This window comes from Nonomuraea sp. NPDC049141 (genome assembly GCF_040648415.1).
Lineage (GTDB): Bacteria > Actinomycetota > Actinomycetes > Streptosporangiales > Streptosporangiaceae > Nonomuraea.
Genome location: NZ_JBEZDR010000012.1, coordinates 56,981 through 110,580, shown reverse-complemented (window position 1 = coordinate 110,580; position 53,600 = coordinate 56,981). Strand labels below are relative to the sequence as shown.

Sequence of the window (53,600 nt, the reverse complement as noted above, 5' to 3'; positions counted from 1 at the left end):
CGAAAACAACGTTTGATGCTGGCTTTACTCCTGCTGGCGGGGGCGCGGCCGGTCACCATGGAGGAGCTGATCGACAAGATCTGGGGCGCGGAGCCGATAAGCAGCGCGCGCAAGGTCATCCAGCACTATGCGAGTGACCTGCGTGCTCATCTGGGCCATTCCAGCGGGCCGGGGTTGGGTGACATGCTGCCCAAGTACCAGGGCGGTTATCGGTTGCTGGCCGACCGGAACCAGGTCGACGTGTACCGCTTCCGCGATCTGGTGAACGACGCCCAGCCGCTGATCTGCCGGGACGACGAGCAGGCCGTACGGATCCTGCGTGACGCCCTTCGGCAGTGGGGCACCCGCGGCCTGCGGGCCGGCGAGCCGCTCAGCGGCCTGACCGGTCAGTCCGCGGCGAACGCCCGGACCAAGCTGCAGGCGGAACATCGCGCCGCGGTGATCGACTGCCTGGAGGCCGAGCTACGGCTCGGGCACCACGCGCGGCTCGTCCCGGAAATCCTGGATCTCGCCAGTGCCGGGGCGCCCGACGAGCAGCTCACCGGCCTGCTCATGCTGGCCTGTCATCGCGCCGGCCGGTCGGCCGAAGCTCTCGGCGCGTTCGCCGAACTGCGGAAACGGCTGGCCGACGAGCTCGGGGCCGACCCGGGCCCGGACATCGAGGACCTCCACCAGCGCATCCTCCAGCAGGACCCGGGCCTCAGCGATGCGCACCGATTCACCCCCTCCGGAGCGGAGGCGCGATCCGCTCGTGAGACCGCGAAGAGCGCCGTCCTCCGGGTGGCCGAGGCCGCCAGGAAGGGCGAGGTGAAGACGAGCGAGTAGCCGGCCCGCCGGTCAGGCAGCCGCTCACCCGATCCCCCGGCGGCACGTGGGGCGCGCCGGGTCCGGGTCCATGTAGATAATCCAGAACGAAACTAATTGGTACACTAGGGGCATGACTGCCATGGCCCCTACCCGCTCAGCGCCGGACCTGTCGTACCTGCTGGACCACACCAGCCACGTCCTGAGAACCCGGATGGCGGCGGCGCTGGCCGAGATCGGGCTGACGGCGCGGATGCACTGCGTGCTCGTGCACGCCCTGCAGGAGGAGCGCACGCAGATCCAGCTCGCGGAGCTCGGCGACATGGACAAGACCACGATGGTGGTCACCGTGGACGCCCTGGAGAAGGCTGGCCTCGCCGAGCGCCGCCCCTCCAGTACGGACCGGCGCGCCCGGATCATCGCGATCACCGAGAAGGGCGCCGAGGTCGCCAAGCAGAGCCAGGCGATCGTCGACAGCGTGCACCGGACGGCCCTGGACGCGCTGCCCAAGGATGAGGCCGAGGTGCTCCTGCGAGCCCTGAACCGCCTGGTGACGGAGCATCTGGCCGCCCCCGCCGAGGCCCCGCAGGGAGTCAGGCGGGCTCGACAGAAGTCCTGAAGCAGATCGTCTCTAACAAAACTATCTGCTATGGTCTCTCTTGTTGTCCCTTTGAGCAGGAGATGGCCATGTCAAATACCACCCCTTCCCGCTGGCTGGCACTGGCGGTGCTGTCCGCCGCGATGCTGATGACGATCCTGGACGGCAGCATCGTGACCGTCGCGATGCCGGCCATCCAACGGGATCTGGGCTTCTCGCCCGCCGGGCTGAGCTGGATCGTCAACGCGTACGGGATCGCCTTCGGCGGGCTGCTCCTCCTGGCCGGCCGGTTGGGCGACCTCATCGGCCGCAAAACCATGTTCCTGGCCGGAAACGCGGTCTTCACCGCCGCGTCGCTGCTGGCCGGCGCGGCGACCGGGCCGGGCATTCTGATCGGCGCCCGGTTCCTTCAGGGCATCGGCAGCGCCATGGCCTCCGCGGTCGTGCTGGGCATTCTGGTGACGTTGTTCACCGTGCCCAGGGAGCGGGCCAAGGCGATCGGCGTCTTCAGCTTCACCGGCGCCGCCGGCGCCGCGATCGGCCAGGTCCTGGGCGGGGTCATCACCGACGCGCTCAGCTGGCACTGGATCTTCTTCATCAACCTGCCGATCGGCCTGGCCACGATCGGGCTGGCGATCTGGGCGCTGCCGGGCGAGCGCGGGGCCGGACTGGCCGCCGGGGCCGACGTCATCGGCGCCGTGCTGGTCACCAGCGGCCTGATGCTGGGCATCTACACGGTGGTCAAGATCGAGCAGTACGGCTGGCTCGCGACACACACCCTCGGTCTCGGCGCGGTGTCACTCGCCCTGCTGGCCGCGTTCGTCGTCCGTCAGTCGACCGCCAGAACCCCGCTCATGCCGCTGCGGATCTTCCACTCGCGCAATGTGTCCGGCGCCAACCTGGTCCAGATGCTGGCGCTGTCGGCCATGTTCTCCTTCCAGATCATCGTCGCGCTCTTCATGCAGAAGGTCCTCGGCTACAGCGCGCTCCAGACCGGCCTGGCGATGCTCCCCGCGGCGGTGGCCATCGGCGGCATCTCCCTGTTCGTCTCCGCCCGGCTCAACACCCGCTTCGGCGAGCGACCCGTCCTGCTGGCGGGCCTGGCGCTCCTGCTCGGCGCGATGGGCTGGCTCACCCGCGTACCGGTGAGCGCGGACTACGTCACCGACCTGCTCCCGGTCATGCTGCTCATCGCGGGTGGCGGCCTGGTGCTCCCGGCGCTGACCACGCTCGGCATGTCCGGCGCCAAGGCCGACGACGCGGGCCTGGCCTCCGGGCTGTTCAACACCACCCAGCAGGTCGGCATGGCCATCGGCGTCGCGGTGCTGTCCACGCTGGCCGCCTCGCGCACCGAGGACCTGCTGTCGGCCGGCCAGAGCCAGGCGGTCGCGCTGACCGGCGGCTACACCGTGGCCTTCACCATCTCCGCCGCGCTGCTCGTGGCCGCCTTCATCGTCGCGCTCACCGTACTGCGGCAGCCCGCCGCCAAGGAGAACGAAGCGCTGCTCACCCCCGCTTAACTTCTGTGATCTGGGTAGCTGCTCCTGAGAACCACAAGGGGGCTGAATATGAGCAAGGCAAACAAGATCAAGGCCAAGGCGCAGGAAGTGAAGGGCACGGCCAAAGAGCGTGTCGGAGACGCCGCCGACGACGGATCGCTGCAGGCCAGGGGGAAGACCGAGAAGGCCAAGGGCAACCTCAAGCAGGCGGGCGAAAAGGTGAAGGACGCCTTCAAGAAGTGAGCTGAACAGCGGAAGCCAGCCGGCTTCCGCTGTCTCATTCTGGGGGAAGCAGCGTCCCCAGTGGTCCGAGGTCGAGATTGAGATCGGATGGGGAAAGGCCGAAACGGTCGCACAGCTCGGTCATCGCTTCTTCCAGGCGCATCAAGGTCAGGCCCAGTGCCTCGATCTGTTCGTCCGACAGGTCTCCTTGCTCCATCCGTCGTACGCATTGACGCTCGACGAGCTGGCGTACCAGCTCGACTAGGGTGAGCACGAGGCGCGACAGGTCGCGTTCCACCGCCTCGGCGTCGGTCTCGATGCGTAGCCGTCTCGACGGCACCTTCTGCTCCGATGAAGCGGGCCTATTCTTCATCGGAGCCCCGTACCGACATGATCAGCGCGCGTATCGAGATGCGCACCAGGTCGATGTCCGCGATGGACAGGACGAGGTCGCCGCTCACGACGACCCCGCCCGCCAGCAGCCGGTCCAGGAGGTCCACCAGCGCCACCCGCTCGGGCGGCAGCCGGCCCTCCTCGGCGAGCACGGCACCGCGGGGCTGGTCAAGCGTCATCGCCTGTCTCCCCTCTGGACGGCTCGGCGAAGGCGGCGAAGGAGTACGGCGCCCATGGGCCGGTGAGCTGCACATCGATTCCCGGGCCGCGCAGCCCGCTGACGAGCCGCGCGAATTCCGCACCGCGGTCGAGATCGACGAGGTAGGCGCCGTTGAGAACCATCCACTCCGCACGACCCGAAAGCTGAGGGTCCTGGGGGCGATGGCGCTGGCTCGCGACCGCCACGGACTTGAGGACGTCATGGATGTGTTCGCCGCGTACGGCGGCCTGGCGCCAGTTCTCCTCGCGGCTACGCAGACTCGCCTGACGTTTCTTGAGGTAGGCCAGTCCCGGACTGGTCGCCCCCTCGTCTTTCTCGCCGCCTTCGCCGGAAGGCGGAGCAGTCGGATCGACGTACGCCTTCACTCCCCATTCCTGCCGACCGGTGATCCGCGCGAGTGTCGCGGTGAAATCGTCATGGCGCCGGTCCAGGAGCTCCCGGATCTGGTCTTCGCCGCTGTAGACCGTGACCAGCCGTACCGGGGCCGTCGGGGTCGTCCGCGCGACCGCCTCGACCACGTGATGGTGCGCGCGGGCGGTCTCACTCAGCCAGTCCAGGTCTTCCATGGACCGCCGCAGCGGCTCTTCGCCGAACCGGTCCAGCGGAACCGTACTCACGTAGGCGACGAGACCGGCATGCGTGATCGCGCGGACCGCCCCGCCGGCCACACCCTTCAGGTCTTCAGTGGGTGCGGAGCCCTCGGCGCGCGTGACGGCATACAGATAGGTGCCCGCGTTATTCATCTTGCTCTTCCACTTCAGCTTCAACTGTTCGCCTGCGCGGGGGCTCGACCTCGGCGGTCCGCCCGCGGGGCAGGGCGGTGCCCTCCTCCACCGCGGCCAGGCGGGCTCGGAGCCTGCGGTTCTCCTCGACCAGCTCCTGGTCCTTGCCGGAGAGCCAGGGATCGTGCTCCCACCAGTCGATACCCATCTCCCTGGCGGTGTCGACCGAGGCGATGATCAATCGGAGTTTGATGGTCAGCAGCTCGATGTCCAGGAGGTTCACGCGGATGTCTCCCGCGATGATGATGCCTCGGTCCAGGACCCGTTCCAGGATGTCGCCGAGGTTCGCCGGCTCGTGGCCGGAGGACAGGGAAGAGGTGGGCTGGCGTACGACGCCACCCGGCTCGGTCATCGCGGACCGCCCTCCTCGGTGGGGCCGCTGCCCCGCCTGTAACGCTGGAGCCTCCGGTAGGACAGCAGTTTTCCCTCCGGATCCAACTCCGCCTCGTACAGCGCGAGGATGTCGCCAGAGGATGGAATGCGGTGATCTTCCAATACCTCGACATTCACCACCCAGCCACCCTCGACCGGCTCCACCAGCGTGATGCCTTCCGGATCCCCCGCGGCCAGCTCCGCGATGTGACGCAGCCCCGCTTCGCCGGCCGCCGGCACCGATAGCCCGCGTGAACGGCGTTTGGGACGCGGCTCCGTCCGCCTCTCGTCGTTGACGTCGTCGCTTTCTTCCCGCGAGCCTTTCTCCGCCCGGATGTCGGCCGCCCGCTCTTCGCGGGCAGTGCGCCTGACAGGCACACGATCACCCCCTTGTTCGTCATCCGGCGGCGTGGCGGCCTCGACCTAGTCGGGTCCGCCGGTCAACGGCTCAAGAGTCTCCTGCATCTCCTGAGCCTCTTCCTCTTCGGAGATCAGGCCAGCGGCTCTGGACCGCTCGACCTCCTCCAGCCGACGCCGGATCGCCGCCGGGTCGTGCAATTCCTGCTCCGCCTGCTCCTGGATCAGCTCGCCGAGCCTGATCACCGCCTTGACCGGTGCGAGCGGCCAGCCGAAAATGAGGCCGATCAGTCCCATCCCTCATCACTCCCCGGTCCGCGCGGTGATGAAGTCGTACGGTGCCAGCGGACCGAGCAGGCGCATCTCGACCCGGTCGGCCCATTGATCGGCGAACCCGTTCACGACCTCCTCCAGCTCGCCCTGCCGGTCCGTCTCCATGAGCACGGCCACATGAACGGCGTCCTGTTCATGAGATGGCTCCCGGATGACGGTGAAGACGGCGAGGGGAGCCACGGCCTCGACCAGGGTCTGCGTGTCGGCTTCGCGTTTGGCCGCGACCGCCTGGTTCACCAGCTCCCCGAGCCGGATCCGCGCATCCCGCGTCAGGTCCTCGGGTTTCCCCTGGATCTCCTCACGCAACTGGGCGACCTCTGGGAGCTCTCTCAGCACCTCGCGGAACAGCGTCTGCTCGACGTAGCGCCCTTTGACGACGTATTCGGCCCGCCCCTCCAGTTCGTCCAGCGCGCTGCGGAACTCATCGTGGTGGGGCGTCAACAGCTCGTCGACGACGGCTTCCGTGTTCGTCATCACCGCACCGAAGCGGATCGGAAGCACCGGAACCTCGGCGGCGGTGGCGTCGAGCAAGGCCTCGTGCCGGAACAGGTCGTCGGGGGTGCCCAGCGGGCGATCGAGCGCGACCTCGCTCACCAGAGCAGCGATCTCGCCATGCCGGACCAGCTTGATCTCTCCAGGTTCGTCCCCTACGCCCCGCGCGTCGCTGGACACCTCGACGTCCTCGGGTACGAGACCGTAGATGTAGACACCGGTGGTCTGGGCGCGCTGCTCGGGCCCAGCGGCATCCGCGGCTTTCGCAGATTGCGCCATTTCAGCGCTCCTCTCGGTCGTGCCGCCGACTGCGCTTCTCTTCGCTTTTCTCGCCACGGTCACCGCCGACGAAGTCACCCAGCTTCTCCCCCGCCGCTTCCAGCACCCCTTGGGCGACGTCCTTGCTCTTACCGCTGATCTGGCCCTGCGACATGTCCTTCATGAGCTCGGGCAGGCCTTCCCCGCCGGACTCCGAAAGATCCGTCCGATTCACGGCCTCAGCGAAGCGCAAGTAGGTGTCCACACTGGCCACGACGATCCGGGCATCGATCGTCAGGAGCTCGATGCCGACGAGTGAGACCCGGACGTACGCGTCGATGACAAGTCCCTTGTCGAGGATCGTGTCGATGACATCGGCCAAGCCTGACGGAGATGGACCGGCGGCTACTCCGCCTGACGCGGGTTGGACGGTCATTACTGTTCCCCTCGATCTTCGTGACGTGGCCCCGCGTCACGCACTCCGGCCACTGGTCCTGCGGCGAACCGGCCGCTCCTTGGCGGGAGCCTGCGGTGCTCTCCTCGGACGCCTTTGGGCGGCACGCGGCTTCTCTTCCGGCTCTTCCTCTTCCTCCGGCTCCTCTTCCTCTTCTTCTTCCTCCTCCTCTGGTTCCTCTTCTTCTAGCTCGTCCTCTTCTTCCTCCGGCGCTTCTTCTTCCTCTTCCGGCTCCTCCTCTTCCTCTTCCTCTTCCTCTTCAGCTTCCGCGCGCTCGCCCTCTTCCGGCTCCTCCTCTTCCGCTTCCGCGCGCTCGCCCTCTTCTGGTTCCTCTTCCTTTGCGGCCCGTTCCTCCTCGAGTGCCGTCTCGTGGTCCTTGACGACTTCGCCGTCGTGGATCACGCCACGCCAACCGGCCTCCTCGATCTCCTCGGGATGCAGCATGGTCTGCGTCATGACATGCCGCCTGAAGTGCTTGAACTCCAGCCGTACCCGCCTGCCCTGCGCGCGCCAGATATTGCCGACGTGCTCCACCAGCCCCTTCGGGTGATACTCGAGTACGAGCAGGACCCGGGTCAGGCTGGGTGTGAGGGCGTGGAAGCTGACAGTGCCGTCGACGTAGCCCTTGGGCCCCTTGGACCGCCAGATGATCCGTTCATCGGGCACCTGCTCGACGATCTGCGACTCCCAGTTCCGATGGGACCAGAAGATCTGCGCCTTCCAGTCGAGCGTCTCCTCGGACTCGTTCCCTACGTGCTCCACCTTCTTCATGAAGGTGGGAAACTCCTGGAACTGCGTCCATTGGTTGTAGACGACCCGCACAGGAGCGCCGATGTCGAGCGCTTCGCTGATATTGACGAACCGCAGCTTCTTGTTTCCCATGGTCAGGCCGCCCATCAGGCCCGAGAAGGCGCCTTTGACAGCACCCAGGCCGGCAGAGCCCAGGATCGAACCTTTGGAGGGCGAGCCATCCGACTTCTTCGATCCGGTGATCGCGCTTATCAGTCCGCCTCCGCCGTCGCCCGCCGCGTACTCGGTAAGCCGGCCGGTCATCCCTTCGACTCTGTCGGCCAGGGACTGCAGGCCTCGCTCAGCCAAGGCTTGGCCGAGGTTCTTGAGCTCTTGGGTGAGCTCGTTCGTCGGCAGCGCCTCCGTGACCTTCTTGAGGGGCTGAGTCTTCGGTGCTTGAGCCATCGAGCTCACCCCCGTGCTCTGCGGACGGGCCGCGTGGCCCGTGCGGGTTCGGCCTTGGGCCTTCTTCTTCGCGGCGCCGGCTTCGGGGGCGGCTCTTCCTCTTCAGGCTCTTCCTCCTCGTACTCGTCCTCCTCGTAGTCCTCTTCTTCGTCCGTGTCCTTGGGCGCGGTCGGCAGGCGCAACCCCTCGGCCCGCTCGTGCAGTCTCGTGGTCAGCGATTCGATCTGCCTGCTCGTCATGGCCACCGCCGCGGCCTTGCCGACCTCCATCAGCTCGCCGCGCAGGCGGCCGGTGATCTTCTCCAGCTCGGGCGACGTACCGAGCGCCTTGATCCCCTGCTGTAGCAGGCCCCCCTGGCCCCGCAGTCGACTGGCCAGTCCGGCGGCCGCCAGTGTGGTCGCCCAACGTAGCTTGTGGCGTCGGCCGAGGTAGTACCCCGCGGCGATAGCCAGCCCTATCTGGATTTTGTCTTTCATGACCAGCGCTCCTTGCGCTCGAACAACCGGTCTCCACCTGCCCGGAAAACGACAAACAAACACATGATCGGAAAAAACCGACAGATTTGACGTAAAGGGCGGCCCGAAATGGGCCGGTCAGGTATTCGCGTGGAGGGATGTGGCGTTTGACACCTCTTGTGGCTAACCGCTATCTATTGGCTAACCGTTAGGGGGGAGGGTGCATGGCCGAGTCGAGTGCTGTGGTGCGGGTCCGCAGCCTGGTAAAGGAGCATGGTCAGGGGCAGAGCCGGATCCGCGCGGTTGACGAGGTCGACCTGGACGTGCCCGAAGGGGAGATGCTGGCGGTGATGGGGCCCAGCGGCTGCGGGAAATCCACCCTGCTGCATCTGCTGGGCGGGCTGGAGCGGCCCAACGGTGGGGAGATCTGGCTGGCCGGCCGACGCATCGACACCCTGAGCGAGCGGGCTCTGGCTCAACTGCGGCGCCGGTCGGTGGGATTCATCTTCCAGGCCTTCCATCTGATGGAGGAGCTGTCGGCGGCGGAGAACGTGGAGCTGCCCGCGCTGCTGGCCGGGAGTTCACCACGCGAGGCCAGGCGGCGCGGGCGCCTCCTGCTGGACCGGGTCGGGCTCGCCGGCCGCGCCCGGCATCTGCCTTCGGAGCTGTCCGGCGGGCAGCGTCAGCGTGTCGCCATCGCCCGCGCCCTGATCAACGAGCCGCTGCTCATGCTGGCCGACGAGCCGACCGGCAACCTCGACACCGCGGCGACCCGCGACATGCTGAGCATCTTCGACGAACTGCGCTCCGCCGGGCAGACTCTCATGATCGTCACGCACGACGAGCGGGTCGCGGCCATCGCGGATCGGCTGATCTCCATGCGCGACGGGATGTTCGTCGATGACACCCGGATGGCCGGTGGCACCACGGGGTGGCTCGGCGGTCTGATCGGGCTGGAGGGCTGACTGCCGTGGGCCGCGCCGTACTCGTCGCCCGCCTCGTCATCGCCGACATCCGCCGGCACGGGGTCCAGTCCGCGATGCTCCTGCTCTCGATAACCGCCGCCACCGCGGCTCTGGCCCTGGGGCTGTCGCTGAGCGGGGTGACCGAGGCGATGTACCACCAGACTCGGCAGGCCACGGGCGGCCCGGACCTGGTGGCGGTGTCCGCAGGCTCCGACCTCTCGGCTCTGGCGTCGTTGAAGGACGATCCCGAGGTCTCCGCCCACAACGGGCCGTACCGCATCGTGTACGCATCGCTCACCGCGGGTGACGTCAAGGCGGGTGCGGTAGTGCACGTCGCCAGCGCGAAACCGGGGCCGGTGAACCGCCCGTTGGTGACCTCGGGCGGTTGGGTACACGGCGGAGCCGTGGTGGTCGAACGCGGCTTCGCCGCCGCTCTCGGCGTCCACGTCGGTGACCGCGTCACCATCTCCGGCCGGACGTTCACCATCGCCGGGATCGCCGTCACCGCGGCCGTCCCCGTCTATCCGTGGGCGCAGTTGAACGGCCCGGGCGGCGGGCCGACCGACTACAGCGGTCTGGTCTGGCTGGCCGAACGTGATGCCCGGGCAGTGGCATCACGAGACCTCCCGGTGACCACCGCCCTGGACCTGAAGCTACGCGACCCCGAGGCGACCTCGGCGTTCGTGGACTCCTACCGGGACCCGGCTTTCCCGGTGAACTTCTTCACCTGGCAGTTCATGATCGAGCAGGATTCGCACATGCTCAGGACCAGCCAGCCGATCCTGGTCGTCGGCAGTTGGCTGCTCGGCTTCCTGGCCATCACCGGTGTGGCCGCACTGGCGGCCGGACGTGCCGCCAAGCAGACGCGGCGGGTCGGACTGCTCAAAGCCGTCGGCGCGACGCCAGGACTGGTCGCCGTCGTCCTGCTCACCGAATATCTGACCCTGGCGCTCCTGGCCGACGCCCTGGGACTCGTGGTCGCCCGCCTGGCCGCGCCCGCCGTCTCCAACCCCACCGCCAGCCTGATCTCCGCCGCCTCCGGGCCGACCCGCGGCACGATCATCGCGACGACCGTCTTCGCCCTGCTGGTGGCGGCGCTGTCCACGCTCGGTCCCACCGTACGGGCCCTGCGCACCGCGACCGTCCCCGCGCTGGCCGACATCGCCCAGCGTCCGCGCCGCCGGGCCCTGTCGACCCCACTGTCCGCGTGGCTGCCCACTCCGGTCATGCTCGGGCTGCGCCTGATCGCCCGCCGACCGGGCCGCGCCGTGCTGCACGCGTGCGGCACCGCCACCACCGTCACCATGCTCACCGCGGGGCTGACCTTGAATGCCCAGCCCTCGAAGGGGTACGGCCCCACGCTGAGCAACCTGCGAGACGATCAAGCACGCGAGCTGCTGCTGGCGGTCACCGCCGTCCTGATCGCACTCGCCGCGGTGAACATCATCACGCTCACCTGGACCCTGGCGGTGGAGGCCAGGGTGAACATGGCGATCACCCGTGCGCTCGGCGCCACCCCCGGGCAGGTCTCAGCCGGGCTGGCCGTCGCCCAGCTGCTGCCCGCCCTGCCCGGCGCTGTCGTCGGAGCGCCCATGGGCATCGTCCTGTACTGGGCCTTCAGCGTCGGAGAGCTGGTCCTGCCGTCCATCGGGTGGGTCCTCGCGGCCGCACTCGCGACCCTCCTGGCGACGGTGGCCCTCGCCTCCGTACCCGCACGCTTCGCGGCCCGCCGTCCCGTGGCACAGACCCTCAGCGCCGACGCGGCCTGACCGACCGGCCGGCCCTGCTCAGCGAAAGTCGCCGGCGTGGTCGGTGGCCCATTCGCGGAACGTACGTGCCGGCGCTCCGGTGATCTCTTCCACCGTGGAGGTGATCAATCCGGAGTGAGGTCGCGTTTCGGCGCTGGCCAGCAGGGCCTCTACCAGGGCAGGAGGCCGACCGTCCGCGAGCAGCTGCTTTCGCGCGGCTTCCAGGGGCACCTCCTCGAAGCGCAACGGGCGGCCGATCGCCTCCCCGATCGCGTGTACCTGCTGGGCCCTGCTCACCACCTGCGGACCGGTCAGCACGTACGTCGCACGCTCATGTCCCTCGTCGATCAGCACCCGTGCCGCCACCGCCGCGATGTCCCTCGGGTCGATCACCGCGGTGGCGGCGATGTCGGGACCCCGGACGACTCCCACGCTCCGGATCTGTTCGGCCCAGCCGCGCGCGTTGGAGGCGATCGTGTTCGACCGCAGGGTGGTCCACCGCAGGCCGGACTGCTCGATCAGGCGCTCCATATCGGCGTGGAGCTGGTTGATCGGGTCGGTCTGCCGTTCGGCCTCGTCATTCACGCCCGACGACGACAGGTAGACGACGCGGCGGGCATGGGCGGCGATCACGTCGAGGACGGCCGGGGCGCCTTCGATGGTGAGGAAGGGCCAGATCAGGAACACCGTCTCGATCTCCGCCAGCGCGCGCTCCAGTGTGCCCGGCCTGGCCAGGTCTCCTTCGACTGCCTCGGCCCGTTCTGGGGGTCGCTGGGCGTCTCTCACCAGCGCGCGCACAGGGGTGCCGGTGGACACGAGCTGGGCAACAACCTGCCGACCGACATTGCCGGTCGCGCCGGTCACAAGGATCCTGTTCACGCCCAGGCCAGCCTGATCGTGTACGGAAATATTCCGATCTTTATCTGAGTCAGTCATCCAACTAACTATCGACAAGCGTCGCGCGGACCCGCTATGGTTCTTCTCAGTCAGCCAACTAACTGACTAACTTTCTGAGGAGCAATCATGATCGTTGTCACCGGCGCCACGGGTAACGTCGGGCGCGAGCTCGTCAACACGCTCGCCGCCGCAGGGGAACAGGTCACGGCAGTGTCCCGCCAGCCGGCCGAGTTCGCCGAGGGAGTACGGCACAGCCAGGGCGACCTGAACGACCCCGCGAGCCTCCGCCCCGCGCTGGACGGCGCCGACGCGCTCTTCCTGCTCGTCGCCGGAGACGACCCGCACGGGATCCTGAAGGAGGCCGCGAACGTCAAGCGGATCGTCCTGCTGTCCTCGCAGGGAGCGGGCACCCGTCCCGAGGTCTACCGGCACCCGGCCCTGTTCGAGCAGGTCGTACGCGAGTCGGGGCTGGACTTCACGATCCTGCGGCCGGGCGGCTTCGCCTCCAACGCCTATGCCTGGGCCGAATCCGTCCGTACTCGGCGTACCGCCGCCGCGCCCTTCGGGGACGTCGGGCTACCGACCATCGACCCGGCCGACATCGCCGAGGTCGCGGCCGCGGTTCTGCGTGAGTCCGGGCACTCCGGGCGTACCTATGAACTGACCGGACCCGTGCTCGTCACCCCGCGCGAGCGGGCGGCGGCGATCGGCCGGGCACTCGGCGAGCCCGTGCGGTTCGTGGAGCAGACCCGCGATGAGGCGCGCGCGCAGATGCTCCAGGTGATGCCCGAGCCCGTCGTCGAGGGCACGCTGGCCATCCTCGGCGCGCCGACCGCGGGTGAGCAGGCCGTCAGCCCCGACGTCGAGCGCATCCTCGGGCGTGCGCCGCGCACCTTCGACGAGTGGGCCGCGCGCAACCTCCCCGCCTTCCGGTGAACCCGATCCTTGAGCGCTTCCTCGCCGAGCCTCAGGTGGCCACCCTGACCACCTTGCGTCCCGACGGCTCGCCTCATGTGGTCGCGGTGCGCTTCACCTGGGACGGCGAGGCGGGGCTGGCCCGGGTCCTGACCATCGGCACCACCAGAAAGGCCAGAAACCTCATCGCCGGGCCGGGCGGGCGCGTGGCGCTCTGCCAGGCGGTGGGGTTCCGGTGGGTGACGCTCGAGGGCGTCGCCACCGTGCACGACGACACCAAGCGGGTGGCCGAGGGCGTACGTCATTACCTCGCGCGCTATGGGACGCCGCCCCCGAATCCGCCCGGTCGCGTGGTCATCGAGATCGCGGTCGACCGCATCACCCAGCTCAACCTTCGATAAGGAGTAGATCATGCCTGTTCAGCACGTTCTTGACTCGACCATGCACTACCGGGAGTCCGGCGCCGGGGCGCCGATCGTCTTCCTGCACGGCAACCCGACCTCGTCCTACCTGTGGCGTGATGTGATGCCGGCCGTGGGATCCGGACGGCTCCTGGCCCCCGACCTCATCGGCATGGGCGACTCGGGCAAACCGGATATCGCCTACACCTTCGCCGACCAGGCCCGTTACCTGGACGCCTGGTTCGACGCGCTGGACCTCCAGGACGTGGTGCTGGTGGGGCATGACTGGGGTGGCGCCCTGGCCTTCGACTGGGCCACGCGCCACCCGGATCGGGTGCGCGGCATCGCATTCACCGAGACCATCGTCAAGCCGATGGCCTGGGAGGAGTTCCCGGAGGGCGGCCGTGAGCTGTTCCGGGCGATCAAGACCGAGGGGGTCGGCGAGGGCATGATCCTCGATGACAACGCCTTCATCGAGCAGGGCCTGCCGGGCACCACGGCCACCCCGATCTCCCAGGGGGACCTCGACGTCTATCGCAAGCCGTATCCGACGCGCGAAAGCAGGCTGCCGCTCCTGCAGTGGCCGCGCGCCATGCCGCTGGGCGGCGAGCCCGCCGACGTCGTGGCCAGGATCGAGACGTACGACCGGTGGCTGGCGGCCAGTGCGGACGTGCCCAAGCTGCTGCTCACGTTCGCCCCCGGTCCGGGGGCGATGATGCACGAAGGCCTCGTCGCGTGGTGCGCGGCCAACATGGCCGGCCTGGAGATCGAACACTCCGAGGCCGTCGCCGGGCACCACACACCAGAGGACCACCCTGTCGCGATCGCCACGGCCATCTCGGCGTGGGCGGACAGACACCACCTTCGTTGACGTCAGTCAGGCAGGAGCGCGGCGGCCAGAAGGTAGAACGCGAGCAACGAGGCGACGGACAGGACGAGCGTTGGCCGGGCGATTCGGGTCCTGGCCAACCAGGCCGCAGCCGGATACGAGATCACGCCGCTGAAAAAGATGAGAAGGACGGAGTCGCCGAACGAGGTACGCAACCGCGCTTCGGCGAACTGCCAGATCGCCATCAGGAGGAGCGCGGCCAGAGCGGCGGCGGGCAAGGACGGTCGTACGCGCAGGAGGTACAGCAGCGGCCAGGCCAGGACGATCACGACCCAGCGCCCGACCTCCCACGCGTGCACGAGCAGGCCGAGACACCCGGTGTACTCCCCGCAATACGGGGAGTCAGGGAAGAGCGTGATCGTCAGCACGGTCCCCGCGATGAGACCGACAGTGAGGATGATCCCCACCGCCCAGGCCAAGACCATCTGCCTACCAGGTCTCTCACCTGGCAGGGATAAATCCGGTAGTGATTCGATCATCTGCGAATGGTGACACGCGGGGCGCCACCTGGCCACACCAGGGCTTCCGCAGCAGAACGAGTTGGGAACCCGTCTAGCCTGGATCGGGCGCGCGGTCACGCGGTGGGGCCGCGTTCGGCGAATGAGGGAGACGATGTCGGCGACGCGACTGCTGGTCCTGGGCGTGGTACGGCGGCTCAGCCAGGCACACGGCTATCTCGTCGGCGCCGAACTGGAGTCGTGGGAGGCCGGGCAGTGGGCAGGGCTCAGGTCGGGATCGATCTACCACGCCCTCCGCCAACTGGCCAAGGACGGACTGCTGGACGCCACCGAGGTGCACGAATGGCCGGGCCGTGTCGACTACGCCATCAACGACAAGGGTGAGTCGGAGTTCCTGCGGCTGCTTCGGACCGCTTTGAGCGTGCCCGACCGGCGTCCGGAGATGTTCGACGCGGCCATCGCGCTGCTGCCGGCACTGCCGAAAGAGGAAGCGATCGCGCTGCTCAAGGAGCGGTTGCGCGCCATGGAAGACGAGCGGGCGCGGATCGAGGCCGTGATGCGCGAGAGTCCGAGGCCGGGACACCTGACGGAGCTGTTCGACCTGCGCGCGAAGCAGGCCGCGGGCGACGCGACATGGACTCGGGGGCTGATCGTCCGGCTCGAACGGGGTGAGGTGCCGGCCTGACCGGTCGCCCGCCGGTTTGACGGTGAGAGGGCGGGTGGGCCATAGTTCGATACCCAAATTTGGTTAACCAAATTTGGTTATCCCTTGCGAAGGAGCCCGATGAGCCAGGAGCCGATCGACAGCCCGACCAAGTGGGTCGCCGGCCACGTCAAGAAATACGTCGAGTCCGGGGGCGCCCGTGGCCACCTCTTTCATGGCGCGCCGACCCTGCTGATCACCACGACCGGCCGCCGCTCGGGACTCCCCCGCCGTACCGCGCTCATCTACGGCCGCGACGGCGAGCACTACCTCGTGGTCGCCTCCAACGGAGGCGCCGCCGACCATCCGCTCTGGTTTCACAACCTGCTTGCGGAACCGCGGGTCCGGGTGCAGGTCGGCGCCGACGTGTTCGACGCGGTGGCCCGCCCGGCGACCGCCGACGAGCGACCCCGCCTGTGGGAGACCATGACCGGAGTATGGCCGCAGTACGCGGGCTATCAGCGGAAGGCGCCGAGGGAGATCCCGGTCGTGGTCATCGAGTCCAGCCCGTGACGATCTTCACCAAGCGGCGCGTGGCGGATCACCCTCACCCGGGTGCTCCTTCACCGCGATGGGCACCGAGGTGGTCGAGCCATCGTTGAGATCCACTCGAAAGGCTCGCCATTGGTGGACGTACATCAGGTGTCGGCCGGTTCCGTCGAGGCTGAAATGGAGGCTCAGCGACGCGTCGGAGGGCAGCGTCAATCGCGCGAGGACCCGCGGTTCCTGCCGGCCGTCGACCGGCACTCGCTCGATGGTGTGCGCGGCCGAGTAGATCAAGGCGCTGCCATCGGGTGTGTACGCCACGGAGTCCAGCAGTGGCAGGCCTTCCTTTTGCTTGACGAAACTGGTGGCGGCCATCAGGTCGGATTCCGGCCTGGCGAGGTCGAGGATGCCGATGGTCCTCATACCGCCCACCCAGGCGAGCCGTCGGCCATCCGGCGCCCAGGCCAGGCCGCCCACCATTGACTGCGCGCGAGCGCTCCAGTCGCGGCGCCGCCCGGTGGCGAGATCGAGGATGGAGATCTTGGCCCCACCGCCGATGAGCGCAGTGGCATAGGCCAGCCTGGTGGCGTCCGCGCTCAGGGCGGCAGCGTCGATCGCGACCGCGTCCTCGATCTCAAGCTTCGGAACGGGTATCGGATCGCCCGGTTGCCCATCATCGGCAAGGCGGACGCGGAAGAACCGGAAGGGCTCGTCGTCCTCCCCGGTCCAGCCGGCCAGCACGAACGTCCGGTTGTCCGGTGCGGCGGCCACGACGTGCCAGGAGGAACGCACTCCCTGCGGAAGCGGGATGGTCGCCACGAATGCTCCGGTGGTGGCGTCGTGCACGGCGGGCCGTACCGGAGTCATGATCGCTGTCTTGGACCTGTCCGGGAAGTACGCGAGCGGGGTTCTCGCGGTGACGAAGAAGCGCGGTGGACCGGTCGCGGGCAGGGGCGCAGCGGTCGCCATGGGGGCGGCCAGGGAGGTCGCCATCGGACGCGGCGACGGAAGGGCCGCGGTGAGCGATGGCGGCGCGATCGGACCTGAGGGCATGGAAGGGGAGGGCCCCGACAGTGAGGGTACGGCTGTCGTCTCGCCCTTGAGCGAGACCCGATCGGCGGCCGGATCTCCACAGGCGCCGACCAGTGCGAGCATGAGCAGGGCCGTCATGGTGACGCGCGGGCGTAAGTGCATGAAGTGATCTTCTGCCCATTTGCCGACGCAACGCCAGAGGTCAGGTCGGTCGCCGGCGCGCCTGGTTCTTCTCGTGGATGACCGCGTGGGCGTCCGCGACGGGGCCCAGGTGCCCGAGCTTGTCGGGGTTGATCACCGAGCGGATGGTCTGGACGCGTCCGTCGATGATGTCGAGCGTCCAGGCGTTGACCACCCTGCCATCGCGGTCGCGAACGATCGCGCCCGGCTGGCCGTTCACCTCGTGTGCCTCCAGCACGGCACCGATCTGGGTGAGCGGAGGGATGTTGGCGGCCAGTACGCGGGCCACCCTCTCGACGCCGTAGACGGGGATCGTACCCCCGACCTTGCCGCCGCCGTCACTGACCAGTTGAGCGTCGGCGGCGAGGAGCTCGCGCAGCCCGTCGACGTCCCCTTCCTTGAGCGCGTCGAGGAACCGCCCGGCGAGTTCCTCGCGTTTCCCGCGGTCGGTCTCGAACCGGGGCCGGTCATCCCGCATGTGGCGGCGTGCCCGTGACGCGAGCTGGCGGCAGGCCGCCTCCGAACGCCCCACCGCCGACGCGACCTCGGGAAAGCCGAAGTCGAACACCTCTCGGAGCACGAAGACGGCGCGTTCGAGCGGGCTGAGTCGCTCCAGCAGCAGGAGTGCCGCCATCGACAGCGACTCGGTCAGCTCCGCGGCGCGTTCCGGGTCCTGGTAGGGGTCGGCGAGCAGCGGTTCGGGGAACCACGGCCCGATGTACTCCTCCCGGCGAACCCGGGCGGAGCGCAGCACGTCGATCGAGATCCTGGTGACCGTCGTCGAGAGGAAGGGCCTGGTGGATCGCGGTTGCGTCGAGGCCGTCGCGTAACGCAGCCAGGTCTCCTGGACGGCGTCCTCGGCCTCGGTCACGCTGCCCAGGATCCGGTAGGAGATCGAGAACAGCAGCGGCCGCAATGCCTCGAATTCCTGCTCTCGCGTCATCCTCACCCGTCCTTGAAGCCCCGGCGGCACGAGGGTAGCGCAGCCGCACCGTGTCACAACCGAACGGGGCACCTCGTCATAGAGGGCATGACAAACGCGGAACAGACCTCGGTGCTGATCACCGGAGGCAACAAGGGACTCGGCTTCGAGGCGGCGCGGCGGCTCGGGGAACAGGGTTGGACGATCTTTCTCGGCTCGCGCGACGAAGGTCGAGGCCGGGCGGCTGCCGACAAATTGGCCGACGGCGGCGCGAACGTGGTCATGGTCCCGCTGGACGTGACCTCGGACGAGTCCGTGAGCGAGGCCGTACGGCTCGTCCGGAAGCACACCGACCGGCTGGATGTGTTGATCAACAACGCCGGCGCGCCAGGAAAGGCCGTCGCGCCGGCAGAGGCGACGGTCGATGACATTCATTCCGTCTACGACACCAACGTGTACGGACCGATCAGGGTCACGCACGCGTTCCTCCCCTTGCTGCAGGCGGCGGACAATCCGCGGGTGGTGATGGTGTCCAGCGCGGTCGGCACCTTCGCGGTCGTGACCGATCCGGAGCAGCCCGCCTCGAAAATGCACGAACTCGCCTACAGCTCATCGAAAGCGGCGCTGAACATGATCACCGTTCGGTACGCCCAGGCGCTCCCGAAGATCAAATTCAATCTCGTCACTCCCGGAGAAGTCGCCAACCGCACCTTCGCCGCCACCGACATGAACCATCACACCGGCCAGCTGACGGTCACCGAGGGCACCGACCCGATCGTCAAACTCGCGATGATCGACGCCGACGGGCCGAGCGGGATCTTCCTCGATCGCCTTGGCCCCATTGCGTGGTGATCGGCTGAGCAGGAGGCCGTCAGCCAAGAGCGTCGAGCAGTTCGCGCTCGCGCTCGGCGCTCAGCCCGGCGCGTCTTGGCCGGTCGAGACCCTGCTCTCGTTCCCAGAGCAGGGTGTCGGCCAGCAGCTCCGCCCGCGGCCGATGACGCAGCCCCGCCGCGCGCGCCGCAGCGCCGCTCCGGGCCGACCACCCTTCCCAACCCGGCTCGACCAACCACATCGGCAGTGACTCGGCCCCCATGTACTCGGCCACACCGTTCGCGAGCAGCCATGCCGAGTCGGCGGTGACCATCGAACCGGTGTGCCCACCGATGCCCCGGGACAGCTCGATCCACTCCCCGAACGACACGACCGGACCGACGGCGTCGTACGTGCCGATGGTCCCCGCCTCCGCGGCGTCGAGCAGCCAGGCGGCGAGGTCCCGGACGTCGACCGCCTGCGTCGGCCTGACCGGCACGTCGGGAACCAGCATCGGCCCGTGCGGATCGCGTGCGGCACGGGCCACCCAGTAACCGGAGCGTCCGCTGTGATCGCCCGGGCCGCCGATGAGACCCGCGCGTGCGATGAGGAGCCGGTCGCCCACGACGGCCGCCGACGCCTGCTCGCAGGCGACCTTCGCCTCGCCGTACGCCTCCCGGTCGACCTCGCTCCGGTCGGTCGGAGCCAGCAGGGCCGTGGACTCGTCCGCGTCCAGCACGGCATGAGAGGCGTAGGCGCTGACGGAGGAGACATAAGCCCAGTGCCTGGCCCTGCCGCCCAGTGCGTCAAGCGCCTCCCGGACGAATCCCGGCTGCCAGGACACCTCTATGACCGCATCCCATTCGCGGTCGAGCAGCGGTCCGTACGCCGAAGGATCGCGCCGGTCGGCGGCCACCAGCGTCGCCCCGTCCGCGACTTCCCCGCTTTCGCCGCGAGCCAGGCACGTCACCCGATGGCCACGCTCGATCGCCTGCCGCGACAGCTCCCTGCCCACCCAAGCCGTTCCGCCCAGAACCAATATCTCCATCCCGACACCCAAGCACCACGAACACCGATCGCCCAGACGGGTTCACCGACAGCGGACCCGGTTCACTGACAGCGGACCGGAGCACTCGTCAATAAGATCGTTGCTGTTTGTGATGATCTGGCGATCGGGAGCCTCGATGACCGACCCCGGCGGCTTCGGCCCCCTGACGATGGACGAGTGCGAGGCGATCGGCCCCTACCGGATCGTGGGCCGGATGGGCGCCGGGGGCATGGGGGTGGTCTACGCGGGGATCGCGGACGACGGCGCCCAGGTCGCGGTCAAGGTCATCCATCCGGGGTTAGCCGCCGATCCGCAGTTCCGCGACCGCTTCGTCCGGGAGGTCGATCTCCTGTCCCGGGTACGCGGGCGCTGCACGGTCTCGGTGCTGGCCTCCGACACCTCCGCGATGCCTCCCTGGCTGGCCACCGAGTTCGTCCCCGGCCCGACGCTCAGCACGTACGTACGGGACAACGCGCCGCTGGGGCCGGACGAGCTGCTCTCGTTCGGCGTGGACATCGCCGAGGCGCTCACCGACATCCACCGGGCCGGCATCGTGCACCGCGACCTCAAGCCCGGGAACGTGATCCTCTCCGCCTCCGGCGCGAAGGTCCTGGACTTCGGCATCGCCCGGGCCCTCGACGAGAGCGGGCTCACGGGCACCGGAGCGCTGATCGGGACACCCGGCTGGATCAGTCCCGAGCAGTACCGGGGCGACCAGGCGGACGCCGCCGCTGACGTCTTCGCCTGGGGCGCGCTGATGGCGTACGCCTCGACGGGCCGCCCGCCGTTCGGCACCGGAGCCCCCGACGTCCTCGCCTACCGCGTCATGAGCGTCGATCCCGACCTGTCCGGGGTTCCCGCGAGGATCCGCGACCTCGTACGGAGCGCGCTCGCCAAGGATCGGGCGGCCCGGCCCTCCACGAGCGAGTTGCTCGCCCGCGTCACCGCGCTCAGGGCGGGTGCCACGATCCCCCTGCCGCCGCCCGACAAGCGCCTGGTGGTGCCGCTGTGGTCGGCCGCGGCCGTCATAGCGGCGGTCGTCGCCGTCGGCGCGGTCTTCGTGGCGAACTCCGCCGGAACGCCAGAGGCACTCCAGAGCCCGAGCGACTCTCCCTCGTCCACGCACACGGAAACCCAGACGAGCGAGGACCCGGACGAGGCGACAACGGAGAGCGATACCCCCGAGGCAACACCCAGCACCCCCGACGAAACGCCGAGCACGAAGAAGACCCCAAAGGAGACGCCCACCACGAAGAAGGCGAGCGCGCGCCCGAGCCCTCGCCGCTCCGCCGCCGGCGTGCCGTGCGCGTCCGAGGCCTCGATCCTCCGGCAGGCCGCGGCACTGAACCAGGGCGGCCTGCCGGAGGACGCGGTGGTCGCGCGCAAACGGTGCGTGGGCTACTGGGTCGCGGCCAAGCTCGACTCCCCGAGTGTCGGCGGCGTCGACCTGATCGCGAAGCGGAACGCGGACCGATTCGTCAACGCCGAGATCGGCAGCAACTTCTGCTCACTGGAGAACGGCTCGGCACTCCTCGCGAACGCACCGGCCAGCATCAGAACCTTCCTCTGCCCCAACGGCTTCAGCTGAGTGGCTGAGGCTGCCCAAGCGACCCCTGTTCACCCTCGCTGCTGGATCAGGTGATCACACTCCTCGGTGGCGTCTTCGTAGCTGCTCAGCAGGAACGTGTGGATCGTCGCCAGCTGCTCGCCGGAGAAGGTGGCCATCAATCGGCGGCTGCGGGCATCGAGCCCCTCGTAGAACGAAGCGATTCGTTCGAGCCCCGGGGCCGAAGCCTCGACGAGTACGCGGCGGCGGTCCCGCGGGTCAGGTTGGCGCCGGACGTAGCCCGCCTTCTCCAGGCGGTCGATCATGTGCGTGACCGCGCCGGTAGTCCGCCCGAGCTGCGAACTGAGCGCGCCGGCCGTGGAGGCTCCCGCGCGGTTGAGTGCGTGCAGGCAGAGCAGGTCGGTCTGGGCGATGCCGAGGTGCTGGGCGATCAGGTCGTTCAGACGTCCGAGGGCACCGGCGAGGTCCGTCATGGAGGCGACGATCCGGTCCGCGAGGTCGTCGTGCGGTTTGACGGGCATGCGGGACTCCATTTACCTTCGCGGATCAGATACTTAGCGATGAAGCTAGATTACGACGAGCTCCCGAGTTTCCGCAGTGCCTGCTCAGATGCCGAGCCCGGCTCGGCGGCGAACAGGTCCAGCCCGCAGCACGCCGGCTCGTCGGGCAGCGCGACGAGCTCGCCGTGCAGGGTCAGCTCGCCCACGACCGGGTGGTGCAGCACGTACACCCGGGACCGGACCTGCGCGACCGGGTGCTCCGCCCATATCCGGGCGAAGTCCGCACTCAGCTCCCGCAGGTGGTCGATGTGCGCCGCGAGTCCGGGGTCCCCGCGATAGCGCCCGAGCAGGACGCGTAGATGCGCCACGTGCTCGCGTGCCGCCCGCTCCCAGCCGGTACGGTGCAGCTCACGCAGATAGGGCTCGGTGAACAGCAGGTGCGAGAGCGTGCGGCGGTCCGCCGGCAGCCGGGGGAAGTCACCGAACACCGCCACGGCGAGCTGGTTCCAGCCGACGATCTGGGTGTGCCGGCCGACCACCAGCGCCGGCGTGGTCACGAACGACTCCAGCAGGTGGCGCACGCCCACGGGCACATCCGACGAGGCCGCGGCCCCCGCGCACGCCTGGGGACGTCGTGCGATGCGATGCAGGTAGGCCAGTTCGTCCGTGTCCAGGCGCAGCGCCACGCCGATGGCGTCCAAGACCTCGTCGGAGACGCTGTCGCCTTTGCCCTGTTCCAGCCGCGTGTAGTGGGCGATGCTCACGCCCGCCAGCCGGGCCAGTTCCTCACGCCTCAGACCCGCGACCCGGCGCATTCCGCCGTAGTCGCGCAGCCCGACGTCCTCCGGGCGCAGGCGGGCACGGCGTGACTTGAGGAACCCGCTCAGCTCGGTCCTGTCGTCCACGCGCCAACCCTAGTGATCACGCCGTGAGTACGCAGAGCAGGGGCCTGTTCGGGCGACCGCGACGGCTCCACGCTGTCAGGCGAGCCACCCACGAACGGAGAAAAGCCATGCCCCTAACACTCGGACTCATCGGCAGCGGAATGATCGGGTCTTCCGTTGCCCGCCTGGCCGTCGCGGCCGGCCTCAAGGTTGTCCTCAGTAATTCGCGCGGCCCCGAGACGCTCGCCGATCTCGTCACCGACCTGGGCGAGCAGGCCCGAGCGGCCACCCCGGCGGAAGCGGCACGCGCCGGAGACCTGGTGGTGGCGGCCATCCCGCTGCACGCCTGCGAACACCTCCCCGCCGAAGCGCTGGCCGGCAAGACGGTGCTGGACACGGCGAACTACTACCCCGAGCGGGACGGCCACCTGGCCGAACTCGACACGGGCGAACTGACCTCCAGCGCTCTGCTGCAACGCCACCTCGCGGCCTCCCAGGTGGTCAAGGCGTTCAACAACATCACCCCGCACCAGCTGTTCTCCCTCGCCCGGCCCACGGGCGCGCCGGACCGCAGCGCCCTGCCCATCGCCGGCGACGACCCGGAGGCCAAGGCAGCGGCCACCCGGCTGCTGGACGTCCTCGGTTATGACGCGGTGGACATCGGCCCGCTCGCCGAAAGCTGGCGCAGCGAGCCGAACACTCCGGTATACGTCCAGCCCTATCTCGGCGAAATGCCCGCCATGAGCGTTGAGGCGTTCTTCGAGTGGACTCTCCAGACACCCGGCATCGTCGTTCCGGCGGCGCAGGTCGGCAAGCTCATCGAGACCGCGGTCCGCCGACCGGCAGGCGAGGCCAGGATCCCGAACGACGACTGAGCCTGGAACCCGGCCGGGTCACGCTCGCCGGCCGCGGGCGTCCCACCGGCCGCGACTCCCCAGCCAGAGCGCCGCGATGACGGACAGAAGGAGGACCGCGAGGACGACGTGGTAAGCCTGAGTACCCGACCATGTATAGACGGCGGCGGTGACCTGGATCGGCAGCACGTACATCGCGGCGGCCATGATCCAGCGCGGGCTGCGGGCGACGGCCGTGGCCCACACCGCCACGAGCAGGAGCCCGGCTTCCAGCCCCGCCCGCACGAGCGACCACAGCTCGCCGTACGGCCCGTCGAAAACGTAGGCGACGAGTACGGCGGCGGCCGGGATCGCGGGCCAGAACCACGAGCGTCGCCGGAGGCCGCGCGGCCGGCGGACGGCGAGGACGGCCGCACCGGCCGCCAGCAGCCCGTACGGGATCAAGGACACCCAGTTGTGGTAGGACGGCCCGAGCAGGCCGGAGCCCCACGCGGTCACGTCCCCGCCGAACAGCATGACGCGGCCCGTCGACACCGCGACGGCCACGGCGAGCGGCAGGGACACCCGTGCCCAGCCGCGCATCAGGGTCAGCATCAGCGCCGTGGAGACGGCGATCCACGCCGGGCCGGCGCGATCCATGAGGGCGTAGGTCAGGTTCGCCACGGCGATGACCGTGACGCCGAGGTGCACGCCATCGGCCCACCACGGCACGCGATCCGCGGCCGCCCCCCTCGCGCGCTCGGCCACACCCTCCCGGATCAGGACGACCGTCTCCCTGATGGAGGGAAGCCGGCGGGCCTCCATGAGCGCCCCCATGATGTCGGCGCCGTACTCCGCGCGATAGCCCTTGGGGTACGTCAGCAGGACGAGCTCATACCAGCGCTCCGCGAGCGAGCGGCTCATGCCTGCGCCGTCCTGGCCCAGGGCGCCGCGCGGTGGGTGACGACTCTGGCCGCCCGTTCCATCCGCGCCGCCTCCTCAGCCAGGGCCCGGTGGCCCTCCTCGGTGAGGCGGTAGTAGCGGCGGGGTCGTCCCTGTACGGTCTCCTCCCGGTCCACGGCGACAAGCTGGTTGCCCGACATGCGGTTGAGCGCGCCGTAGAGGGTGCCGACGGCGAGTCGCACCCTCCCGTCGGACAACTCCTTGGTCCGTTTGATGATCCCGTAGCCATGCAGGGGACCATCGAGCAGCGCGGCCAGCACGAAGTAGGCCGGCTCGCTCATCACAGGTGCGTCTTTGACCATACGCGGCACGATATATCGAGTGGCGAGCTATTGTCACCACCACCGAGTCCCGTGAAGACAAATCGGGCTTACGCCGAACTAGTCATGTCCGGAAACGTAAGCCGCAAAGGATCTGCCTGCATGCCAGCTCCCCCACAAGATTCGGCGCCGCCGATCGAGGTGACCGACGCCTGCCTGATAGAGCAGTCCTGGCGCCACCCCGAACGGTTCGGCGCCCTCTTCGACCGCTACTTCGACACCATCCACCGCTACGTCCACCTGCGCCTGGACGAGTCGGCCGCCGACGACATCGCGGCGGAAACATTTCTGCGCGCCTTCCGCTCCCGCAAGCGGTACGACACCGCCCGCCCCAGCGCCCGCGCGTGGCTCTACGGCATCGCCGCCAACCTGGTCGCCGACCACACCCGCGCCCAGGCCCGCTGGTACCGGGCCCTCACCAGGAGCGTGCCGCCCACGCACGTCGCCAGCCATGACGAGCGCGTCGTGCAGCGGGTCTCGGCGGCCGTCATGCAGCCCCAATTGGCCGCCGGCCTGGCACGGCTGTTGCCGGGTGACCGCGACGTACTGCTGCTGGTCGCCTGCGCGCAACTGAGCTACGACGAGGTCGCCGAGGCCCTCGGCATCCCCACCGGAACGGTCGGCTCCCGGCTCAACCGCGCCCGCACCAAGCTCCGCGAAAACATCGGCCCCTACGAGGAAACGCTGCAATGAACCTCTTCGAAACGCTCAAGACGCACCACGACAACCTCCCCGCCCCCACCTCCCAGGCGAACGCGCGGGCCCGGACCCTGCTGGCCGAGGCGGTCGAGGCGGAGGCGGCGGCGTCCCTGCCCAGTGCACCGCGGCGGTCCAGGGCCGCCTTCAGGGGCGGCCTCGTGGTCGCTCTCGCCGCCGCGATGACCGCCGGTGTGATCGTCCTGCGACAGGACGACGCCTCGTACCCGCTCGGCACGCCGCCCGCGAGCGCCGCCGAGCTGCTTCGGAACGCGGCCGCGGCGTCGGCCCGGACCGACGAACCGCGCCAGGGCCAGTTCACGTACGTCCGCCGCATCGATTACCTCTACCGCTTTGGCATGAGCCGCGGCGGAAACGAGTGGGTAAACAGTCAGGAGGTCCGCCGCGAGGTGTGGATCCCCGCGGCCGATCCAGGTAAGGCGCTGGCGCGGTCCACGTTCGCCAAGCTCGTCCCGATCAGCGGAGACAGCGGACAAATGAGCCTGCCGGCTGAGGGAACGGTGGAATACCAGCGTGCCGGCCAATGCCCTTCGGGGGACGACGCACTACGTGTGCCCGCACAGGATCTCGGTGCTCTCCCCACCGACCCCGATGGGCTCCTGAGAAAAGTCCGCGCGGACGCGGAGGCGGCCGTCCACGGGGACGACCGAGCCACTGGGGCTACCCCGCCGAGCGACGACGAGATCAACCGCATGATCGAGCGGACCGTCGTCACGCGGCTCTTCCTGCTGGCGGACACCCCGCTGATCGATGCCGACACGCGCGCCACGGTGTTCAACGCCCTGTCCAGGATGCCGACCGCGACCGTGGTTCCCGGCCTCAGCGACCCGACCGGCCGGCGGGGCGTGGGCGCCTCGATCCGGTATCAGGGGCCCGACGGCTGGGAGCACGAGGAGCTGATCTTCGAGCCGAAGACGTACGCGTTCCTCGGCTGGCGGAGTTGGATAGAGGACAAGCAGGCGGACGGGACCATGAAGCAGATCATGACCAACGCCACGGCGGTGCTGGAGACCAAGGTCGTGGACTCCATGCCGGAGGTCCCGCAGGACGCGAAGAGGCCCACATCCTGCTGAGGCCGTCACTGACAGGGGCGGTCGATCGCCGGGTCCGCGAGCCGCGAGCCGACGTCGGGAAACGAGCCGTCACCGAACAGGACGCGCGCCGCCAGAGCACGACCGGCACGACCACGTAGCACGGTCACCGCCGCCTCCGCCGCGGCCGGGGATCGGATGCCGGCGAACACGCGGCGCAGCAACAGCCGTCCTCGGAACCGGATCCGCAACGCCTTCCCGTCGTACTGACGCAATATGCGCTGGTCACCAGTACGCAGGTACCTAGCGGCGAGCGCCGCGGCCAGTTCGGACATGCGTAAGCAGGGGTCCAGCCCGCCGGCCGTCAGCGGCGACACCGCGCCCGCCGCGTCGCCGACGAGCAGCCCGGCGGGGCACGCCAACCGTCGCAGCACACCGCCGACCGGGATCGGACCCCCTCGACGCTCGACCGGCCCGGTCGGCACCGCGCGGCCGGGCGCGTCCGCGGCGAAAGCGTCCAGCAGATGGCGGATGCCGGTGCGCATCGCGCCCGGATATCCCGCGACGCCGACATGCGCATGCCGGCCGTCGTCGATGACCCACCCCAGGTACCCCGGAGCGACCCGGGGATCCAGCACGCAGTGGAACACCGGGGTGGTCGTGCCCGACGCGACCGGATGGACGATCTCGGCACCGACCAGGAAGCGCCGGTTGACGTCGAGGCCGAGATCACGGGCAACGTGGGAGCGGGCGCCATCCGCGCCGACGATGAACCGGGCCGTCACCGGTTCCGCCCCCGAGAACCGCACCAAACCCATCGACGCGCCGACATACCGTACGCCCAAGAGGACCTGTGCCCCGGCCGACTCCGCCGCGCGGTGCGCGTGCTCGTAGACGGCCGCCATGTCCGCCACGCGATACTCGTCCCGGTCACTGGTGAGCCGGATCGGTGCCCGCCGCGACGGCGGATACAGCAGCACGTCCCGAATACCGGGCCCGAGCAGGTGGTCCGGCAACTCGAAGTCGTCGAGCGTGCGCCGCACGAAGATGCCCGTCGTCCGGATGCCCGTCGACAGCGACCTGCGGCGGTCGACGACCAGCACCTCCAGCTCCCGTTCGGCGAGCAGACGGGCTGTGCGCAAGCCGGCCAGGCCAGCACCCACGACCAGTACATCCACGGTCCGCATACTCTCCGACGGTAGGAGCGGCACCCCACCCACGCGACCGTCTGCACGGTACCCGCCCGTTATCTCTACACCGTTGCCACACTCGGGACCGCCGGCCGCCTTCAGTCGCCGCCCACGATCGTGCTGGGCAGCCTCGGGCGTGCGTCCGTCCAGCCGGACGCGGTCACAGCGGTCCACGAGGTCAGCGTTCCCGTACGGTCTGAGGATCGTTCTTGTACGGCGAGCAGCCGGCCTGAGTACTCATCGATGATGATCTGCTGTGTCCCAGCGAATTCGATCCCGCTTCCGACCCGACCCAGGGGATCAGCGATGGTCCCGATGTTCTTGACTCGCGAAAGACTCGCGAGCACGCGGTAGAGCGCGGCGCGCACTTGAGGGGTCGTCGGCAGTTGGGTGAGCAGGCTGGTGACCCCGGTGTACAGAAATTCCTCATCGGCCCGGTAACCACCTCGCCGAGCCCACTCCTGGAGGACTTCCCTGAGTCGCACCGGGTCCGCAGGCAAGGCCATGACCTCTTCTGTCGTGACGGGCACGGGTCCCACCTGGGGATACGAAACCTCGGCGGCATGCTGGTCGTCGATTCGCAAGGCGAACGGCGGTTGCGGCACCACACCACCGATGCCGGGAACGCCAGGCCCCTCACAGGCGCCGAGCCGGTAAGCACCCTGTTGCCGCCAGATCGCCGCATCGGCCTCGGCGAACGGCTTGCCTGACTGAGCGGTGACCAGAAGCCAGCTCGGCTCCCGCTCCGACTTGGCCATCCACACTTCATGCGTGCAGGTCACCTGATATTCGATCAGCTTGGATGTCATGCCGGTGGGTGCGCGTCCTTCCTTTCCCGTCGCCATGCTCCGGCCGACAGAGTGCCAGTAGCGACCCGTCGTCGCGCTGGTGGTCTCGATCCGATCCGCGGCGGCAAGGAGGACGGTACGAGCGGATACCGGGTGAGACTCCAGGGGCTCAGTATCCGTGCCCCGGACCAGCATGGCCGTCACGACCGTGACGGCCATCGCGACGGCGGCGAGGCGAATCACGGTTATGACGTTCGATCTCGGCCGTGACGGCCGGCGAGCCGGTCTGCTCTCCGGCTCGTCGCCGGCCTTGATCAGCAGGTCATCGGCGGAAAGGCGCGATCCGCGATCCAAGGAGTCCGGACGAGCCATGGCGAGTAGGCGCATCGCGTCGGGCTTGCGGCTCATCGAAGTTTCCCTCCGGGGACGATTACGGGCTTCGGAGACGGGGCGGTGTCCGCGGTGTCGATGAACGCTTGCAGCCGACGGCGTGCGCGATGCAGCCGGACGAAGAAGGTGGCCTTCGTACAGCCCAGCACTTCGGCCGCTTCCGCGGCGGACAGGCCGTGCCAGGTGGTGAGGGTCAGAATCTCTTTGTCGTCTTCGGAAAGGGTGGCCAGCGCGCGAAGTATGGTCAGTCGTTCGGTGGCGTGTTCGCCCACGTCGGCGACGGCCTGCTCCATCCACGTACGCAGGTCGGCCGCCAAGGATTCGCGACGGGCGAGCTGCCGGAAGTTGTCCCGCAGGATGTTCCGGGCGACGCGGAAGAGCCACTGGACCTGCGCTTCGTCGGGGATGTCGTCGAGTCGACGCCAGGCGACGAGGAAGGTCTCGCTGACCACTTCCTCCGCGAGTTGATGTCCGGCTCGACTCACCGCATAGCCGTACACCCGCGCTTGGTAGGTGTTGTAGAGCGTGGTGAAGCGCTCGTGGGGGTTGGGCAAGCCGGTTCCTTCGGTCGGGAGGCACGTTGTCCATGGAGCATGTGGTCCGAAGGAGGGCTTTCTTACATCTCAATTCCGATCGCGGGCTCAGCGTGCCGCGTCGGGCATGCGGACCGTTATGTACGGATGTGGTCGCTCCAGCCACTCGCTTGCCGCGAAGCTCAGCCGGTTGTGGGAGTTGACGTTCCACCAGGCGCTGTAGACCCGGGCAGCGAGCTGGTTCACGCGCAGCCCTTTTACTCGGCGGGAACGGATTCGCAGGTTGTGTGATCCTTTGTGAGATGCGTAAGGCTACATGTGTGCTCGCTGCCCTGGTCCTTGCCGGCGCGTGTGTGCTGGCTGCCGATACGGCCCTGGGCAGGGTTGGGCGGACGGCTGATGACGCTGTCGAGTCGGCGTCGCGCTGGACGGTGAGATACACCGCCCAAGGCCGTCTACGGGTGGTCCCGACGGCGGGCGGCGGGGCGTTGCTGTTCACCACGGAGGGGCGACGGCCTGGCTGGTCGATGTTGCGCTGGGATGGGAGCTCCTGGAAAAGCGCCGAGCTGCCCACACAGTTCGACAAGGTTTCGCGGCTCGAGGTCGGCGGCTCCCCCTCCGGCGAGACGATCTGGGCGGTCGGTCCGGCCTGGGCGGACGGTGGCAGCCCGATCGTGCTGCACTGGGACCGTACCCAATGGAAGCAGGAGAGCCTGAACGTGGTGCGAACCGGCTTGACCGCGGTGCGCACCGACCCGGCGAGCGGCCTGTGGATCGCCGCCAACCCCAGCTCCGGCGCGCCCTATGTGCTCAACCTTCGCGACGGCAGCTGGACCAGATCGACCTTGCCGGGGGCCGGTCCGGCGGACCGCATCATCGACATCGCCCCCGCGCCGGGCACGACACGGCTCTGGGCCCGAACCGAACACCAGCGCGGCGACAAGATCACTTCGCTGGTGTACGAGCTCCGGTAAGCCTGACCCGGCTGGTCATCCCGGGGAACCCGCGTGCAGGGCTTCCCGCGTCCACTGGTCTCGTGGCTGCGTGTGCAGGTGCCAGTAGTGCTCGGCGATGTCGTCCGGGTCGAAGTCGGTACCTGGGGCGACAGGACCGGCCACGGTGACGCTCGCCACGTGCACCCCGGCAGGGCCGTACTCCTGGTCGAGCAGCGTGACCAGGGTGCGGACGCCTGCCTTGCCCAGGGAGAGGCTCACGTACTGCGGCTTGGGCTCGGGCATGCCGCCCGTGATGAGGATCGTGCCATGGCCGCGGGCCGCCATGGCGGGCGCGACGTGGGCCGCGGCGTTGAGCGCGCCGACCACGTTCACCGCCCAGGCCTCCATGTGACCGCGTACCGACAGCTCGCCCGGCGCGTCCGCCTGGATGATCGCGGCGTTGTACACCACGACGTCCGGTACGCCGTGCTCGCGGACAGCCGCGTCGAGCGCGGCGTTCAGCTCGGCCTGGTCTGTACTGTCGGCCTCCAACGTGACAACCGGGACGCCGCTGGGGGCAACCGCCTCGGCCGCGGCACGCAACGTCTGGTCGCTCCGGGCGATCAGCGCTGTCGGCAGCCCCTCCCTGGCGAACCTACGAGCCACCGCCTGCCCGATCCCCGGACCTGCACCAATGATCACGGCACCCGGCATTGACGTACTCCTTACTTCTGGATCAGCGATACTCGCGACGGTAAGGCATCACATCCATGTGAAGGTCAAGGGAAGGAACCGGATGCGGATCGGCGACCTGGCTCACGAGACCGGGGTGAACAGGCGACTGCTGCGCTACTACGAGGAGCAGGGTCTCCTCAAGCCGGTCCGCCTGGACAACGGCTACCGCGAGTACACCAAGGCGGACATCGCGGCAGTGCGTCATATCCGCGCCCTGCTCGCCGCCGGGCTTTCCACCACTGTCATCGCCCGGGTCCTGCACTGCGTGCACGGAGATGACGGACTGATGGTGCCTTCCGGCTGCCCGACCTTCATCGACGACTTACGGCGCGAACGCGCTCACATCGCCAAGATGATCGCTCAGCTCCAGAGTTCGCAGGGGATCCTGGACTCGATCCTCGACGCGGCGCTACACACGAACTAGCAGGCAGCCAGGGTGTTGCGCCACACCTCGTCCAGGGCCAGCTGGATCGCGCCGGTGAGCACGGTGTTCTCGGCCAGCTCCGACAGTTCCACGCCTGGCGGGGTGAGGGTCAGGTCTTCGAGGTGCCGTGCGATCGCGTCCAGCAGGACCGCGCCGGCTCGGGCGATGCCACCACCGATCACGATCGCGTGCGGCGACAGTACGAGGACGACGGGCGCGATCGCCTCGGCGAAGATGGCGGCGACCTGGTCCACGACCTCGGCGGCGATCGGATCATCCCCGGCGGCCGCGAAGACGGCGGCCGCGTCCGTCGCACCGGCGAGCCTGGACCCCGGATGCGCCGCGGCCCTGCGGCGGGCGAGCTCGACGATCGCCTCAGCGCCGATCGCACGCTCCAACGGCCCGCGGCCGTCCCCGGCCGCGTCGGGAAGGCCACCGGCCGCACGGATGAAGCCGATCTCCCCGGCCTGTCCCGCGCCCCGATGCAGTCGCCCGTCGATGACGACACCGGCTCCGAGCCGCTCGCCCCACTGAACCGCGAGCAGGGTGCCCGAGCCGGTGCGCTGATGGGCCGCCGCCAGGGCGGCCAGGTTCGCATCGTTCTCCACCGTGACCGGACACCTGAAATGGGCCCGCAGGTGGCCGACAAGGTCGATCTCCGACCAGCCCGGCATGCTCGGGGCGAACAGCACTCGGCCGGTGGTCGCCTCAACGATGCCCGGGGTCCCCGCGGTGACGGCCGAGATCTGCTCAGCGGTCAGGCCGGCCGTCGCCAGCGCCTCACCCGCTGTCTCGTCGACGGCGTCGAGCAGGTGCTGGGCGTCGCGACGACGGACCGCCTGGCGGATCACCGCGAGGTGCGCACCGGCGAGGTCGGCGATCCCCGCCGTCACGGTGTGCGGCCCGACGTCCAGGGCGAGCACGGGTGCGGCCCGGCCGTTCAGTGAGAACCGCGTCGCCGGTCTGCCCACCGTGGCCGGCTGGGGTGCGTGCTGCCGCAGCCAGTCGGCGGCCAGCAGATCCTCTACGGCTTGGGTGACCGTCGGGCGGGTGAGCTCGGTCAGCCGGGCGAGTTCGGCCAACCGCACCGGCTCGGGCGCGCACTGCCGGACGGCGTCGAGCACCGCGGCCCGGTTCATCCTGCGCAGCACCGGCGTGCCCGCCGGCCGTTCCTCATTCATCGGCGCTCCCTCATGCCGTCCGAGATCTTGACCTCCTGGCACCTGTGGCTGAGTATATTTCGCAGCGAGCTTACGAAAAGTCGCTGCATAAATGGTCTGCTCGCCCCCTCCGGAGGTGGCCACCCGATGACCCGTTCCCGCGACCCGCGCGCCGCCCAATTATCGCGACGACGGCGACCGCGCCTGATGGTGCTCGCCGTCCTGCTCACGACGCTCGCCGCGCCGTTCGTCTCCCAGCCCACGGCGGTGGCCGACGTACCCGCACAGCCGGCGCCCGCCCGGCCGGACAGCCCGGCGGCGCAGGCTCTGGAACGGCTGATCGGGACATCCCGCGCCAAGCAGGTCAGCCTGCGCACGATCGACAAGGGCACGGGCCGGGACCGGTTCCAGGTACAGGCCGACAACGGTCGCCTTGTCGTCGCCGGTACGACACCCGCGGCCCAGCTGACCGGCTTCGGCTACTACCTGCGCCAGGTGGCACACGCCGACATCTCGATCAACGGCTCCCAGGTCGACCTGCCCCAGCGCCTTCCATTACCCGCGGCCCCCATCGCCAAGACCTCCTCAGTGGATCATCGCTTCGCCCTCAACGACACCAACCAGGGCTACGCGGGCGCGTACCTGAGCTGGCAAGAGTGGCAGCGGCGGATCGACGTGCTGGCGCTGCACGGCATCAACGAGGTGCTCGTCTACGAGGGCCAGGAGGCGGTCTACCAGCGCACCCTCAAGGAGTTCGGCTACTCCGACCAGGAGACGCGCCAGTGGATCCCGCAGCCGGGCCACCAGTCCTGGTGGCTGCTGCAGAACATGTGCTGCACTGACAGCCCGATCTCCCAGCGACTCATCGATCAACGGATCGAACTTGGCCGCAGGCTGGCCGACCGCCTACGGTCATTGGGCATGGTCCCCGTGCTGCCCGGCTATTTCGGCACCGTGCCGACCGACTTCAAGGTCCGCAATCCGGAAGCCAACACAGTCCCGCAGGGCACCTGGAACCAGCTCGAACGCCCACACTGGCTCGACCCGACAAACCCCATCTTCGACCGCGTCGCGGCCACGTTCTATCGGGTGCAGACCGAACTGTTCGGTGCCAGCACGATGTACAAGATGGACCTGCTGCACGAGGGTGGCACAGCAGGAAAGGTCAACGTCGCGCAGGCCTCCCAAGCGGTGCAGCGGGCGTTGAACACCGCCCATCCCGATGCGCTGTGGACGATCCTGGGCTGGCAGAGCAACCCGCTGCCGGCGACGCTCCAGGCCATCGACCGCACCAAGATGTTCATCGTCGACGGCATCAGCGAGGAATCCGGCATCACCGACCGGGACAAGGACTTCTTGGGCACCGGATACGCGTTCGGCACCATCTGGAACTTCGGCGGACATTTCAACCTCGGCGCCCGGTTGACGCTGTGGAACGAAAAGTTCCACGCATGGCGCGGCAAGCCCGGCACGGCGATGAACGGCATCGCGCTGATGCCCGAGGCCATCGACAACAACCCGGCCGCGGTCGCGTTCTTCGCCGACCTGCCGTGGCAGGACGGCCCGGTCGACATGCGGCAGTGGTTCAGCGACTACGCCACCGCCCGATACGGCGGCGAGGATCCGCACGCCAAGGCGGCCTGGCAGATCCTCCTCGACACCGTCTACAGCTGGCCCGCCGGCGCCGACTCCCGGCACGTCACCGGCCTGTACGACGACGAGCCCGGCCTGGCGAACACCGGCTACCCCCTGCAGTACGACATCGCCACCTTCGACAAAGCGCTCGACGAGCTGCTCCAGATCGACCGGCGCCTACGCGGTTCCGGCGCCTACCGCTACGACCTTGTCGACGTCGCCCGGCAGGTGCTGGCCAACCACAGCCGGCTGCAGCTGCCCAAGATCCGCGCCGCCTACCGCGCCAAGGATCTCGAACGCTTCGAGCGCCTCACCGGCCAGTGGACGGACCAGATGCGGCTGATGGATCGGCTGCTCGGCACCGATGAGAACTTCCTGCTCGGGGCGTGGCAGAAGGAGGCCCGCCGCCAGGCCGCCACACCGGCCGAAGCGGCGACCCTGGACTACAACCTCAAGTCGCTGGTCACGCTCTGGGCCACCGGCGCCCGGCTGCAGGACTACGCCCGCAGGGAGATGAACGGCCTCGTCGGGCAGTACTACGTCAAGCGGTGGCAGCTCTTCTTCGACAGCCTGAAGACCGCGCTGCGCTCGGGCAAGGAGTACCCCGAGCCGATCGACTGGCTGTCCGTCGCCCAGGACTGGGCCAGAGCCGGCACCCAGCTGACCGCCGAGCCACGCGGCAACTCCTACCTCGAAGCGAGCCGGGTGGCCGCGCTGCCGGACGGCGCGGTGACCGTCGGGGTCGACCGCAAGGGCGTCAAGCCGGGTGAGACAGTGCAGATCACCGCCGTGTTCACCAATGACAACGCCCTGCGGCCCACCGGCAAGGCCACGCTCCAGCTCGATGCCCCACGCGGATACCAGGTGCGGGCGACCTCCCCGACCCGCGCCGACCACATCGCCCCGCGCGAGAAGCTCACCGCGACGTGGACGGTGACCGTTCCCGCCGGCAGCGCCCCAGGCAGTACGCCGGCACTGGACATCACCGCCTCCTGGCGATCCGACGACGTCGCCCGGCAGGACCGGGCCTCGACCCGCCTGCTGATCGCCGGAGCCGTGCCCGCGTCGTACCCGATGATGAGCAACACGCAGGCCGAATTCGCCCCCATCGACGGCGGGATCGCGATCGCGGCGAGTGGTGCGGACCTGTGGCGGGAGACCAACGAACTGGCCACCGCCTACCGCAAGGGCGCCCTGGCCGACGGGCAGCAGCTCGCGAGCACGGTGCTGCGGCAGGACGGCTCGTCGGACTACACCCGGGCCGGGCTGGTGGTGAGCAACGACCTGGCCACCCCCGGTTCCACCGGCTACGCGAACATCGCCATCACGCCCGGTCACGGCTGCCTGTTCAGCTGGGATTCCGACGGCAACGGGCAGCTCGACTCGTACACGGAAGTGGGCGGGTTCAGTCCACCCGTGCGGGTGCGCATCGGCAGGTCCGGTGACCGGCTCACCGGCTCATGCAGCAGCGACGGCAAGAACTGGTCGCTGATCGGGTCGGCCGGCGTCCCGGGCACCGGCGCCACGCTCGACGTCGGCCTGTTCGTCAGCGCGGCCAACCGCAACACCGGCCAGCAGGCGGTCGCCATGCTGACCGATCCCGCATCGACCCCGTCGACCGCCCGCGACAGCGCGCAGGACACGCTGCAAAGCCTCCGCAAACCGGTCACCGCACTGAGCTGGGAGCAGAGCCGCGGCCCGGAACACGCGAACGACGGCAACCGCGCCAACTCGCCGTACTTCGCCAGCCAGCTGACCTGGGACACCACCTGGTGGCAGGTCGACCTGGGTACGGTCAACGACATCTCCCGCGTCAATGTCCGCAACTATGTCGGGGGCGGGCGCTACTACGAGTACCGGCTGGAGGGAAGCCTCGACGGCACCACCTGGTACACCCTCGGCGGCCGCCGCGGCACCCGGGCCACGACCGACGCCGGAGACACCATGACCACTGAGGCGAAGGCCCGGTACGTCCGGGTGGTCGGCACCCACAACAGCGCCAACCTGTCGTTCCATCTCACGGAGGTCAGCGTGTACGGCACTCCACAGCAATGACCCCGCATCCGGCGAAAGCCCCGTTTGTCGAGATTCCGTGCACTTAGCGGTTACGGCACCGCGGTGCTGTCATGATCTCGGAGGCACCTCACCGATGGGATCCGCGATGCCTCCTCGCTCACTCGTGCTGCTGGCCGCCTCGCTCTGTGCGGGCGGCCTCGCGGCTCTGGTGTATTTCCACGACTCCGACCTGGTGCTGTTGAGGGAACGTCTGAACCATCCGTTCGCGCTCGGTGTGGTGGCCTGCGTCCTGGTGGCGTTGGCCGCCGTCGGGCTGCGGTGGATGTGGCTACGTGTCGTGATCGTCGTCGTTGCCGGGCTGGGCGCGAGTGTCGCGCTGTTCGGGGGGTTGCTCACCGTTGCGTTCTCCTCTACCGAGGAAATCGGCTTCGTCGACGGACCGGCCCCGTACAGTATCCGGCTCCAGCAGTCGATGGCGGGTCTCGGGCCGGACATGGTGACGTGGCTCAGTGTCCACAGGGACGGCGGGTTGCTCAGCAGGGAGTGGGATCTCGGCTGCTTCAACGACGACGTCCCCGACGACACCTTCGACTCGGTCAAGTGGACGGGGCCGAGTTCGGTGGAGATCCGGGTGGCCGACGGCCGAACGTTCCCCGTGGCCTTGGACCCCGCCTCGGGCCGACCCCGGACCACCGCCACCCTTAATTGTTAGAAGCGACGGAGAGGGGTGAAGAAGGAGACGGTCAGCCGGTCGGCGAGCGGCAGCATCTCCACGAAGCTGCTCGGCCAGCCGTGGGTGAGGATCAGCGGCAGAGGCGCGGGCGCACCAGCTCGCGCAGGTAAGCGGGATCGGCCCCGGCGGCCCAGTAGACGCTGTCGGACGGCGTGGGATGGTCGAGTGACGGACACTCCTGAGCCGCGGTCAGACGAACGCGACGGCCAGGAGTGCCCGGACGCTACCACCACCGGGCAAAGCGCCGAGTTGGGTCAATCGTTGCGGGGTCGGCTGAATTCTTCGATCAGTACGGGATACTGCTCCCCACCGTGTCCGGCGGCGATCGAGCGGTCGGCCATCGCCTTGATCAACTTCGGCAGTTCGGCGTTGACTCCCACCGCCTCGCTCGCCTCGATCAGGTGTGCCATCGCCCGCGCGTCGGTCTCCAGCGCCGACACCTCGGCCGGGAAGGAGCCGCTGTCGATCTGCTCGGCGTACCCAGGCAGCCATTCGGCCACCCCGGCAGCGATCTGCCGCGCGAACGGCGCATACGTCGCGGCGTCCACACCGGCCGTCCGGAGCAGGGCGGTGCCCTGGAGCCAGGCGTTCAGGACGCTCCACATCATGGCGAGGCCGGCCACGTCGTACAGCGATGCCAGCCCATGGTCAGCACCCAGGTAGGTGACGGTGCCGAGCGCGTCGAGCGTTGACTTGTGCGCCTCGAAGTCCGGCTGCGGCCCGCTGTGCAGAATCACCGCTTCGGCGGTCCCGATCCCCGACGGGATGGCCATGATGGCGCCGTCCAGGTAACGGGCGCCGCGCTGCTCGGCCCATCGGGCGGCTTCCCGGGCCTGGGCCGAGTCGCCCGAGGTCAGGTTGATCAACGTCTTGCCGTCCAACTCGCCGTCGCTCGCGCCGAGCAGCTCGCGCATGGCCTGGTAATCGGTGACGCAGATGATCGTCAGGGGACTTGCCTTGAGCGCGTCGCCAACCGTTGGCGCCGGCCGTGCGCCCTCGGCCACCAGCTCGTCGGCCTTGGAGATCGTACGGTTCCACACGGTTGTGGGATGTCCGGCTTTCAGGAACGCGCCGGCGAGCGCCCGGCCCATCAGTCCGAGTCCGATGACTGTCACAGGTGTGTCGGTTTTGCGGTTCATGGCAGCATCGTCAACGTTGATACCGGTATGAAGGTCAAGTGAGGTTCCGATGCTGATCGGGGAACTGAGTCGTCGGACGGGCGTGAACGCCCACCAGTTGCGCTACTACGAAGCCCAGGGCCTGCTGGAGGCAGAGCGCGGCACGAACGGTTACCGCGAGTACGACGAGAACGCCGTGCTGCGGGTGAAGCAGATCCGGCACCTGCTTGGTGCGGGTCTGTCCTCTGAGGACATCGCGTACCTGCTGCCCTGTGCGGTCGGAGAGGCCCCGGAACTGCTCGGATGTCCCGAGTTGCTGGCCGCGATGCGGTCACGGCTGCGGCGACTGGACGATCAGATGGACCGGCTCGCCCGATCCCGCGACGCTCTCGCCGACTACATCGACGCGGCCGATCGAGTGGCCGCCGAGAGCTATCCGCCCTTTGACGCTACTGATGACACTACTGACGCCGCATGCTCAAGCTTCGTAGGCGCTCGTCAGGCGTGACCGCGACGCCTCGAGGTGGGCGGTCATGGCACTCGCCGCCGCCTCGGGATCCTTGCGGCAGATGGCGTCGAGCACCGCGCGGTGCTCATCGGCGGCGTGCGTGGCGATCCCGTGGCGGAAGTAGAGGCGATAACCATGGGTGTGCGCGCGGAACCTGCGCAGCGTGTCGGCGATGAGCGGGCTGCGGCTGGCCTCGGCGATCGCGTTGTGAAACAGGGCGTCCAGCTCCGCGAAGCCGCGGTACGCCTCGTAGGTGTCGCCCAGCAGCGGTGACATCATCTGCTCCAGCGACTCCCGCATGGCGCTCACCTCGGCGGCCGTGGCATACCGTGCGGCACGCGCGGCGGCGGACGGTTCGAGGAGCAAGCGGACGTCGTACAGATCATCAAGGGCGGCCCGGTCGAGCAGGGGGGCCACCAGATAGCCGGTGTTCGGCCGGCGGACGACGAGCCCCTCCGACTCGCAGCGCGCGAGCGCTTCGCGGACCGGCGTCTGCGACACGTCGAGTTCGCGGGAGAGCCCGTCGATCGACAGCTTCGCCCCGGGCTCCAGGTCGTGATCCATGAGCCGGGCCTTCAGCGCCTGGAAGACCGATTCGCGGACGCTGATCTTGACCGGCTCGCCGGAACCCGAGCCGCCGGACGTGCCTGCCTCGCTCATCGTCCCTCCATCTGAGGCCACCACGAACACATTGTGGTTGACACATGCCCAAAACTCCCTGCATCCTCATGCAAATCGTATCGTATCCGATCTGGGCAAGCCCGCCCGACGCAGAAGGATGAGCTCGTGACCTTTCCCGGCTGGTTCGGTGACGCGGGTTTCGGCCTGTTCGTGCACTGGGACCATGCGAGTCAGCAAGGCGTGGAGATCGGCTGGCCCCTGGTCGGCCATTCGATCCTTCCGGGCCGGACAGAACCCGAAGCCGACATGTCGATCACGCAGTACCAGTCGAGCGCGGCCACGTTCGACCCGCGCCGCTGGGATCCGCGAGGCGTCGCGCGGCTCGCCCGCGACGCGGGTGCCCGCTACGTGGTCTTCACCGTCCGCCATCACGCCGGGTACTCGATGTACCACACGAGGCAGTCCGAGTTCTCCATCGCGGCCTCGCCGTACGGGCGGGACATCACCCGCGAGTTCTTCGACGCGCTGCGCGCCGAGGGCCTGCGCGTTGGCGTCTACTACTCGCTGCTCGACTGGAACCATCCCGACTACCCGGCGTTCACCGACGCCGATCGTCCCTACTCGCAGGACCATCACCGGCGGCCCTCCCCGGAACAGTGGGCGCGATACCTCGACTACGTCAAGGGACAGCTCACCGAACTGCTCACCGAGTACGGGACCATCGACCTGCTGTGGTTCGACGGGGAGTGGGAACGCACCGCCGAGGAATGGCACGCCGCCGAGCTCCGTGAGCTGATCAAGTCCCTGCAGCCGGACGTGATCATCAATGACCGGCTGCCGGGCCAGGGCGACTACGCGACCCCCGAGCAGGGCATGCCGCGCCGGCCACCGGGCGGACCGTGGGAGCTGTGTCTCACGATGAGTGAGAGCTGGGCCTACCGCCCCGACGACCTCGACTACAAGAGCCCGCGGCTGCTCGCCTCCTACCTGAGCGAGGTCGTCTCCCGAGGCGGCAACCTCCTGCTCAACATCGGGCCGCGGGGTGACGGGTCGCTGGTGCCGACCGAGGTCGCCACGCTCAAGCAGCTCGGCGGCTGGCTGGCCGGCCACGGCGAGAGCATCGTCGGGGCCGCGCCCGCGCCGGAACGCCTCGACTTCTACGGCCCGGCCACGCAGCGCGGCAACACCATCTACCTGCACCTGCTGCTGCGGCCACAGGACGTGCTCGTCGTCAGGAACGTTCCCATCGGCTCGGTCGTCGGCGTTCGCCTGCTCGGCACCGAGCAACCGCTGCCGTACAGCGTCAACGAGGAAGTGCACAAGGCGAACGGCGCGGACGACGAGCCACTCGGCGAACTGTTCATCACCGTGCCACCACCGACCGGCGCCCTCATCGACGTGATCGCCATAGAGCTGTCAGCCCCCTGGAAGGACGTCCCCCATGCGACTCTCTAGAACTCTCGGAGCGGCCAGGCCGGCCCTCGCCGGCGTCCTGCTCGCGGCCGCCGTCGTCGCGTGCGGCACCGGTACCGGACCAGGCGGCGGCGACGGCAAGACGCTCCGGATCCAGATCCCCACCGGACCGCTGGCCAGCGCCATGCAGCAGGTCGGCAAGGACTTCGAGAAGGCCAATCCCGGCACGGTGGTCACCTTCGAAGGCGTTGACTCCGGCAGCTCCCGCGGCCCCAATGTGGCACTGCTCAGCTCGACCGGCACCCCGGACATCGGCTACCTCCAGCGCAGCACGGGTGTCTGGTCGGCACTGCTGAAGAACAAGCAGCTGACCCCGCTGGACGATGTCTGGAAGGCCGCCGGCCTGGCGGACAAGTACTCCAAGAGCCAGGTCGACTACTACACGACCAACGGGCAGCACTACGGCGTCCTCTACGAGCAACTGCTGATCAACCCCGTCTACTACAACAAGGCGGCCTTCGCGAAGGCCGGCATCCCCGACCCGGCCGACCACCAGGTCGCCTCCGTCGCCGACTTCGAGTCGATGGTGGGCAAGGTCAAGGCCGCCGGCTACCAGGGATTCGGCGTGGGCGGGTCGAGCCCGTACGACCTGGGCCACACGCTGGACGCGCTGCTGCCCACCGCGGTGTCGGCCGGCGACTACGCCGCCCTGCTCACCAACTTCAAGCCCGGATCCCCCACGAACGTCAAGTACACCGACCCCGGCTTCGTGAAGGTGCTCCAGACGATCCAGGACTGGCAGAAGAAGGGCATCTACCAGAACGGGATGCTCGGCATGGACACCGACCAGGCCCAGGGGCTGTTCACCAGCGGAAAACTCGCGATGCTGCAGGGCGGCAACTACTCCTACGCGAGCCTGAAGGAGGCCAAGCCGTCGTTCGAGATGGGTTGGTTCCTGCTGCCGCCGCTCACCCCGGGCCGGAAGACGCCGTTCGACGCCTTCAACGGTGACACCCTGGTGGTCCCGGTCAAGGCGGCGAACCCGGAGCTGGCCAAGAAGTTCCTTCAGTTCTTCATGACCGACAAGTACCAGGTCAGCGTCGTGGCCGCCACCGGGTCGCTGCCGGTGTTCAGCTCGATCCCCGCATCGAGCCTGTCGAACCTCGGCGACCTGGTGCAGCAGCAGTTCGAGCTGTCGCAGTCCGTCGGATTGGTCAACATCTGGGACTCCACCGTGCCGTCCACCCTCGGGCAGGCGTTCTCGGTACCGGTGCTGCAGAAGCTCGTGGCCGGCAAGCTGACCCCGCAGCAGGCGGCGCAGCAGTTCCAGTCCGCGCTGGAGGACCTGCAGTCCGGCAAGGTGTCGGGGGCGTCGGACTGATGACCGCCGACAAAGCCGTAGTGGCGCGGCCGCCCCGCCAGAGGGCACGGGTCTTCCCGATCGCGGTGATGCTCCCGGCCTTGGTGCTGCTGCTCGTGCTCGTCGCCTACCCGATCGCCGGATCCGTGCGCATCAGCCTCGGTACCTGGGACGGCATCGGCGCGGTCGCCTACCACGGCCTGGACAACTACCGGCGGCTGCTGCACGATGCGCTGGTCTGGGAGTCCATCGGGACCAGCCTGCAGTTCTTCATCGGGACTGTGGTGTTCACGGTGACCTTCGGCGTTCTCCTGGCCAACGCGATCAGCCGGAAGGTCCCGGGTGCCCGGATCTTCAAGGTCGTCTGGTTCCTGCCGGTGATCATCCCGGTCAGCATCGCCGGCATCTTCTGGTCGAACGCGTTCCAGCCGACGACCGGCGTGGTGAACTCACTGCTCGGCCTGATCGGGCTCGGGGACGATCACGCCTGGCTGGCGTCGTCCTCGACGGCACTGTACGCCGCCATCTTCGTAGCGGTGTGGACACAGACGGGGTACGCGATGCTCATCCTTCTCGGCGCCATGGAGGCCATCCCCCAGGAGGTGCACGAGGCGGCCACGCTCGACGGCGTCGGCGCGGCCGGCCGGCTGTTCCGGATCACCTTGCCGAACATCGTGCCGATGCTGGGCACGATCACAACGTTGACCTCGGTGTTCTCGTTCAACGCCTTCGGCATCATCTACGCGATGACCCGAGGCGGCCCGGGCAACTCCACGAGCATCCTCCCGGTGCTGGTCTACAAACAGTCCTTCGTCGACCAGGACTACGGCTACGGCTCGGCCACCGCGGTCATCACGACGCTGATCGTCGCCGTCATCGGGATCATGGTCATGCGGATCTTCCGCCAGCAGACCCTGGACGCGCGATGAGGGCGCGGGGCGGAACGCGCCCGGCCGTACGACGACGATCGGTCTGGCGACACGGCCCGCTCTGGTACGTCGGCTACACACTCCTGCTGGTCTGGACGGCGATCACGGTCGTGCCGTTCGTGTCGATGCTGCTGCTGTCGCTGCACTCGACCAGCGACATCTACGCCCACCCGTTGGGGCTGGGCGGCCAGTGGGTGCTGTCGAACTACGCCGACGCCTGGCGGGGCGTGGTCGGTGGCGCGCCGCTGTCGACATACATCATCAACAGCCTGCTGGTGGCGCTCTGCAGCCTGGCCATCGGCGTGACCTGCGGCAGCCTCGCCGGTTACGGCCTGGCCCGCGCGACCAGGGGGCTGTCGAACGCGGTCAGCCGCGTCATGGTCCTCGCCCTGAGCGTCCCGCTGGTCGTCGCGCTGATCCCGACGTTCGAGCTGCTGGGCAGGTATCAGATGCTCAACAGCGTGGCGGGCGTCTCGCTGGTCTACGCGGCGTTCATGACGCCCACCATCGCCCTCATCATGCGGTCGGTGTTCGCCGCCGTACCGAGGGAACTGCTCGAAGCAGCCAAGATCGACGGTTATGGGGAGTTGGCCGCGCTGCTCCGCGTGGTCCTGCCGATCAGCAAGGGTGGTTTCGTCTCGGTCACGTTGCTCGGGCTCATCTTCGTGTGGAGCGAGGTCCAGTTCGGCGTCGTCCTGCTGACCCGCCCGCAGAACCGCACGCTGTCGGTCGGCCTGCTCTCCTTCCAGGGCCAGTTCGTCAGCGACCAGGGAGCCTTCTTCGCCGGCCTCGTCATCGCGACGTTCCCGATCGTCATCCTCTTCCTGATCTTCCAGCGGTATGTCACGAGCGGCATCACTCTGGGTGCGCTCAAGTAAACCCGACTAACATCCGTCTCCAGTTCCCAGCGGTTAGTCACCCGGAACGGGGATGGAACGAAGCGGAACGCCTCAAAGGCAGGACTGCGTCGCGGGGGATGCGCCGCAATTCGCCGGGGGTTTTCATGTCTGAGTTTCGCGTCATGTTGATTTCGGGGAGCCTTCGCCAGGGGTCATTCAATTCGGCCATGATCCGCACCGCGGGGACGCTCATCGAACGCCGGGGCCTCCACGTGTCGACCCTTGGGCTGCGAGAGTTCCCGCCGTATGACAGCGATGTGGAGATCGCCGGAATTCCGGCGGCGGTGCGTGCCGCCAAAAAGGCAGTGGCCGCGGTGGATGCGGTCGTGGTCAGCACGCCGGAATACAACGGCGGTCCGTCGGGGGTGCTCAAGAACGCGCTCGATTGGCTGTCCCGGCCGTACCGCCACAGCGTACTCACGGACAAGGCCGTCGGCATCGCGAGTGTGGCGCCCGGGGATCATGGCGGGCGGCTGGCTCTGACGCGGCTGCGCGAGACGCTGGTGCATTGTGGCGCGCACGTGCTGAACCCCGACCTCGCGCTGGCTTTCGACGCCGACGACCATCTCGACGACGCGGGCGAGATCACCCATCCAGCTGTCGTCGCAGAGGTCGATGGGTGGATCTCGGCCCTGTTCGGACCCGTCACCGCTGACAGCGGGACCAGGACCTGTTCGCCACCGCTCCTGGCGAACCAGACCCCCGTACCAAGAGCTGGGAGGAGGTGAGGGCTCATGTTCCGCAAGCCGGTTCGCAGGTTCGCCCGTCCGATCAACTAACTCTCCGGTTCCGCGCCGGCCCGGTCGTGGCTGGGCCGGCGCGGAACTCCCCTCAGCGAACGACATCGTGGATCGGATCCGCGTGGAAGCGAGATCTGCTCAGAAGCGAAAGGAAGCCCGTCAAATGGAGATCACCAATCGACTCGTGCGGGTGCTGTACGTCGATGGTGTCGGTTTAGTGGTGAGCGATCTCGTCGGCAGGGTCCACCTCTTCGACGATGACCTCAACATCGTCCGTTCGTCACCCGTTGTGGGTGACTCGACCCAGACCAGCGGTCGTCCGCTCCTGACGCTGGCGGTCGCCGACCGCTGGATCATCGGGAAGGACAAGCTGGGCAACATCAGCCGGTGGGACCTCGACACTCTCGACGTCCTCGACGTCCTGCCCGCCGCGGCCTACCGCGATCCCGACCCCCTGCTTGAGGATGAGCAGCCGTCGCAGACCGCCAGCCGCGGCATCGCCGTGTTCGACGGCAAGGTGTACGTCAACAACGGCTTCCGGCAGTTGGCGATCATCGACCTGGAGACGTTCAAGGTCGAGCGGGTCGTCGAATCGTTCAGCGGGGACGACCCGCTCGACTGGATCTGCGCCGAGCACCCGACCGTACACGCCGCGTCGGACAAGACGGGCCGGGTCTACATCGGCTCGCTGGCGACCCTCGAATTCCCCACCGCACTGCAGCTGGACAGCAGCAACGTGCACCGGATCCGGTACGACGTCCGGCACGATCGCTTCTGGGCGATCCAGGACCGCGGTACGGGCGCCAGCGACGGCATCGCCAACGGCGTGATGCTGCTCGGACTGGACGGAGCGGAGCTGCAGAGCATCGCGTTCGCCCGCAATGACGTCGAGATGCTGACGTTCTCGCCGGACTACGACCGGGCGTACGCCGGCGGGTTCGACGGTGAGTTGCAGATCTTCGACAACACCGGGTCGAAGGCTCGGATCATCGCGACCGTGTCAGGCTTCACCCACCAGCTCGTCGACGCGACCGTCGGCGCCGACGGATCGGTTTATCTGCTGTCCCAGGACGGCGAACTGGTCAAGGTCGACCGGGACGGCGCCTTCCTGACCAGGGCGGACTTCCGGCGCCAGTGCGTCTGGGACATCCAGCACTCGCTGGAGCGGACCGAGCGGCTCTACGTCGCGACCGACGACGGGGTGACGGTCGTCGACTTCACCGAGACCGCGGGCGACCTCACTCTCGACGTCGTCGCGCATCACGTCGCCGGGTTCGGCTTCACCCGCCGGGTCGTCGCGCTTCCGCACGGCTTCGCCGCGGTCACCTGGGACCGGAAGGTGTACGTGGCCGACGCGGACGGACGGCAGCGCTGGGTGCGCGACCTCCCGGCGTTCGGGCACGCCCTCGCCGTCTCCCCCGATCACCGCCGGGTACTGGTGGCGAGCAACGCGGGCGGGCTGGAGTTCGATCTCGCCTCCGGCGAGCTGGTGGACCGGATCGAGGTCGAGGGCACACTCGGCTGGGCGTGCACCTACCTCGCCGGCGGCGAGCGGGTCCTGGCCAGCCGGGACGGACGGATCCGGGTGCACGCGGCGGACTCGCACGAGATCCGGTGGGGCCTCGACATGGGCAGCGACTACTACCCGAAGCGCATGTGGGCGACGGACACGGCCCTGTACGTGAGCGGCGGCTGGGGAGTCAAGGAGATCCCGTTCGAGTCGCGGAAGATCGCGCGGCAGTGGTACGAGCTGCTGGACAACACCGTCGAGAACGGCCTGCTCGTCGACAACCTCATGGTCGCCGTCTGCTACGGCATGCAGATGGCCGCCTACGACTACCTCACCGGGGAGATCGTCGGGCTCGTCGAAGATCTCGCCGACTTCCCCAAGGGACTGGCGAGCCTGCGGACCGCGGACGGCCGGCCTTTGGTGATCGTCGGCGGGCGCGGCGGCTACCTCGGGCTGTACCGGCTCGACATGGGCCCGAGCAAGGGCACCTTCGCCAAGGTCAAGGACGTGTACCTACCCCGGTCCGGGGTCGGCGACATCGTGCTGCGACCACTGGACATCGAACGGGCTGACGCGCTGTGAGCCCGCCGGGCACCCGCCAGGCCGGTCAGGATGGCGCGTCCGTCCAGGAGCCGTCACCCTGGCGGTCCCGGCGGTTCGTCTTGTTCGCCACCGGCAACACCGTCAACAACGTCGGCGAGGGCGTCTACACCGCGGCGCTGCCGCTGCTGGCGTTCGACCTGACCGGCTCAGTGGTGCTGATGTCGCTGCTGGCCGCGTTGGTCCCGATCGGCTTGCTGCTCGGGCCGTTGTTCGGCGTCGTGGTCGACCGGTGGGGTCCGCGGGTGCTGGTCGTGCCGGGTCTTGTGGTGCAGATCATGGCCGCATCGGCACTCAACGTGTTCGCGCTCGCCGACGGCGCGCCGATCGTCCTGCTGTTCGTCCTGGGCGGCATCATCCAGCTCGCCGGTGCCGCGTACCGGGCCGGCTGGATGGCCGGCGTGCCGACCATGTTCCCGGAGTGCCCGGTCCGGTCGCGGGGAACGCTGAAGAGCCTGTTCCTCGCCACTCTGGTGATCGGCCCGCTGCTGGTCGGGCTCCTGCTGCCGGTGGTCGGCTACCTGGGGCTGCTGTGGTTCAACGTCGTGACCTGCGTGGTGCCCATCCTCGTGTGGGCGATGCGGATCAAGCCTCCGCGATTGGTACGGCTGGCGCCGGCCGGGGTGCGGGCGCTCGGCGCGGATCTGGTGGACGGCTGGCGGATCTTCCGCGCCGACCGCGCGGTCATGATCGCCACGGTGATCAAGTTCCCGCTGGTGTTCATCGGGTCGTCCGGCACGATGACGCTGGCGCTGTTCATCCTCCAGGACCGCTGGAAGATCCCGGCCGACAAGGTCGGACTTATCATGACCGGCTGTGCGGTCGGCGGTCTGGCCGGCTCGCTCGCCCTGTCGCAGCGGCGCGAGTTCCGGCTCTACCCGAGCCTGATCGCCGGCGCGGCCGGGCTCACCGTCGCGCTGTTCGCGATGGCGGTGCCGGTCCTGGCCGCCCTCATCGCGGCCATGGTGCTGCTGACCGCGGTGAACGGGATGCTCGCCGCCTCGCTGGAGATGATGATCGTCAAGCATGTGCCTCAGGCGGGCATCGGCCGGGTCAGCGGGATCCTCCGGCTCTTGGGGGGCATTCCGGCGTTCGTCGCACCCTTGCTCGTCCCCGTCGGCGTCGCCGCGATCGGCGCTCAGCCGACGTTCGCGCTGCTGGGTGCGGTCGGCCTGGCGGCGGCCGTGTGGCTGCACCGCACCCGCCTCATGTGGCGGGAGACAGCCCCTGACGCGGGCGAACGGGTAGCAGTGCGGAGCAGCGTCCTGGTCCCGCTGGCGGCGACGGAGGCCGCAGCGCTCGACACCACCATGGTCACCTTCAGCGGGCTGGTCGACGGGTTGGAGCACCTCGCGGTCCTCTTCGGCGACCCGGCCGCCCAGGACTCGCCACTCGTACGGCTGCACTCCGAATGCCTGACGGGGGACGTGTTCGGCTCAGCCAGGTGCGACTGCGGTCCGCAGCTGCGCCATTCGATCGACCTCATGCGCTCGGCCGGCGGCGTCATCCTCTACCTGCGTCAGGAAGGCCGCGGCATCGGGCTGTACAACAAGATCGACGCCTACCGGCTCCAGGAACTCGGCTACGACACGTTCGAGGCCAACCGGAAGCTCGGCTTCCCTGCCGACCTGCGCAACTTCAGTGTCGCGGCGCAGATGCTGACGGCCATCGGCGTGAGCGAGATCCGCCTGCTCTCCAACAGCCCCGACAAAGCCGCGCAGCTGGCCGCCAACGGCATCACGGTTCGCAACGTCACACCGACTACCGCATTCGTGACCGAGGCGAATCGCGAGTACCTCCGCACCAAGATCCGGTACGCCGGACATCTGATCGATCTCGACGAGAACCTCAGGAGAAACGCGTGATCACGCACACAGCGCCTATCAGTGGAATCGCGGCCTTCCAGGACCAGATGATCGCCACCGCGGGCTACGACAACCAGATCGTGCTGTGGGAGCTGCCGCAGCGCACGCCGATCAGCCGCGCGTTCCATGACCATCTGGTCAATCAGTGCTCGTTCAGCCCGGACGGCACCCGCCTGGTCACGTCGTCCAGCGACTACAGCGCCCGGCTCTGGTCCATACCCGACCTTCGGCTGACCGCGGTGCTCGGCGATCACGACGACGACGTGGAGATGGCGGTCTTCCATCCGACCAGGCAACTGGTCGCGACCGCGTCCCGGGACAGCCTGGTGCGGGTGTTCGACTTCGACGGCCGCCTGCGGCACCGGTTCGCCGGCCACACCGCTGACGTGATCTCCGTCGAATGGGCCCGCGACGGCGACGGGTTGGTGACGTCCAGCGACGACGGCACGGTCAAGCGGTGGTCCATGGCGCACGAGGGACTGGTGGACGACATCGATCTCGGTGGGGTGGAGACCGACACGATCGTGGTCGGTGAGGACGAGATCATTTTCGCCGGCAACGACTCCGGCGAGATCCTGATGGTCGGCAACGGCACGCGGACCGTGACCAGCGCGCACAAGGCGGGCGTGAAACGACTGGTGCTCAACACCGAGCTCGGGCTGCTGGCCAGCCTGAGTTACGACCGCACGATGGCGCTGTGGCGCATCGGTGACACCGGCGAGCTGACCCGCCTGAGCACCGCCGACCTCCCGACTGACGTGTGGCCGCGGTCCGCCGCGTTCACCGGCTCGTCGCGCCTGGTGTTCGGCACCTTCGGCGCGTCGTACCGTACCTACGACTACCAGGAGCACCGGTGGCTCGACGAGGTCGTGCCGACCACCCGCGGCGTCAACGCGGCGTGCGCCCACGGGGACGCGGTGCTCTCGGTCGGCGATGCCGGCATCGTCTGGCGGACGCTCGGCGGGGTCCACGACGAGCAGTCCCGGCCCGGCAGCCTGTGCAACTTCCTCACGCCGGCCACCAGCGTCGTCATCACCGGCGGGCAGCTCGGCACGGTCTTCGACGCGCTCAGCGGGCGCCGGCTCCACCAGCATCACTCGCCGCTGAACACCGCCACGATCCTCCACCGCGACGGCGCGGAGCACGTGCTGGTCGGCGCCTACACGGGCGAGGGCATCCTGCTGCGGACCGGTACCGAGGGCTGGGCCGAGCAGGTCAGCACGTTCCCGATGCACGCCAACGCGATCAAGGGAGTGGCCGCGTCCGACGACGTGATCTTCTCGGTGTGCGCCGACGGCAGCGCCGCCTGGCATTCGGTCGCCACTCTCGAACTGATCCACCATCAGCCCAAAGCGCACAGCAAGATCGCCAACGGCTGTGTCCATCTGGGACGATCCAGGTTCGCCAGTATCAGCAGAGATCTCATCCTGCGGATCTGGGACGCCGACCGCACCGTCACCGTGGTGAAGACCCCGCATCGCCACTCGATCAAGTGCGTGTCCGCCGACGGGACCGGACGGTTCGTCGCGACCGGCAGCTACGACGGTTCGATCGCGGTGTACGACCTGCTGACGGGCACGTGGCCCGTGACCGTCCGTCCGACCGCGTCGGGGATATCCTCCATGGCCTTCGACGTCAAGCGGGATGTCTTCCTCGCCGGCTCCTATGACGGCGCCGTCTATGAGGTGCCCGCACCGTGACGGCGGATCTGGTGCGCAATCCCAACCACATGTCCGATCGCGAGGCCATGGGCCTACCGGGCGGGTTCGTCGACGGGCTGCCCGCCGACCTGTTCACGGCCAATGCCGACCTGGTCGGCGCGGCACCGGCGACGCTCGTCGAGCTCGCGCACGACCACGAGGTTCCGTTGCCGCGGCGGGTCGCCGCGGCGACGATCCTCGGGCTGGTCGGTGATCCCAGAATCAGCACGTTCGAGCCGCTCATGATCGACATCCCGGACGGCCGGGTGCGCCTCGGATTGCGACCAGATCGGGTCAGCGCCGTTGTGGACACATGGCGCGCGGTCGGAGTCCGTGCCGAGTGGATCGAGAAGGAGTGCCCGGACCATGAGACGTACGTCGCCGCGTTCCGGCTGGCCCGCTTTCCCGTCACCAACCAGGAATACCGTGAATTCCTGGTGGACACCGGAGCCCGCTGGCTGCCGACGTCCTGGCGCTTCGGGACCTATCCACACCACCACGCCAACCATCCGGTGTGGACGGTGCCACCGGCGGCTGCTGACGCGTACGCGACCTGGCTCGCGCATCGGACCGGCCGCGCGTTCCGCCTGCCCACCGAGGCCGAATGGGAGTACGCCGCCGCCGGCCACGACGGGCGGGAGTTCCCGTGGGGCGACGACTTCGACCCGACCCGGCTCAACACGATCGAAGGCGGCATTCTCGACACCACCCCGGTCGGCGTCTTCCCCCACGGCAGATCACCGTTCGGCGCGGACGACATGGGGGGCAATGTCGAGGAGTACGTGTCAGACCTGTACCGCCCGTACCCCGGCGGCAACGTGGTCCTGGATGACCTGACGACAGCGGCCCCTCAATACCGCATCGCCCGCGGCGGAAGCTTCACGAGATACGGAGACCTGGCCAGGACCCGGCGCCGCCACGGCTGGTTCGAGAGACCGATCTACGCGATGGGCTTCCGATTGGCGTGTTGACCCAGGTGATACAGGAGATCAACACATTCTTCGAGGCGGGATCGACAGTGGTGCGCCGCCACGTATGGCAGGGCAAGGTCTGGTCGACCGCGCCTTACCGCGTTGTCCACGACACGGAAGACTGCCTGGAGGTGGTCAACTGGCCCGGGCTGCGCAGCCTGATGTCGACCACATGGATCACTTCCTATGTCAACGGCCGAACCCACCGCGACAGGACCATCCGCCAACTGGCCTCGGGCCTGGTACGTCGACTTCGACCTGCCGAAACAGCGCACCCACCTGGGTATCGACACGTTCGACCTGTTGCTGGACCTCGTCGCCGAACCCGACCTTTCCCGCTACCAGTGGAAAGACGTCGACGAATATGAGCAAGGCAGGCGTCCTGGCTTGATCGATGACCAGGCACACCGGCACGTGGCCGCGGCCAGAGCGGAAGTCATCGGGCTCATCGAGACGCGCCAGGGACCGTTCGCGCACGACTGGTCACCGCCACCGCACGAGTCTTGGCCGATGCCGGTGTTGCCCGAGGACGTGGAGAGCTGTGTCAGAGAGTAGGCGGGACGATCCGGAAAGCGAGTGCCGCGAGGACCGCCAGAGTGGCCGCCAACCCTAGAGCACCGGGAAGTGACCAGGTGGCGATCGGCCCCGCGGCGGCCGCCCCCAGGGCGAAGCCGGTGATCTTCAGGCTGGCGCCGGTGGTGAAGATCTGGCCGCGCAGGTTCTCCGGTGCCTCCCGATGGCGCACCGCGAACAAGGCGGTGAGCTGAGGTCCCTGGCCGATTCCGGCGATGAGCATGGCGACGACGAGTACGGCCGGTTGACCCATCGCGGCCAGCGCCAACGCGGCAGCCTGGACCAGGGCACCGACCCAGATGATCGTGTCGGGGGTGACGGAACGGGGCAACCGGGCGAGCACCGCATTGGCCACCAAGGCGGAGATCGCCGCACACGAAAGCAGCAACGCGCCGCGGCCGGCACCACCGAGGACACGTTCGCCGAGGAGCGGGATACAGGCCGTCAGCATTCCTTGGGCGACGCAGGAGATGACCGAGGTAAGTGTCGCGCGGGCCAGACCCGCGTTTCTGACGATGACCCGCACTCCGGCGGCGAGGTCGCCGACCATCGAGTTCGGCTGCGAGTCTCGCGCTGAACCGGAACGTGCGGGCAGCGTCCACGCGGCGGCCGCTGCCAGGCCGATGAGCACCACGGAGACCGTCACAGCCGTCGGCGCCCCTAACAGCTCGGCGACGCCACCGGCGAGCGCCGGTCCGGCCAGGCTCGCCATGCTGAAGGTCATCGCATCGAGTGCGTTCGCCCGGGGCAGCTCGGCGCGCGACACCACCCGAGGCAGTTGAGCCGTCCACCCACCCGACAGCGCAGGCCCCAGCAGCCCGGTGAACACCGCGATCAAGACGTTGACAGCGATCGGAAGGTGGCCGAGCCCCACCAGGATCATCCCCAGACCCGCCGCGTAGAGCACGAGCGCACCGGCCAGCAGCCGGCCTGGTCGCGCCGCCCTGTCGAGGAGCACACCAAGCACAGGGCCACCGACTGCTGCGGCGACCGTGATCCCCGCGAGCAGCGACGAGGCTTCCGTGGCCGATCCGGCGAGGGCGAATCCCGCCAGCATCAGCGCCGGTCCCGACATTTCATCCCCGGCACGAGCTGCCACAGCGCCGGCGAGATAGGGCCTCAGTCTTTTCACCCGGGAGACGTTACGGAAGTAACGCAAAACACTGCAATATGCGTTACATTTCGTGGATGCCCTCCACCGCCGACGACTGGTCCACCCGGCACTCCGTGCTGACCACGGCGCGACGCACCGCCGCCCTCATCAACGCCGTCGCCGACGACCACGCCGACCCTGGCGCCGTCGCCGAGGTACTCCGCGTGTACGGCGAGATGGACCCCATCGACCTGACCCCCCGTGACGTCGCCGCGATGCGCACGGCCGCCGCTCAACTGCGGGAGGTCTTCGCCGCCGACAGCGCCACCGAGGCCGCCACCACCCTCAACCACCTCCTGCGGGAGCACACCGGACCGCTCCGCCTCACCTCGCACGGCGGCAGCACCCCCTGGCACCCACACCTCGATCATGAGGACGACGCCCCCTGGGAAGAATGGC

The 53,600-nt window shown here is 68.6% G+C and carries 62 protein-coding genes (1 of these 62 cut by a window edge); 33 read left to right on the top strand and 29 right to left on the bottom strand.

Annotated elements, in window-relative coordinates; genetic code table 11:
* The first annotated feature begins 15 nt into the window (after window positions 1–15).
* The 4 genes from AB0B91_RS33895 (at window position 16) to AB0B91_RS33880 (ending at window position 3,144) form a co-directional block, all read left to right on the top strand.
* Window positions 16–825, top strand: a complete 810-nt coding sequence (locus AB0B91_RS33895; protein WP_358328175.1) for an AfsR/SARP family transcriptional regulator — start codon at window positions 16–18, stop codon at window positions 823–825.
* A 112-nt stretch (window positions 826–937) separates the two neighbouring features.
* On the top strand, window positions 938–1,423 hold the full coding sequence (locus tag AB0B91_RS33890; protein ID WP_358328172.1) for a MarR family winged helix-turn-helix transcriptional regulator: 486 nt from the start codon (window positions 938–940) through the stop codon (window positions 1,421–1,423).
* A gap of 68 nt (window positions 1,424–1,491) precedes the next feature.
* Entirely contained in the window at window positions 1,492–2,922 is a 1,431-nt protein-coding gene (locus AB0B91_RS33885; protein WP_358328169.1) for a DHA2 family efflux MFS transporter permease subunit, read from the top strand.
* A gap of 48 nt (window positions 2,923–2,970) precedes the next feature.
* Entirely contained in the window at window positions 2,971–3,144 is a 174-nt protein-coding gene (locus AB0B91_RS33880) for a CsbD family protein (RefSeq protein ID WP_358328166.1), read from the top strand.
* A gap of 34 nt (window positions 3,145–3,178) precedes the next feature.
* On the opposite strand, the gene AB0B91_RS33875 is transcribed toward AB0B91_RS33880, so the two are convergent.
* Genes AB0B91_RS33875 through AB0B91_RS33830 form a run of 10 tightly spaced genes read right to left on the bottom strand, consistent with a single transcriptional unit; the run spans window position 3,179 to window position 8,454 of the window.
* Entirely contained in the window at window positions 3,179–3,463 is a 285-nt protein-coding gene (locus AB0B91_RS33875; protein ID WP_358328163.1) for a gas vesicle protein K, read from the bottom strand.
* A gap of 22 nt (window positions 3,464–3,485) precedes the next feature.
* Window positions 3,486–3,695, bottom strand: a complete 210-nt coding sequence (locus AB0B91_RS33870) for a gas vesicle protein (protein WP_358328160.1) — start codon at window positions 3,693–3,695, stop codon at window positions 3,486–3,488.
* Window positions 3,685–4,479, bottom strand: a complete 795-nt coding sequence (locus tag AB0B91_RS33865) for a GvpL/GvpF family gas vesicle protein (RefSeq protein WP_358328157.1) — start codon at window positions 4,477–4,479, stop codon at window positions 3,685–3,687. Before AB0B91_RS33865 ends, AB0B91_RS33870 begins: the two co-directional genes overlap by 11 nt.
* Window positions 4,472–4,870, bottom strand: coding sequence for a gas vesicle protein (locus tag AB0B91_RS33860; protein ID WP_358328154.1), 399 nt, complete (start codon window positions 4,868–4,870; stop codon window positions 4,472–4,474). The genes AB0B91_RS33865 and AB0B91_RS33860 overlap by 8 nt, the downstream gene beginning before the upstream one ends.
* Window positions 4,867–5,268 carry a gas vesicle protein GvpO gene (gvpO, locus tag AB0B91_RS33855; RefSeq protein ID WP_358328151.1) on the bottom strand — a complete coding sequence of 134 codons (402 nt, stop codon included), beginning with the start codon at window positions 5,266–5,268 and terminating at the stop codon, window positions 4,867–4,869. The genes AB0B91_RS33860 and gvpO overlap by 4 nt, the downstream gene beginning before the upstream one ends.
* Before the next feature lie 45 nt (window positions 5,269–5,313).
* Complete coding sequence (locus tag AB0B91_RS33850; RefSeq protein WP_358328148.1) at window positions 5,314–5,544, bottom strand: gas vesicle protein GvpG; 231 nt, start codon at window positions 5,542–5,544, stop codon at window positions 5,314–5,316.
* 6 nt (window positions 5,545–5,550) lie between these two features.
* Window positions 5,551–6,351, bottom strand: coding sequence for a GvpL/GvpF family gas vesicle protein (locus AB0B91_RS33845; RefSeq protein WP_358328144.1), 801 nt, complete (start codon window positions 6,349–6,351; stop codon window positions 5,551–5,553).
* A 1-nt stretch (window position 6,352) separates the two neighbouring features.
* Entirely contained in the window at window positions 6,353–6,766 is a 414-nt protein-coding gene (gene gvpJ / locus AB0B91_RS33840; protein ID WP_358328141.1) for a gas vesicle protein GvpJ, read from the bottom strand.
* Between the two features lie 36 nt (window positions 6,767–6,802).
* Entirely contained in the window at window positions 6,803–7,978 is a 1,176-nt protein-coding gene (locus tag AB0B91_RS33835; RefSeq protein ID WP_358328138.1) for an SRPBCC family protein, read from the bottom strand.
* 5 nt (window positions 7,979–7,983) lie between these two features.
* Window positions 7,984–8,454, bottom strand: coding sequence for a hypothetical protein (locus tag AB0B91_RS33830; RefSeq protein ID WP_358328135.1), 471 nt, complete (start codon window positions 8,452–8,454; stop codon window positions 7,984–7,986).
* A 203-nt stretch (window positions 8,455–8,657) separates the two neighbouring features.
* Between AB0B91_RS33830 and AB0B91_RS33825 the strand changes: the two genes are divergently transcribed.
* Both AB0B91_RS33825 and AB0B91_RS33820 read left to right on the top strand, forming a co-directional pair.
* Window positions 8,658–9,398, top strand: a complete 741-nt coding sequence (locus AB0B91_RS33825) for an ABC transporter ATP-binding protein (RefSeq protein WP_358328133.1) — start codon at window positions 8,658–8,660, stop codon at window positions 9,396–9,398.
* 5 nt (window positions 9,399–9,403) lie between these two features.
* On the top strand, window positions 9,404–11,167 hold the full coding sequence (locus tag AB0B91_RS33820; protein ID WP_358328130.1) for an FtsX-like permease family protein: 1,764 nt from the start codon (window positions 9,404–9,406) through the stop codon (window positions 11,165–11,167).
* 18 nt (window positions 11,168–11,185) lie between these two features.
* On the opposite strand, the gene AB0B91_RS33815 is transcribed toward AB0B91_RS33820, so the two are convergent.
* On the bottom strand, window positions 11,186–12,025 hold the full coding sequence (locus AB0B91_RS33815) for an NAD(P)H-binding protein (protein ID WP_358328127.1): 840 nt from the start codon (window positions 12,023–12,025) through the stop codon (window positions 11,186–11,188).
* Between the two features lie 144 nt (window positions 12,026–12,169).
* Here AB0B91_RS33815 and AB0B91_RS33810 point away from each other — a divergent pair, with 144 nt between their 5' ends.
* The 3 genes from AB0B91_RS33810 to AB0B91_RS33800 are packed head-to-tail and all read left to right on the top strand — an operon-like array spanning window position 12,170 to window position 14,230.
* Window positions 12,170–12,979: an NAD(P)H-binding protein gene (locus tag AB0B91_RS33810; protein WP_358328124.1), complete on the top strand. Its 810-nt coding sequence runs from the start codon at window positions 12,170–12,172 to the stop codon at window positions 12,977–12,979.
* Window positions 12,976–13,359: a TIGR03618 family F420-dependent PPOX class oxidoreductase gene (locus AB0B91_RS33805; RefSeq protein ID WP_358328121.1), complete on the top strand. Its 384-nt coding sequence runs from the start codon at window positions 12,976–12,978 to the stop codon at window positions 13,357–13,359. Before AB0B91_RS33810 ends, AB0B91_RS33805 begins: the two co-directional genes overlap by 4 nt.
* Before the next feature lie 10 nt (window positions 13,360–13,369).
* Complete coding sequence (locus AB0B91_RS33800) at window positions 13,370–14,230, top strand: haloalkane dehalogenase (RefSeq protein ID WP_358328118.1); 861 nt, start codon at window positions 13,370–13,372, stop codon at window positions 14,228–14,230.
* A 2-nt stretch (window positions 14,231–14,232) separates the two neighbouring features.
* On the opposite strand, the gene AB0B91_RS33795 is transcribed toward AB0B91_RS33800, so the two are convergent.
* A complete protein-coding gene (locus AB0B91_RS33795) occupies window positions 14,233–14,673 on the bottom strand; it encodes a hypothetical protein (protein ID WP_358328115.1) in 441 nt (146 codons plus the stop codon).
* Window positions 14,674–14,860: 187 nt separating this feature from the next.
* Between AB0B91_RS33795 and AB0B91_RS33790 the strand changes: the two genes are divergently transcribed.
* Window positions 14,861–15,391: a PadR family transcriptional regulator gene (locus AB0B91_RS33790; protein WP_358328112.1), complete on the top strand. Its 531-nt coding sequence runs from the start codon at window positions 14,861–14,863 to the stop codon at window positions 15,389–15,391.
* Window positions 15,392–15,490: 99 nt separating this feature from the next.
* Window positions 15,491–15,922 (top strand): nitroreductase family deazaflavin-dependent oxidoreductase, encoded by a 432-nt coding sequence (locus AB0B91_RS33785; protein WP_358328110.1) that lies wholly within the window; start codon window positions 15,491–15,493, stop codon window positions 15,920–15,922.
* Between the two features lie 6 nt (window positions 15,923–15,928).
* Here AB0B91_RS33785 and AB0B91_RS33780 read toward each other — a convergent pair whose 3' ends face one another.
* On the bottom strand, window positions 15,929–16,666 hold the full coding sequence (locus AB0B91_RS33780) for a hypothetical protein (protein ID WP_358328107.1): 738 nt from the start codon (window positions 16,664–16,666) through the stop codon (window positions 15,929–15,931).
* 94 nt (window positions 16,667–16,760) lie between these two features.
* On the opposite strand from AB0B91_RS33780, the gene AB0B91_RS33775 reads away from it, so the two are divergent.
* Window positions 16,761–17,096, top strand: coding sequence for a hypothetical protein (locus tag AB0B91_RS33775; RefSeq protein ID WP_358328104.1), 336 nt, complete (start codon window positions 16,761–16,763; stop codon window positions 17,094–17,096).
* Window positions 17,097–17,129: 33 nt separating this feature from the next.
* Here the strand turns inward: AB0B91_RS33775 and AB0B91_RS33770 are convergent, their stop codons facing one another.
* Entirely contained in the window at window positions 17,130–18,050 is a 921-nt protein-coding gene (locus AB0B91_RS33770; protein ID WP_358328101.1) for an RNA polymerase sigma-70 factor, read from the bottom strand.
* Between the two features lie 12 nt (window positions 18,051–18,062).
* Between AB0B91_RS33770 and AB0B91_RS33765 the strand changes: the two genes are divergently transcribed.
* On the top strand, window positions 18,063–18,881 hold the full coding sequence (locus AB0B91_RS33765) for an SDR family NAD(P)-dependent oxidoreductase (protein WP_358328099.1): 819 nt from the start codon (window positions 18,063–18,065) through the stop codon (window positions 18,879–18,881).
* Between the two features lie 19 nt (window positions 18,882–18,900).
* Here the strand turns inward: AB0B91_RS33765 and AB0B91_RS33760 are convergent, their stop codons facing one another.
* Entirely contained in the window at window positions 18,901–19,887 is a 987-nt protein-coding gene (locus AB0B91_RS33760) for an NAD-dependent epimerase/dehydratase family protein (protein WP_358328096.1), read from the bottom strand.
* Between the two features lie 136 nt (window positions 19,888–20,023).
* Here AB0B91_RS33760 and AB0B91_RS33755 point away from each other — a divergent pair, with 136 nt between their 5' ends.
* The gene (locus AB0B91_RS33755) at window positions 20,024–21,475 is read left to right on the top strand and encodes a protein kinase (protein WP_358328093.1); all 1,452 of its coding nucleotides are present in this window, start codon (window positions 20,024–20,026) and stop codon (window positions 21,473–21,475) included.
* A gap of 29 nt (window positions 21,476–21,504) precedes the next feature.
* Here the strand turns inward: AB0B91_RS33755 and AB0B91_RS33750 are convergent, their stop codons facing one another.
* Together AB0B91_RS33750 and AB0B91_RS33745 are read right to left on the bottom strand one after the other, a co-directional pair.
* Window positions 21,505–21,975 (bottom strand): MarR family transcriptional regulator, encoded by a 471-nt coding sequence (locus tag AB0B91_RS33750; protein WP_358328090.1) that lies wholly within the window; start codon window positions 21,973–21,975, stop codon window positions 21,505–21,507.
* A gap of 50 nt (window positions 21,976–22,025) precedes the next feature.
* Complete coding sequence (locus tag AB0B91_RS33745; protein ID WP_358328087.1) at window positions 22,026–22,859, bottom strand: helix-turn-helix transcriptional regulator; 834 nt, start codon at window positions 22,857–22,859, stop codon at window positions 22,026–22,028.
* A gap of 23 nt (window positions 22,860–22,882) precedes the next feature.
* Here AB0B91_RS33745 and AB0B91_RS33740 point away from each other — a divergent pair, with 23 nt between their 5' ends.
* Window positions 22,883–23,713 carry an NAD(P)-binding domain-containing protein gene (locus tag AB0B91_RS33740; protein WP_358328084.1) on the top strand — a complete coding sequence of 277 codons (831 nt, stop codon included), beginning with the start codon at window positions 22,883–22,885 and terminating at the stop codon, window positions 23,711–23,713.
* Window positions 23,714–23,731: 18 nt separating this feature from the next.
* Here AB0B91_RS33740 and AB0B91_RS33735 read toward each other — a convergent pair whose 3' ends face one another.
* Both AB0B91_RS33735 and AB0B91_RS33730 read right to left on the bottom strand, forming a co-directional pair.
* Complete coding sequence (locus AB0B91_RS33735; RefSeq protein ID WP_358328081.1) at window positions 23,732–24,595, bottom strand: hypothetical protein; 864 nt, start codon at window positions 24,593–24,595, stop codon at window positions 23,732–23,734.
* Window positions 24,592–24,936 carry a PadR family transcriptional regulator gene (locus AB0B91_RS33730; RefSeq protein ID WP_358328078.1) on the bottom strand — a complete coding sequence of 115 codons (345 nt, stop codon included), beginning with the start codon at window positions 24,934–24,936 and terminating at the stop codon, window positions 24,592–24,594. The genes AB0B91_RS33735 and AB0B91_RS33730 overlap by 4 nt, the downstream gene beginning before the upstream one ends.
* A gap of 120 nt (window positions 24,937–25,056) precedes the next feature.
* Between AB0B91_RS33730 and AB0B91_RS33725 the strand changes: the two genes are divergently transcribed.
* Together AB0B91_RS33725 and AB0B91_RS33720 are read left to right on the top strand one after the other, a co-directional pair.
* Window positions 25,057–25,647 carry an RNA polymerase sigma factor gene (locus tag AB0B91_RS33725; RefSeq protein ID WP_358328075.1) on the top strand — a complete coding sequence of 197 codons (591 nt, stop codon included), beginning with the start codon at window positions 25,057–25,059 and terminating at the stop codon, window positions 25,645–25,647.
* Window positions 25,644–26,744 (top strand): CU044_5270 family protein, encoded by a 1,101-nt coding sequence (locus tag AB0B91_RS33720; protein WP_358328072.1) that lies wholly within the window; start codon window positions 25,644–25,646, stop codon window positions 26,742–26,744. Before AB0B91_RS33725 ends, AB0B91_RS33720 begins: the two co-directional genes overlap by 4 nt.
* A 5-nt stretch (window positions 26,745–26,749) precedes the next feature.
* Here the strand turns inward: AB0B91_RS33720 and AB0B91_RS33715 are convergent, their stop codons facing one another.
* The 4 genes from AB0B91_RS33715 to AB0B91_RS33700 all read right to left on the bottom strand — a co-directional run bounded on the left by AB0B91_RS33715 (window position 26,750) and on the right by AB0B91_RS33700 (window position 29,849).
* The gene (locus AB0B91_RS33715) at window positions 26,750–27,889 is read right to left on the bottom strand and encodes an NAD(P)/FAD-dependent oxidoreductase (protein ID WP_358328069.1); all 1,140 of its coding nucleotides are present in this window, start codon (window positions 27,887–27,889) and stop codon (window positions 26,750–26,752) included.
* Between the two features lie 101 nt (window positions 27,890–27,990).
* The gene (locus AB0B91_RS33710) at window positions 27,991–29,088 is read right to left on the bottom strand and encodes a CU044_5270 family protein (RefSeq protein ID WP_358328066.1); all 1,098 of its coding nucleotides are present in this window, start codon (window positions 29,086–29,088) and stop codon (window positions 27,991–27,993) included.
* Window positions 29,085–29,624 carry an RNA polymerase sigma factor gene (locus AB0B91_RS33705; RefSeq protein WP_358328063.1) on the bottom strand — a complete coding sequence of 180 codons (540 nt, stop codon included), beginning with the start codon at window positions 29,622–29,624 and terminating at the stop codon, window positions 29,085–29,087. Before AB0B91_RS33705 ends, AB0B91_RS33710 begins: the two co-directional genes overlap by 4 nt.
* An 87-nt stretch (window positions 29,625–29,711) precedes the next feature.
* Complete coding sequence (locus AB0B91_RS33700) at window positions 29,712–29,849, bottom strand: hypothetical protein (RefSeq protein WP_358328060.1); 138 nt, start codon at window positions 29,847–29,849, stop codon at window positions 29,712–29,714.
* A 56-nt stretch (window positions 29,850–29,905) separates the two neighbouring features.
* Here AB0B91_RS33700 and AB0B91_RS33695 point away from each other — a divergent pair, with 56 nt between their 5' ends.
* Window positions 29,906–30,577 carry a hypothetical protein gene (locus AB0B91_RS33695; RefSeq protein ID WP_358328057.1) on the top strand — a complete coding sequence of 224 codons (672 nt, stop codon included), beginning with the start codon at window positions 29,906–29,908 and terminating at the stop codon, window positions 30,575–30,577.
* Between the two features lie 15 nt (window positions 30,578–30,592).
* Here AB0B91_RS33695 and AB0B91_RS33690 read toward each other — a convergent pair whose 3' ends face one another.
* The gene (locus AB0B91_RS33690; protein WP_358328055.1) at window positions 30,593–31,252 is read right to left on the bottom strand and encodes an SDR family NAD(P)-dependent oxidoreductase; all 660 of its coding nucleotides are present in this window, start codon (window positions 31,250–31,252) and stop codon (window positions 30,593–30,595) included.
* A gap of 82 nt (window positions 31,253–31,334) precedes the next feature.
* Between AB0B91_RS33690 and AB0B91_RS33685 the strand changes: the two genes are divergently transcribed.
* Window positions 31,335–31,697, top strand: a complete 363-nt coding sequence (locus AB0B91_RS33685) for a MerR family transcriptional regulator (protein WP_358328052.1) — start codon at window positions 31,335–31,337, stop codon at window positions 31,695–31,697.
* On the opposite strand, the gene AB0B91_RS33680 is transcribed toward AB0B91_RS33685, so the two are convergent.
* Entirely contained in the window at window positions 31,694–32,878 is a 1,185-nt protein-coding gene (locus AB0B91_RS33680) for an ROK family protein (RefSeq protein WP_358328049.1), read from the bottom strand. The genes AB0B91_RS33685 and AB0B91_RS33680 overlap by 4 nt on opposite strands.
* A 126-nt stretch (window positions 32,879–33,004) precedes the next feature.
* Here AB0B91_RS33680 and AB0B91_RS33675 point away from each other — a divergent pair, with 126 nt between their 5' ends.
* Window positions 33,005–36,547 carry an alpha-N-acetylglucosaminidase TIM-barrel domain-containing protein gene (locus AB0B91_RS33675; RefSeq protein ID WP_358328046.1) on the top strand — a complete coding sequence of 1,181 codons (3,543 nt, stop codon included), beginning with the start codon at window positions 33,005–33,007 and terminating at the stop codon, window positions 36,545–36,547.
* 106 nt (window positions 36,548–36,653) lie between these two features.
* On the top strand, window positions 36,654–37,220 hold the full coding sequence (locus tag AB0B91_RS33670) for a hypothetical protein (RefSeq protein ID WP_358328044.1): 567 nt from the start codon (window positions 36,654–36,656) through the stop codon (window positions 37,218–37,220).
* On the opposite strand, the gene AB0B91_RS33665 is transcribed toward AB0B91_RS33670, so the two are convergent.
* On the bottom strand, window positions 37,217–37,417 hold the full coding sequence (locus tag AB0B91_RS33665) for an epoxide hydrolase N-terminal domain-containing protein (RefSeq protein WP_358328042.1): 201 nt from the start codon (window positions 37,415–37,417) through the stop codon (window positions 37,217–37,219). The two genes, AB0B91_RS33670 and AB0B91_RS33665, sit on opposite strands and share 4 nt — an antisense overlap.
* 78 nt (window positions 37,418–37,495) lie before the next feature.
* Window positions 37,496–38,380: an NAD(P)-binding domain-containing protein gene (locus AB0B91_RS33660; protein WP_358328039.1), complete on the bottom strand. Its 885-nt coding sequence runs from the start codon at window positions 38,378–38,380 to the stop codon at window positions 37,496–37,498.
* A 49-nt stretch (window positions 38,381–38,429) separates the two neighbouring features.
* Here AB0B91_RS33660 and AB0B91_RS33655 point away from each other — a divergent pair, with 49 nt between their 5' ends.
* Window positions 38,430–38,867 (top strand): MerR family transcriptional regulator, encoded by a 438-nt coding sequence (locus tag AB0B91_RS33655; protein ID WP_358328037.1) that lies wholly within the window; start codon window positions 38,430–38,432, stop codon window positions 38,865–38,867.
* On the opposite strand, the gene AB0B91_RS33650 is transcribed toward AB0B91_RS33655, so the two are convergent.
* Window positions 38,838–39,527, bottom strand: a complete 690-nt coding sequence (locus tag AB0B91_RS33650) for a GntR family transcriptional regulator (RefSeq protein ID WP_358328035.1) — start codon at window positions 39,525–39,527, stop codon at window positions 38,838–38,840. The two genes, AB0B91_RS33655 and AB0B91_RS33650, sit on opposite strands and share 30 nt — an antisense overlap.
* Window positions 39,528–39,653: 126 nt before the next feature.
* On the opposite strand from AB0B91_RS33650, the gene AB0B91_RS33645 reads away from it, so the two are divergent.
* From AB0B91_RS33645 to AB0B91_RS33600, 10 genes are all read left to right on the top strand, one after another.
* Window positions 39,654–40,943, top strand: coding sequence for an alpha-L-fucosidase (locus tag AB0B91_RS33645; protein WP_358328033.1), 1,290 nt, complete (start codon window positions 39,654–39,656; stop codon window positions 40,941–40,943).
* Window positions 40,930–42,282: an extracellular solute-binding protein gene (locus tag AB0B91_RS33640; protein ID WP_358328032.1), complete on the top strand. Its 1,353-nt coding sequence runs from the start codon at window positions 40,930–40,932 to the stop codon at window positions 42,280–42,282. Before AB0B91_RS33645 ends, AB0B91_RS33640 begins: the two co-directional genes overlap by 14 nt.
* Window positions 42,282–43,190 carry a sugar ABC transporter permease gene (locus AB0B91_RS33635; RefSeq protein ID WP_358328030.1) on the top strand — a complete coding sequence of 303 codons (909 nt, stop codon included), beginning with the start codon at window positions 42,282–42,284 and terminating at the stop codon, window positions 43,188–43,190. Before AB0B91_RS33640 ends, AB0B91_RS33635 begins: the two co-directional genes overlap by 1 nt.
* Window positions 43,187–44,068: a carbohydrate ABC transporter permease gene (locus AB0B91_RS33630; protein WP_358328029.1), complete on the top strand. Its 882-nt coding sequence runs from the start codon at window positions 43,187–43,189 to the stop codon at window positions 44,066–44,068. Before AB0B91_RS33635 ends, AB0B91_RS33630 begins: the two co-directional genes overlap by 4 nt.
* Window positions 44,069–44,166: 98 nt before the next feature.
* On the top strand, window positions 44,167–44,817 hold the full coding sequence (locus AB0B91_RS33625) for an NADPH-dependent FMN reductase (protein WP_358328027.1): 651 nt from the start codon (window positions 44,167–44,169) through the stop codon (window positions 44,815–44,817).
* A 175-nt stretch (window positions 44,818–44,992) separates the two neighbouring features.
* Entirely contained in the window at window positions 44,993–46,921 is a 1,929-nt protein-coding gene (locus AB0B91_RS33620; RefSeq protein ID WP_358328026.1) for a WD40 repeat domain-containing protein, read from the top strand.
* Window positions 46,918–48,804, top strand: a complete 1,887-nt coding sequence (gene ribA, locus AB0B91_RS33615) for a GTP cyclohydrolase II RibA (protein WP_358328024.1) — start codon at window positions 46,918–46,920, stop codon at window positions 48,802–48,804. Before AB0B91_RS33620 ends, ribA begins: the two co-directional genes overlap by 4 nt.
* Complete coding sequence (locus AB0B91_RS33610; protein WP_358328023.1) at window positions 48,801–50,504, top strand: WD40 repeat domain-containing protein; 1,704 nt, start codon at window positions 48,801–48,803, stop codon at window positions 50,502–50,504. Before ribA ends, AB0B91_RS33610 begins: the two co-directional genes overlap by 4 nt.
* Window positions 50,501–51,475 (top strand): SUMF1/EgtB/PvdO family nonheme iron enzyme, encoded by a 975-nt coding sequence (locus AB0B91_RS33605; protein WP_358328021.1) that lies wholly within the window; start codon window positions 50,501–50,503, stop codon window positions 51,473–51,475. Before AB0B91_RS33610 ends, AB0B91_RS33605 begins: the two co-directional genes overlap by 4 nt.
* 186 nt (window positions 51,476–51,661) lie before the next feature.
* On the top strand, window positions 51,662–52,030 hold the full coding sequence (locus AB0B91_RS33600; protein ID WP_358328019.1) for a DUF402 domain-containing protein: 369 nt from the start codon (window positions 51,662–51,664) through the stop codon (window positions 52,028–52,030).
* On the opposite strand, the gene AB0B91_RS33595 is transcribed toward AB0B91_RS33600, so the two are convergent.
* Complete coding sequence (locus AB0B91_RS33595) at window positions 52,020–53,180, bottom strand: MFS transporter (RefSeq protein ID WP_358328017.1); 1,161 nt, start codon at window positions 53,178–53,180, stop codon at window positions 52,020–52,022. The genes AB0B91_RS33600 and AB0B91_RS33595 overlap by 11 nt on opposite strands.
* A gap of 56 nt (window positions 53,181–53,236) precedes the next feature.
* On the opposite strand from AB0B91_RS33595, the gene AB0B91_RS33590 reads away from it, so the two are divergent.
* On the top strand, window positions 53,237–53,600 hold the 5' portion of the coding sequence (locus AB0B91_RS33590; protein WP_358328015.1) for a CGNR zinc finger domain-containing protein. 233 nt of this gene lie beyond the right edge of the window; 364 of the gene's 597 nt are visible here — the first part of the coding sequence; it begins with the start codon at window positions 53,237–53,239; its stop codon lies beyond the right edge, outside the window.

Coding starts and splice junctions, on each gene's coding strand:
- AB0B91_RS33895 (WP_358328175.1), top strand. CDS start 16: ATGCTGGCTTTACTCCTGCTGGCGGGGGCGCGGCCGGTCACCATGGAG.
- AB0B91_RS33890 (WP_358328172.1), top strand. CDS start 938: ATGACTGCCATGGCCCCTACCCGCTCAGCGCCGGACCTGTCGTACCTG.
- AB0B91_RS33885 (WP_358328169.1), top strand. CDS start 1,492: ATGTCAAATACCACCCCTTCCCGCTGGCTGGCACTGGCGGTGCTGTCC.
- AB0B91_RS33880 (WP_358328166.1), top strand. CDS start 2,971: ATGAGCAAGGCAAACAAGATCAAGGCCAAGGCGCAGGAAGTGAAGGGC.
- AB0B91_RS33870 (WP_358328160.1), bottom strand. CDS start 3,695: ATGACGCTTGACCAGCCCCGCGGTGCCGTGCTCGCCGAGGAGGGCCGG.
- AB0B91_RS33865 (WP_358328157.1), bottom strand. CDS start 4,479: ATGAATAACGCGGGCACCTATCTGTATGCCGTCACGCGCGCCGAGGGC.
- AB0B91_RS33860 (WP_358328154.1), bottom strand. CDS start 4,870: ATGACCGAGCCGGGTGGCGTCGTACGCCAGCCCACCTCTTCCCTGTCC.
- AB0B91_RS33850 (WP_358328148.1), bottom strand. CDS start 5,544: ATGGGACTGATCGGCCTCATTTTCGGCTGGCCGCTCGCACCGGTCAAG.
- AB0B91_RS33845 (WP_358328144.1), bottom strand. CDS start 6,351: ATGGCGCAATCTGCGAAAGCCGCGGATGCCGCTGGGCCCGAGCAGCGC.
- gvpJ (WP_358328141.1), bottom strand. CDS start 6,766: ATGACCGTCCAACCCGCGTCAGGCGGAGTAGCCGCCGGTCCATCTCCG.
- AB0B91_RS33835 (WP_358328138.1), bottom strand. CDS start 7,978: ATGGCTCAAGCACCGAAGACTCAGCCCCTCAAGAAGGTCACGGAGGCG.
- AB0B91_RS33830 (WP_358328135.1), bottom strand. CDS start 8,454: ATGAAAGACAAAATCCAGATAGGGCTGGCTATCGCCGCGGGGTACTAC.
- AB0B91_RS33825 (WP_358328133.1), top strand. CDS start 8,658: ATGGCCGAGTCGAGTGCTGTGGTGCGGGTCCGCAGCCTGGTAAAGGAG.
- AB0B91_RS33810 (WP_358328124.1), top strand. CDS start 12,170: ATGATCGTTGTCACCGGCGCCACGGGTAACGTCGGGCGCGAGCTCGTC.
- AB0B91_RS33800 (WP_358328118.1), top strand. CDS start 13,370: ATGCCTGTTCAGCACGTTCTTGACTCGACCATGCACTACCGGGAGTCC.
- AB0B91_RS33795 (WP_358328115.1), bottom strand. CDS start 14,673: ATGGTCTTGGCCTGGGCGGTGGGGATCATCCTCACTGTCGGTCTCATC.
- AB0B91_RS33790 (WP_358328112.1), top strand. CDS start 14,861: ATGTCGGCGACGCGACTGCTGGTCCTGGGCGTGGTACGGCGGCTCAGC.
- AB0B91_RS33785 (WP_358328110.1), top strand. CDS start 15,491: ATGAGCCAGGAGCCGATCGACAGCCCGACCAAGTGGGTCGCCGGCCAC.
- AB0B91_RS33775 (WP_358328104.1), top strand. CDS start 16,761: ATGATCGCTGTCTTGGACCTGTCCGGGAAGTACGCGAGCGGGGTTCTC.
- AB0B91_RS33770 (WP_358328101.1), bottom strand. CDS start 18,050: ATGACGCGAGAGCAGGAATTCGAGGCATTGCGGCCGCTGCTGTTCTCG.
- AB0B91_RS33760 (WP_358328096.1), bottom strand. CDS start 19,887: ATGGAGATATTGGTTCTGGGCGGAACGGCTTGGGTGGGCAGGGAGCTG.
- AB0B91_RS33755 (WP_358328093.1), top strand. CDS start 20,024: ATGACCGACCCCGGCGGCTTCGGCCCCCTGACGATGGACGAGTGCGAG.
- AB0B91_RS33750 (WP_358328090.1), bottom strand. CDS start 21,975: ATGCCCGTCAAACCGCACGACGACCTCGCGGACCGGATCGTCGCCTCC.
- AB0B91_RS33735 (WP_358328081.1), bottom strand. CDS start 24,595: ATGAGCCGCTCGCTCGCGGAGCGCTGGTATGAGCTCGTCCTGCTGACG.
- AB0B91_RS33730 (WP_358328078.1), bottom strand. CDS start 24,936: ATGGTCAAAGACGCACCTGTGATGAGCGAGCCGGCCTACTTCGTGCTG.
- AB0B91_RS33725 (WP_358328075.1), top strand. CDS start 25,057: ATGCCAGCTCCCCCACAAGATTCGGCGCCGCCGATCGAGGTGACCGAC.
- AB0B91_RS33720 (WP_358328072.1), top strand. CDS start 25,644: ATGAACCTCTTCGAAACGCTCAAGACGCACCACGACAACCTCCCCGCC.
- AB0B91_RS33715 (WP_358328069.1), bottom strand. CDS start 27,889: ATGCGGACCGTGGATGTACTGGTCGTGGGTGCTGGCCTGGCCGGCTTG.
- AB0B91_RS33710 (WP_358328066.1), bottom strand. CDS start 29,088: ATGAGCCGCAAGCCCGACGCGATGCGCCTACTCGCCATGGCTCGTCCG.
- AB0B91_RS33695 (WP_358328057.1), top strand. CDS start 29,906: ATGCGTAAGGCTACATGTGTGCTCGCTGCCCTGGTCCTTGCCGGCGCG.
- AB0B91_RS33690 (WP_358328055.1), bottom strand. CDS start 31,252: ATGCCGGGTGCCGTGATCATTGGTGCAGGTCCGGGGATCGGGCAGGCG.
- AB0B91_RS33685 (WP_358328052.1), top strand. CDS start 31,335: ATGCGGATCGGCGACCTGGCTCACGAGACCGGGGTGAACAGGCGACTG.
- AB0B91_RS33680 (WP_358328049.1), bottom strand. CDS start 32,878: ATGAATGAGGAACGGCCGGCGGGCACGCCGGTGCTGCGCAGGATGAAC.
- AB0B91_RS33675 (WP_358328046.1), top strand. CDS start 33,005: ATGACCCGTTCCCGCGACCCGCGCGCCGCCCAATTATCGCGACGACGG.
- AB0B91_RS33670 (WP_358328044.1), top strand. CDS start 36,654: ATGCCTCCTCGCTCACTCGTGCTGCTGGCCGCCTCGCTCTGTGCGGGC.
- AB0B91_RS33660 (WP_358328039.1), bottom strand. CDS start 38,380: ATGAACCGCAAAACCGACACACCTGTGACAGTCATCGGACTCGGACTG.
- AB0B91_RS33655 (WP_358328037.1), top strand. CDS start 38,430: ATGCTGATCGGGGAACTGAGTCGTCGGACGGGCGTGAACGCCCACCAG.
- AB0B91_RS33650 (WP_358328035.1), bottom strand. CDS start 39,527: ATGAGCGAGGCAGGCACGTCCGGCGGCTCGGGTTCCGGCGAGCCGGTC.
- AB0B91_RS33640 (WP_358328032.1), top strand. CDS start 40,930: ATGCGACTCTCTAGAACTCTCGGAGCGGCCAGGCCGGCCCTCGCCGGC.
- AB0B91_RS33635 (WP_358328030.1), top strand. CDS start 42,282: ATGACCGCCGACAAAGCCGTAGTGGCGCGGCCGCCCCGCCAGAGGGCA.
- AB0B91_RS33630 (WP_358328029.1), top strand. CDS start 43,187: ATGAGGGCGCGGGGCGGAACGCGCCCGGCCGTACGACGACGATCGGTC.
- AB0B91_RS33625 (WP_358328027.1), top strand. CDS start 44,167: ATGCGCCGCAATTCGCCGGGGGTTTTCATGTCTGAGTTTCGCGTCATG.
- AB0B91_RS33620 (WP_358328026.1), top strand. CDS start 44,993: ATGGAGATCACCAATCGACTCGTGCGGGTGCTGTACGTCGATGGTGTC.
- AB0B91_RS33600 (WP_358328019.1), top strand. CDS start 51,662: ATGTCAACGGCCGAACCCACCGCGACAGGACCATCCGCCAACTGGCCT.